Annotated in this window: 59 protein-coding genes (1 of these 59 cut by a window edge); 15 read left to right on the forward strand and 44 right to left on the reverse strand. The window is 68.4% G+C overall.

The features are described 5' to 3' along the window. Positions 1-462 precede the first annotated feature (462 nt). From ACIA8G_RS13700 to ACIA8G_RS13765, 14 genes are all read right to left on the reverse strand, one after another. The gene (locus ACIA8G_RS13700; protein ID WP_396418764.1) at positions 463-1,983 is read right to left on the reverse strand and encodes a YifB family Mg chelatase-like AAA ATPase; all 1,521 of its coding nucleotides are present in this window, start codon (positions 1,981-1,983) and stop codon (positions 463-465) included. Between the two features lies 1 nt (position 1,984). Next, complete coding sequence (locus ACIA8G_RS13705; protein WP_396418765.1) at positions 1,985-2,359, reverse strand: YraN family protein; 375 nt, start codon at positions 2,357-2,359, stop codon at positions 1,985-1,987. A 151-nt stretch (positions 2,360-2,510) separates the two neighbouring features. Continuing rightward, a complete protein-coding gene (locus ACIA8G_RS13710) occupies positions 2,511-2,834 on the reverse strand; it encodes a DUF2469 domain-containing protein (protein ID WP_030468024.1) in 324 nt (107 codons plus the stop codon). Next, positions 2,834-3,625 carry a ribonuclease HII gene (locus ACIA8G_RS13715; RefSeq protein WP_396418766.1) on the reverse strand — a complete coding sequence of 264 codons (792 nt, stop codon included), beginning with the start codon at positions 3,623-3,625 and terminating at the stop codon, positions 2,834-2,836. The genes ACIA8G_RS13710 and ACIA8G_RS13715 overlap by 1 nt, the downstream gene beginning before the upstream one ends. Beyond that, positions 3,622-4,485 (reverse strand): signal peptidase I, encoded by an 864-nt coding sequence (gene lepB, locus ACIA8G_RS13720; protein ID WP_396418767.1) that lies wholly within the window; start codon positions 4,483-4,485, stop codon positions 3,622-3,624. Before lepB (ACIA8G_RS13720) ends, ACIA8G_RS13715 begins: the two co-directional genes overlap by 4 nt. Positions 4,486-4,489: 4 nt before the next feature. After that, the gene (gene lepB / locus ACIA8G_RS13725) at positions 4,490-5,230 is read right to left on the reverse strand and encodes a signal peptidase I (RefSeq protein WP_396418768.1); all 741 of its coding nucleotides are present in this window, start codon (positions 5,228-5,230) and stop codon (positions 4,490-4,492) included. 3 nt (positions 5,231-5,233) lie between these two features. Continuing rightward, positions 5,234-5,593: a 50S ribosomal protein L19 gene (rplS, locus tag ACIA8G_RS13730; protein ID WP_396418769.1), complete on the reverse strand. Its 360-nt coding sequence runs from the start codon at positions 5,591-5,593 to the stop codon at positions 5,234-5,236. A 151-nt stretch (positions 5,594-5,744) separates the two neighbouring features. Next, positions 5,745-6,491: a tRNA (guanosine(37)-N1)-methyltransferase TrmD gene (gene trmD, locus ACIA8G_RS13735; protein ID WP_396418770.1), complete on the reverse strand. Its 747-nt coding sequence runs from the start codon at positions 6,489-6,491 to the stop codon at positions 5,745-5,747. Continuing rightward, positions 6,481-6,996, reverse strand: coding sequence for a ribosome maturation factor RimM (rimM, locus tag ACIA8G_RS13740; RefSeq protein ID WP_396418771.1), 516 nt, complete (start codon positions 6,994-6,996; stop codon positions 6,481-6,483). Before rimM ends, trmD begins: the two co-directional genes overlap by 11 nt. A gap of 17 nt (positions 6,997-7,013) precedes the next feature. Then, positions 7,014-7,253 carry an RNA-binding protein gene (locus ACIA8G_RS13745; RefSeq protein ID WP_030468017.1) on the reverse strand — a complete coding sequence of 80 codons (240 nt, stop codon included), beginning with the start codon at positions 7,251-7,253 and terminating at the stop codon, positions 7,014-7,016. After that, complete coding sequence (rpsP, locus tag ACIA8G_RS13750) at positions 7,250-7,693, reverse strand: 30S ribosomal protein S16 (RefSeq protein WP_396418772.1); 444 nt, start codon at positions 7,691-7,693, stop codon at positions 7,250-7,252. The genes ACIA8G_RS13745 and rpsP overlap by 4 nt, the downstream gene beginning before the upstream one ends. A gap of 125 nt (positions 7,694-7,818) precedes the next feature. Beyond that, positions 7,819-8,550, reverse strand: a complete 732-nt coding sequence (locus ACIA8G_RS13755) for a LamB/YcsF family protein (RefSeq protein WP_396418773.1) — start codon at positions 8,548-8,550, stop codon at positions 7,819-7,821. Beyond that, the gene (locus ACIA8G_RS13760) at positions 8,550-9,326 is read right to left on the reverse strand and encodes a lysostaphin resistance A-like protein (RefSeq protein ID WP_396418774.1); all 777 of its coding nucleotides are present in this window, start codon (positions 9,324-9,326) and stop codon (positions 8,550-8,552) included. Before ACIA8G_RS13760 ends, ACIA8G_RS13755 begins: the two co-directional genes overlap by 1 nt. Positions 9,327-9,925: 599 nt before the next feature. Then, the gene (locus tag ACIA8G_RS13765) at positions 9,926-10,807 is read right to left on the reverse strand and encodes an RNA polymerase sigma-70 factor (protein WP_396419655.1); all 882 of its coding nucleotides are present in this window, start codon (positions 10,805-10,807) and stop codon (positions 9,926-9,928) included. A gap of 146 nt (positions 10,808-10,953) precedes the next feature. Here ACIA8G_RS13765 and ACIA8G_RS13770 point away from each other — a divergent pair, with 146 nt between their 5' ends. Beyond that, positions 10,954-11,433 (forward strand): carboxymuconolactone decarboxylase family protein, encoded by a 480-nt coding sequence (locus tag ACIA8G_RS13770; RefSeq protein ID WP_396418775.1) that lies wholly within the window; start codon positions 10,954-10,956, stop codon positions 11,431-11,433. On the opposite strand, the gene ACIA8G_RS13775 is transcribed toward ACIA8G_RS13770, so the two are convergent. Together ACIA8G_RS13775 and ffh are read right to left on the reverse strand one after the other, a co-directional pair. Further along, positions 11,430-12,491, reverse strand: a complete 1,062-nt coding sequence (locus ACIA8G_RS13775; RefSeq protein WP_396418776.1) for an amidohydrolase family protein — start codon at positions 12,489-12,491, stop codon at positions 11,430-11,432. The two genes, ACIA8G_RS13770 and ACIA8G_RS13775, sit on opposite strands and share 4 nt — an antisense overlap. A 24-nt stretch (positions 12,492-12,515) precedes the next feature. Then, the gene (gene ffh, locus ACIA8G_RS13780; protein ID WP_396418777.1) at positions 12,516-14,069 is read right to left on the reverse strand and encodes a signal recognition particle protein; all 1,554 of its coding nucleotides are present in this window, start codon (positions 14,067-14,069) and stop codon (positions 12,516-12,518) included. A 143-nt stretch (positions 14,070-14,212) separates the two neighbouring features. Between ffh and ACIA8G_RS13785 the strand changes: the two genes are divergently transcribed. Genes ACIA8G_RS13785 through ACIA8G_RS13805 form a run of 5 tightly spaced genes read left to right on the forward strand, consistent with a single transcriptional unit; the run spans position 14,213 to position 16,274 of the window. Continuing rightward, the gene (locus tag ACIA8G_RS13785) at positions 14,213-14,407 is read left to right on the forward strand and encodes a hypothetical protein (RefSeq protein ID WP_396418778.1); all 195 of its coding nucleotides are present in this window, start codon (positions 14,213-14,215) and stop codon (positions 14,405-14,407) included. Positions 14,408-14,412: 5 nt separating this feature from the next. Continuing rightward, positions 14,413-14,937: a DUF6879 family protein gene (locus ACIA8G_RS13790; RefSeq protein WP_396418779.1), complete on the forward strand. Its 525-nt coding sequence runs from the start codon at positions 14,413-14,415 to the stop codon at positions 14,935-14,937. Further along, the gene (locus ACIA8G_RS13795; RefSeq protein WP_396418780.1) at positions 14,934-15,788 is read left to right on the forward strand and encodes a helix-turn-helix domain-containing protein; all 855 of its coding nucleotides are present in this window, start codon (positions 14,934-14,936) and stop codon (positions 15,786-15,788) included. Before ACIA8G_RS13790 ends, ACIA8G_RS13795 begins: the two co-directional genes overlap by 4 nt. 46 nt (positions 15,789-15,834) lie before the next feature. Continuing rightward, complete coding sequence (locus ACIA8G_RS13800; RefSeq protein ID WP_396418781.1) at positions 15,835-16,065, forward strand: zinc finger protein; 231 nt, start codon at positions 15,835-15,837, stop codon at positions 16,063-16,065. Continuing rightward, positions 16,062-16,274 (forward strand): hypothetical protein, encoded by a 213-nt coding sequence (locus tag ACIA8G_RS13805; RefSeq protein ID WP_396418782.1) that lies wholly within the window; start codon positions 16,062-16,064, stop codon positions 16,272-16,274. Before ACIA8G_RS13800 ends, ACIA8G_RS13805 begins: the two co-directional genes overlap by 4 nt. Here ACIA8G_RS13805 and ACIA8G_RS13810 read toward each other — a convergent pair. The 15 genes from ACIA8G_RS13810 to ACIA8G_RS13880 all read right to left on the reverse strand — a co-directional run bounded on the left by ACIA8G_RS13810 (position 16,267) and on the right by ACIA8G_RS13880 (position 33,689). Next, the gene (locus tag ACIA8G_RS13810; protein ID WP_396418783.1) at positions 16,267-16,881 is read right to left on the reverse strand and encodes an HAD family hydrolase; all 615 of its coding nucleotides are present in this window, start codon (positions 16,879-16,881) and stop codon (positions 16,267-16,269) included. The two genes, ACIA8G_RS13805 and ACIA8G_RS13810, sit on opposite strands and share 8 nt — an antisense overlap. After that, the gene (locus tag ACIA8G_RS13815) at positions 16,878-17,438 is read right to left on the reverse strand and encodes an AAA family ATPase (RefSeq protein WP_396418784.1); all 561 of its coding nucleotides are present in this window, start codon (positions 17,436-17,438) and stop codon (positions 16,878-16,880) included. The genes ACIA8G_RS13810 and ACIA8G_RS13815 overlap by 4 nt, the downstream gene beginning before the upstream one ends. 69 nt (positions 17,439-17,507) lie before the next feature. Further along, positions 17,508-18,530 carry a hypothetical protein gene (locus ACIA8G_RS13820; RefSeq protein ID WP_396418785.1) on the reverse strand — a complete coding sequence of 341 codons (1,023 nt, stop codon included), beginning with the start codon at positions 18,528-18,530 and terminating at the stop codon, positions 17,508-17,510. Beyond that, on the reverse strand, positions 18,521-19,537 hold the full coding sequence (locus tag ACIA8G_RS13825; RefSeq protein WP_396418786.1) for a hypothetical protein: 1,017 nt from the start codon (positions 19,535-19,537) through the stop codon (positions 18,521-18,523). The genes ACIA8G_RS13820 and ACIA8G_RS13825 overlap by 10 nt, the downstream gene beginning before the upstream one ends. 79 nt (positions 19,538-19,616) lie before the next feature. Next, positions 19,617-20,735, reverse strand: coding sequence for a hypothetical protein (locus ACIA8G_RS13830; protein WP_396418787.1), 1,119 nt, complete (start codon positions 20,733-20,735; stop codon positions 19,617-19,619). A 244-nt stretch (positions 20,736-20,979) separates the two neighbouring features. Continuing rightward, complete coding sequence (locus ACIA8G_RS13835; protein WP_396418788.1) at positions 20,980-23,304, reverse strand: [protein-PII] uridylyltransferase; 2,325 nt, start codon at positions 23,302-23,304, stop codon at positions 20,980-20,982. A 29-nt stretch (positions 23,305-23,333) separates the two neighbouring features. Then, complete coding sequence (locus ACIA8G_RS13840; protein WP_396418789.1) at positions 23,334-23,672, reverse strand: P-II family nitrogen regulator; 339 nt, start codon at positions 23,670-23,672, stop codon at positions 23,334-23,336. Next, positions 23,669-25,012 (reverse strand): ammonium transporter, encoded by a 1,344-nt coding sequence (locus ACIA8G_RS13845; RefSeq protein ID WP_396418790.1) that lies wholly within the window; start codon positions 25,010-25,012, stop codon positions 23,669-23,671. Before ACIA8G_RS13845 ends, ACIA8G_RS13840 begins: the two co-directional genes overlap by 4 nt. A gap of 382 nt (positions 25,013-25,394) precedes the next feature. Next, positions 25,395-26,915 (reverse strand): alpha/beta fold hydrolase, encoded by a 1,521-nt coding sequence (locus ACIA8G_RS13850; protein ID WP_396418791.1) that lies wholly within the window; start codon positions 26,913-26,915, stop codon positions 25,395-25,397. Positions 26,916-27,030: 115 nt separating this feature from the next. Then, positions 27,031-28,023, reverse strand: a complete 993-nt coding sequence (gene alc, locus ACIA8G_RS13855; RefSeq protein WP_396418792.1) for an allantoicase — start codon at positions 28,021-28,023, stop codon at positions 27,031-27,033. After that, complete coding sequence (gene allB, locus ACIA8G_RS13860) at positions 28,020-29,309, reverse strand: allantoinase AllB (RefSeq protein ID WP_396418793.1); 1,290 nt, start codon at positions 29,307-29,309, stop codon at positions 28,020-28,022. Before allB ends, alc begins: the two co-directional genes overlap by 4 nt. Before the next feature lie 5 nt (positions 29,310-29,314). Then, positions 29,315-30,328, reverse strand: coding sequence for a glycerate kinase (locus tag ACIA8G_RS13865; RefSeq protein WP_396418794.1), 1,014 nt, complete (start codon positions 30,326-30,328; stop codon positions 29,315-29,317). A gap of 58 nt (positions 30,329-30,386) precedes the next feature. Continuing rightward, positions 30,387-32,087 (reverse strand): glyoxylate carboligase, encoded by a 1,701-nt coding sequence (gene gcl, locus ACIA8G_RS13870; protein WP_396418795.1) that lies wholly within the window; start codon positions 32,085-32,087, stop codon positions 30,387-30,389. A 1-nt stretch (position 32,088) separates the two neighbouring features. Beyond that, positions 32,089-32,946 carry an NAD(P)-dependent oxidoreductase gene (locus tag ACIA8G_RS13875; protein ID WP_396418796.1) on the reverse strand — a complete coding sequence of 286 codons (858 nt, stop codon included), beginning with the start codon at positions 32,944-32,946 and terminating at the stop codon, positions 32,089-32,091. Beyond that, positions 32,943-33,689 carry a hydroxypyruvate isomerase family protein gene (locus tag ACIA8G_RS13880; protein WP_396418797.1) on the reverse strand — a complete coding sequence of 249 codons (747 nt, stop codon included), beginning with the start codon at positions 33,687-33,689 and terminating at the stop codon, positions 32,943-32,945. The genes ACIA8G_RS13875 and ACIA8G_RS13880 overlap by 4 nt, the downstream gene beginning before the upstream one ends. Positions 33,690-33,773: 84 nt before the next feature. Here ACIA8G_RS13880 and uraD point away from each other — a divergent pair, with 84 nt between their 5' ends. Both uraD and pucL read left to right on the forward strand, forming a co-directional pair. Then, complete coding sequence (gene uraD / locus ACIA8G_RS13885; RefSeq protein WP_396418798.1) at positions 33,774-34,295, forward strand: 2-oxo-4-hydroxy-4-carboxy-5-ureidoimidazoline decarboxylase; 522 nt, start codon at positions 33,774-33,776, stop codon at positions 34,293-34,295. 5 nt (positions 34,296-34,300) lie between these two features. Beyond that, positions 34,301-35,179 (forward strand): factor-independent urate hydroxylase, encoded by an 879-nt coding sequence (gene pucL / locus ACIA8G_RS13890; RefSeq protein ID WP_396418799.1) that lies wholly within the window; start codon positions 34,301-34,303, stop codon positions 35,177-35,179. Here pucL and ACIA8G_RS13895 read toward each other — a convergent pair. The 5 genes from ACIA8G_RS13895 to aceB all read right to left on the reverse strand — a co-directional run bounded on the left by ACIA8G_RS13895 (position 35,106) and on the right by aceB (position 40,922). Next, positions 35,106-36,389 carry an FAD-dependent oxidoreductase gene (locus ACIA8G_RS13895; protein WP_396418800.1) on the reverse strand — a complete coding sequence of 428 codons (1,284 nt, stop codon included), beginning with the start codon at positions 36,387-36,389 and terminating at the stop codon, positions 35,106-35,108. The two genes, pucL and ACIA8G_RS13895, sit on opposite strands and share 74 nt — an antisense overlap. 19 nt (positions 36,390-36,408) lie before the next feature. Next, positions 36,409-37,674, reverse strand: coding sequence for an NAD(P)/FAD-dependent oxidoreductase (locus tag ACIA8G_RS13900; RefSeq protein WP_396418801.1), 1,266 nt, complete (start codon positions 37,672-37,674; stop codon positions 36,409-36,411). 51 nt (positions 37,675-37,725) lie between these two features. Next, complete coding sequence (locus ACIA8G_RS13905) at positions 37,726-38,193, reverse strand: Imm1 family immunity protein (protein ID WP_396418802.1); 468 nt, start codon at positions 38,191-38,193, stop codon at positions 37,726-37,728. A 75-nt stretch (positions 38,194-38,268) separates the two neighbouring features. After that, on the reverse strand, positions 38,269-39,438 hold the full coding sequence (locus ACIA8G_RS13910; RefSeq protein WP_396418803.1) for a DUF6986 family protein: 1,170 nt from the start codon (positions 39,436-39,438) through the stop codon (positions 38,269-38,271). Continuing rightward, positions 39,438-40,922, reverse strand: coding sequence for a malate synthase A (gene aceB, locus ACIA8G_RS13915; protein WP_396418804.1), 1,485 nt, complete (start codon positions 40,920-40,922; stop codon positions 39,438-39,440). Before aceB ends, ACIA8G_RS13910 begins: the two co-directional genes overlap by 1 nt. Before the next feature lie 91 nt (positions 40,923-41,013). On the opposite strand from aceB, the gene ACIA8G_RS13920 reads away from it, so the two are divergent. After that, entirely contained in the window at positions 41,014-41,745 is a 732-nt protein-coding gene (locus ACIA8G_RS13920; protein WP_396418805.1) for an IclR family transcriptional regulator, read from the forward strand. A gap of 86 nt (positions 41,746-41,831) precedes the next feature. Here the strand turns inward: ACIA8G_RS13920 and ftsY are convergent, their stop codons facing one another. Next, positions 41,832-43,082: a signal recognition particle-docking protein FtsY gene (gene ftsY / locus ACIA8G_RS13925; RefSeq protein WP_396418806.1), complete on the reverse strand. Its 1,251-nt coding sequence runs from the start codon at positions 43,080-43,082 to the stop codon at positions 41,832-41,834. A 120-nt stretch (positions 43,083-43,202) separates the two neighbouring features. On the opposite strand from ftsY, the gene ACIA8G_RS13930 reads away from it, so the two are divergent. Together ACIA8G_RS13930 and ACIA8G_RS13935 are read left to right on the forward strand one after the other, a co-directional pair. Beyond that, positions 43,203-44,333: an anhydro-N-acetylmuramic acid kinase gene (locus tag ACIA8G_RS13930; RefSeq protein WP_396419656.1), complete on the forward strand. Its 1,131-nt coding sequence runs from the start codon at positions 43,203-43,205 to the stop codon at positions 44,331-44,333. After that, on the forward strand, positions 44,321-45,880 hold the full coding sequence (locus ACIA8G_RS13935) for a sodium:solute symporter (protein WP_396418807.1): 1,560 nt from the start codon (positions 44,321-44,323) through the stop codon (positions 45,878-45,880). The genes ACIA8G_RS13930 and ACIA8G_RS13935 overlap by 13 nt, the downstream gene beginning before the upstream one ends. On the opposite strand, the gene ACIA8G_RS13940 is transcribed toward ACIA8G_RS13935, so the two are convergent. Continuing rightward, complete coding sequence (locus tag ACIA8G_RS13940) at positions 45,830-46,753, reverse strand: GNAT family N-acetyltransferase (protein WP_396418808.1); 924 nt, start codon at positions 46,751-46,753, stop codon at positions 45,830-45,832. The genes ACIA8G_RS13935 and ACIA8G_RS13940 overlap by 51 nt on opposite strands. A 269-nt stretch (positions 46,754-47,022) precedes the next feature. On the opposite strand from ACIA8G_RS13940, the gene ACIA8G_RS13945 reads away from it, so the two are divergent. Together ACIA8G_RS13945 and ACIA8G_RS13950 are read left to right on the forward strand one after the other, a co-directional pair. Beyond that, positions 47,023-47,361, forward strand: coding sequence for a hypothetical protein (locus ACIA8G_RS13945; RefSeq protein ID WP_319970212.1), 339 nt, complete (start codon positions 47,023-47,025; stop codon positions 47,359-47,361). A 24-nt stretch (positions 47,362-47,385) separates the two neighbouring features. Beyond that, on the forward strand, positions 47,386-48,099 hold the full coding sequence (locus tag ACIA8G_RS13950) for a lysophospholipid acyltransferase family protein (protein ID WP_396418809.1): 714 nt from the start codon (positions 47,386-47,388) through the stop codon (positions 48,097-48,099). Positions 48,100-48,336: 237 nt separating this feature from the next. Here ACIA8G_RS13950 and smc read toward each other — a convergent pair whose 3' ends face one another. From smc to ACIA8G_RS13970, 4 genes are read right to left on the reverse strand one after another with little or no spacing between them, the layout of a single operon-like run. Then, positions 48,337-52,035 (reverse strand): chromosome segregation protein SMC, encoded by a 3,699-nt coding sequence (gene smc, locus ACIA8G_RS13955; RefSeq protein WP_396418810.1) that lies wholly within the window; start codon positions 52,033-52,035, stop codon positions 48,337-48,339. A 60-nt stretch (positions 52,036-52,095) separates the two neighbouring features. Then, positions 52,096-52,689 (reverse strand): anti-sigma factor family protein, encoded by a 594-nt coding sequence (locus ACIA8G_RS13960; RefSeq protein ID WP_396418811.1) that lies wholly within the window; start codon positions 52,687-52,689, stop codon positions 52,096-52,098. After that, entirely contained in the window at positions 52,686-53,192 is a 507-nt protein-coding gene (locus tag ACIA8G_RS13965; protein ID WP_396418812.1) for a sigma-70 family RNA polymerase sigma factor, read from the reverse strand. Before ACIA8G_RS13965 ends, ACIA8G_RS13960 begins: the two co-directional genes overlap by 4 nt. A 50-nt stretch (positions 53,193-53,242) precedes the next feature. Then, the gene (locus ACIA8G_RS13970) at positions 53,243-53,515 is read right to left on the reverse strand and encodes an acylphosphatase (RefSeq protein ID WP_396418813.1); all 273 of its coding nucleotides are present in this window, start codon (positions 53,513-53,515) and stop codon (positions 53,243-53,245) included. 81 nt (positions 53,516-53,596) lie between these two features. Between ACIA8G_RS13970 and ACIA8G_RS13975 the strand changes: the two genes are divergently transcribed. Then, positions 53,597-54,310, forward strand: coding sequence for a CAP domain-containing protein (locus ACIA8G_RS13975; RefSeq protein ID WP_396418814.1), 714 nt, complete (start codon positions 53,597-53,599; stop codon positions 54,308-54,310). A gap of 22 nt (positions 54,311-54,332) precedes the next feature. After that, positions 54,333-54,797, forward strand: a complete 465-nt coding sequence (locus ACIA8G_RS13980; RefSeq protein WP_396418815.1) for a hypothetical protein — start codon at positions 54,333-54,335, stop codon at positions 54,795-54,797. Positions 54,798-54,939: 142 nt separating this feature from the next. Here the strand turns inward: ACIA8G_RS13980 and ACIA8G_RS13985 are convergent, their stop codons facing one another. After that, positions 54,940-55,431 (reverse strand): hypothetical protein, encoded by a 492-nt coding sequence (locus ACIA8G_RS13985; protein ID WP_396418816.1) that lies wholly within the window; start codon positions 55,429-55,431, stop codon positions 54,940-54,942. Beyond that, a protein-coding gene (locus ACIA8G_RS13990; RefSeq protein WP_396418817.1) for a response regulator crosses the window boundary here: on the reverse strand, positions 55,428-55,710 show its final stretch. It continues 398 nt past the right edge of the window; the window shows 283 of its 681 coding nt (coding positions 399-681); its start codon lies off the right edge, out of view; the stop codon is at positions 55,428-55,430. The genes ACIA8G_RS13985 and ACIA8G_RS13990 overlap by 4 nt, the downstream gene beginning before the upstream one ends.

Genomic DNA, 55,710 nt, shown 5'->3' on the forward strand with positions numbered 1-55,710 from the left:
TGTGGCGAGGCGGACGGGCCTCTAGGGGCTGCGAAGTAGGTCGCGAGAGGTAAGCGGCGAGACAGCGCTGTCGAGCGGGCGACTCGGTCGAAGGTCAGTTGTGGGCGGTGATCAGGTGAGCGGGGCGCCCGCCGGGGACAGGCGGGCGGCCCGCTCGGAAGCCGGGCGCGGAGAGGGAGTGGGGCCCCGCGCCCGGCCGTTCTGGGACGGCGCCTGCAGCACGCTTGGCGGCGCCGGTCGGGTGGGCCGGTCCGAGCCGCGTCAGGTTCGGCTCTGGCCGGGTGGGTGAGCGGGCCGCCCGTCAGGGGTGGGGCGGGCGGCCCGCTCGATCAGGGCCGGGCACGGAGTCGGGGCTTGAGTGCTCCGCGCCCGGCGGCTTGGGGTGGCGAGTGGGCTAGGTCTGTGGGCTCGGCCAGATCGGTGAGGTGGGCCGCTGGTCGAGTGGCGGGCTTGGGGTGGGGGTCATTTGGAGCGGCGTTCTCGGAAGTTCAGGGCGGCGGCTACGTGGTCGGCGGTGGGGCGGGCCGACTCGGCTAGGTCGGCGAGGGTCCAGGCGACTCGCAGGCAGCGGTCGGCTCCTCTGCCCGTCAGGGCGCCTGTGGCCAGGGCTCGGTCCAGCAGGGCCGTTGTCGGGCGCGGCAGGGCGAACTCGCGGCGTAGGGCTGGGCCTGGGACCGCTGCGTTGGTGGGCCAGCTGTGGCCGTGGCTCGACCAGCGGGTCGCGGCTCGGGTTCTGGCTTTCAGGACGCGTTCGCGGACTGTGGCGGTGGGTTCTGGGGGTGCGGCGTCGGCGTTCGACATGGCTGTGGTGGCTCTCATGCGGACGCGGAGGTCCACGCGGTCCAGCAGCGGGCCGGAGAGGCGGGCCTGGTAGCGGCGGCGGACTATCGGGGTGCAGACGCAGTCGATCTCTTTCGGCGGGGCGCAGGGGCAGGGGTTCGTGGCGAGGATCAGCTGGAAGCGGGCCGGGTAGCGGGCTACGCCGTCGCGGCGGGCTATGCGGACCTCGCCGGCTTCCAGGGCTGTGCGGAGGGTGTCGATGGTCTTCGGGCCGAACTCGCAGGCCTCGTCCAGGAACAGGACGCCCTTGTGGGCCTGGGAGGCGGCGCCCGGCTTTGCCATGCCGGTGCCGCCGCCCACCAGCGCGGTGATCGACGTGGTGTGGTGGACGGAGACGAACGGGGGGCTGGCCACCAGCGGGGAGTCGGACGTCAGGACGCCGGCTACCGAGTGGACGGCTGTCACGGCCAGCGCGTCCTGGCGGGTCAGGGGTGGGAGCAGGCCGGCCAGGCGTTCGGCCAGCATGGTCTTGCCGGTGCCCGGTGGGCCGCTCAGGAGCAGGTGGTGGGCGCCCGCGGCGGCCACCTCCAGCGCCCAGCGGGCCTCTGGCTGGCCCACCACGTCCGCCAGGTCGGGGCCTTCCGGAGGGCCCGGCTCCTCGGCCGGCGAAGGAGGTTGCAGGGCGGCGAGTTCGGCTCGCAGCCAGGCGAGGACCTCGGACAGCGTCACCGCGCCGTGGACTTCCACGCCGTCCACCAGCGCGGCTTCGGGCAGGGCGTCCACCGGGACGACGGCGGTGTGCAGGCCGGCACGGCGGGCGGCCAGCAGGGACGGGAGGACGCCTCGGATCGGGCGGACGCGACCGTCCAGGGCCAGTTCGCCCAGCAGCACGGTGCCGGCCAGGCGGTCGGGCGGGACCGAGCCAGCGGCGGCCAGGGTCGCGCAGGCGATGGCCAGGTCGTAGCTGCTGCCGCCCTTGGGCAGGTTCGCCGGGGAGAGGCCCAGGACGATGCGCTGCTTGGGCCACTCTTCGTTGCTGTTGCGGACGGCGGCCTTCACCCGCTCCTTCGACTCGTGCAAAGAAGCGTCCGGCAGGCCGAGGAGGTGGGTGCGGGGCTGGCCCACGCCCACGTCGGCCTCGATCTCCACGGGCAGACCGTCCACGCCGCAGAGGGCCACCGACCACGCCTGCGCGAGACCCATCTCAGGCTCCCCGCAGGTGTTCCAGCTGCGGTTCGCCGTCAGGGGGCCAGGTGACCGAGATCAGGTCTACCCGGACCGGGCACCAGCCGACCCGGTGGGCGGCCAGCCAGCGCAGGGCTGTTCGGCGCAGGCGGGACAGCTTGCGCTCGTCCACAGCCTCGTCCGGACGGCCCCACACCGGACCTGTCCGGGTCTTGACCTCGCAGACGACCAGGCGGTCGCCCTCCACGGCCACGACATCGAGCTCGCCGTCGCGGCACGTCCAGTTCCGCGACAGGACGACCAGGCCCTGCCCCTCCAGGTACCTGCACGCCAGGTCTTCCCCCTTGTGCCCCAGCTCCTGCTGCCGGGTGCCCACCACTGCCTGCGCTGCCATTGCCCTCGCCTCCCTGCGGGTCGTTGGGTACGACCTTGCAGGGTGGGGCGGGGTGGGTGGCCGGGCTGAGGGGAATCTGTGGACAACTCGGCGGCTGTGGACAAGTCGGCCGTTGTCGATCTTGAAACGGCGGAATTGTCGGTGGGGTGTGCTATGTGGGGAACGGCCCGCTTTCCGGCAGGCGAAGGTCCGGCTTGTCCAGCTCCTCCACGTTCACGTCCTTGAACGTGATGACACGAACGTTCTTGACGAAGCGCGCGGGGCGGTACATGTCCCACACCCACGCGTCCGACATGCGCACCTCGAAGTACACCTCGCCGTCGGCGTTGCGCACCTGCACGTCCACCGAGTTGGCCAGGTAGAAACGCCGTTCGGTCTCCACGACGAACGAGAACTGGCTGACGATGTCGCGGTACTCCTTGTACAGCGACAGCTCCATCTCGGTCTCGTACTTCTCGAGATCCTCTGCACTCATTACGCCTCCGCGCGGGTCATCTGCTCCGCGCCCTCACTCGTCGCGAGCTCCCCGGCGTCAGCCGGGGTTGCATCATTCTGGACCACAGCCGTCACGGTCGTACCGCGCGCCACCCTGTGCGGCGCGGCGAGACCGTGCTTGGAGGCCGCCGCTGCCACATTTACATACGACCAGCGATGCTCTGCACACGGCCCGTGTTCCATCAACGCGGCGGTGTGCTCCGGTGTGCAGTACCCCTTGTGCACGTTGAACCCGTACTGCGGATACCGCGAGTGCAGGTCCTCCATGATCCGGTCCCGCGTGACCTTGGCCAGCACAGATGCCGCCGCCACGCACGCCGCCGCCTGGTCGCCCTTGATCACCGCGACGCTCGGCGCGGGCATCCCCGGCACCTTGAAGCCGTCGGTCAGCACGTATCCGGGGTGCGTCCCCATCTGCGCCACCGCGCGCCGCATGCCCTCGAGGTTCATGACGTGGATGCCCAGCCAGTCGATCTCGGCGGGCGACACGACGATCACGGAGTGATCCACGGCACGCTTCAGCACCAGGTCGTACATCCGGTCGCGCGCCAGAGCCGTCATCAGCTTCGAGTCGTTCAAACCCTCGAGCCGTGCCGCGTCACCCGGCCGCAACACGCACGCCGCAATCACCAACGGCCCGGCACAGGGGCCGCGCCCTGCCTCGTCGACGCCGGCGACCGGACCGAGCCCACGGCGCTCCAGCGAGCCCTGCAGCGCCCAGTTGCCCGCCGAGCCCCTCACCACCGCGCGAGGCGGCAACAGCATGGTCATCGGCGGAATCGGTCTCGCACTCGACGCCCGAGCAGCAGAAGCGGCCACGCCGCGACGATACCCACGCCCAGCGGAACGTTCTCCTGCCAGCCCGGTGCACCCATCGACACTGTCTGCGGGTCGTGGTCGGACACCCCGCCCCACCTCGACGGCGGCAGCACGATCACGCGCGCCTTGCCGATCACGTTGTCCACCGGCACCAGCCCGTTGAGCCCGCCCTGCCCCTGGCAGCGCGAGTCGCACGAGTGGTTGCGGTTGTCGCCCAGCACGAACAACATCCCGTCCGGGATCTTGAGCTCCTCGAACGCCTCCTGCTCGGCCGGCGTGCCCTCGTCGTAGTGCTTGTACGGCTCGTCGAGCGGCTTGCCGTCGACCGTCACGCGGTTCTGCTCGTCGCAGCACTTCACGGTCTGCCCGCCGACGGCGATCACGCGCTTGACGAAGTCCTCCTCGTTCGCCGACGGCAGCCCGACGAGCGACCCCAGCCACGACAGCCCCTGCGAGATCGGGTTGCCGGGCTCGTCGGTGATGAAGTCGTTCTGCCACGACGCGGGCCCGCGGAACACGATCACGTCGCCCGGCGCCGGCTCGGTGAAGCGGTAGGTGACCTTGTCCACGAGCACCCGGTCGCCGTAGCAGTCGGTGCACCCGTGCAGCGTCGACTCCATCGACTCCGACGGGATCATGTAGACGCGACCGAGGAAGATCTGGATGCCGATCGCGAGGCCGAACGCGACCAGGATGAGAACCGGCAGTTCCTTCCAGAAGTTGCCCTTTTTCTTCTTCTTCGAAGGTTTATCCGAAGCGTCCGAACTCGGCTCGTCGCTGGACGGGGTCTGCTCTGGATCGACGTCAACCACGAGATCAGCCTAGGGGCTGAGGGTTGTGATCCGACACAACACTCCACCGATCTTTCGGGAAAACGATGTAGCGGGCCTTGCCGATGACGTTCTCGATCGGCACCGTGCCCGCTACGCCCCCGCCGCCCTGTTTGCGCGAGTCGGTCGAGTTCATCCGGTTGTCGCCCATCATGAACAGGTGCCCCTCCGGCACGCGCACCGGAGCGAACGGCTGGTGGTCCGCCGGCGAAGTGCCGGGCTGCCAGTACACGTAGGGCTCATCAAGCGGTTTGCCGTCCACGACAAGACGGTGCTGCTCATCGCAGCACTGCACCGTCTGGCCAGGCAGCGCGATGACGCGCTTGACGAAGTCACGCTCGTTCGCAGGCGCGATGCCCAGCAGCGAACCGATGTTCTGCACAACGCGCGCAACAGGGTTCGTCGACGGCGGTGTGCGGAAGTCGTTCGTCGTCCACGCCGCGGGGCCGCGGAACACGACCACCTCGCCCGCCTCGACGTCGCCGAAGCGGTAAATGATCTTGTCGACCAGCACGCGGTCGTTCTCGCAGCCGCCGCAGCCGTGCAGCGTGCGCTCCATCGACGCCGAGGGGATCACGTAGACCCGCGCCACGAACGCCTGGATCAGCACCGTCAGCACGACGGCCGTCACGACTACGTAGAGGATTTCTCTCCAGACAGGAGTGCGCCCCCGCTCCGGTTCATCCGGTGCGGAGGCGTCCTCGAAGTCTTCTGTGCTTGAAGCCACCGGTCAGGAGACCGGGCGGGCCTCGCGCTTCTCCTTGATCTTGGCGGCCTTGCCGCGCAGGTCGCGCAGGTAGTACAGCTTGGCGCGACGCACGTCACCGCGGGTCGCGACCTCGATCTCGGCGATGTTCGGGGAGTGCACCGGGAAGGTGCGCTCGACGCCGACACCGAACGAGACCTTGCGGACGGTGAAGGTCTCGCGGATGCCGCCGCCCTGGCGACGGATCACGACGCCCTGGAACACCTGGACGCGCTCGCGCGAGCCCTCGATGACGCGGACGTGGACCTTCAGCGTGTCACCCGCGCGGAAGCTCGGGATGTCAGAGCGCAGCGACTGGGCGTCGAGTGCGTCCAGGATGTTCATCGGTGGTTCCTCACGTATCTGTGAACTCCCCAGAGCATGTTCCATGACAGTGCACGACATGATGGGGGTCGGCTGGGCGCGCGCCGGTATGACAACCGGCTGCGGCAACTGTTCCAGTGTGCCAGACGGGGCACCCCGGAATGAAATCGGGCTACTCCTCGCCCTCGCGCAGGCGCGCGAGCAGTGCCCGGTCGTGCTTGTCCAACGCTTCCGCCGGCAACGATTCCAGCAGGTCAGGACGCCTTTCGAAGGTCCTCACGAGCGATTGGTCGCGCCGCCAGCGGTTGATCAGCTTGTGGTTCCCGCCACGCAGCACGTCCGGCACGGCGAGCTCGCGCCACACCTCCGGCCGCGTGTAGCTCGGGCCTTCGAGCAGGCCGTCCTGGAACGAGTCCTCGGCGTGCGACTTCGGGTTCCCGAGCACGCCGGGCAGCAGCCGCGCGACCGCTTCCACGATCGCGAGCACGGCCACCTCGCCGCCGACCAGCACGTAGTCACCGATGGACACCTCATCGACGCGCACGCGCCGTGATGCGTCATCAACAACACGCTGGTCGATGCCCTCGTAGCGACCGCACGCGAACACGAGGTGCTCTTCGGCCGCGTACTCGTGCGCGAGCGCCTGGGTGAACGGACGTCCGGCCGGCGTCGGCACGATGAGGCGCGTCTGGTCGGTGCACACGTCATCGAGCGCCTGGCCCCAGATGTCGGCCTTCATGACCATGCCGGGGCCACCGCCGTACGGGCTGTCGTCGACGGCCTTGTGCACGTCCTGGGTCCAGTCCCGCAGGTCGTGGACACCGACGCTGATCAGGCCTTTGTCGATCGCCTTCCCGAGCAACGCGGCACGCAGCGGCGCCAGGTACTCCGGGAAGATCGTGACGACGTCAATCTGCATCGATCAGACCCTCTGGCGGGTCGATCACGACGCGGCCACCGCGAACGTCGACGGTCGGCACGATCTCGCGCACGAACGGCACGAGCACCTCGCGCTCGTCCATGACCAGCACCAGCAGCTCACCGCCGAGACCGTGCAGGATCTCCTTGACCGTGCCGAGCTTCGTACCGTCGACGTGCTCCGCCGCGAGCCCTTCGAGCTCGTGGTCGTAGAACTCGTCGGGGTCGTCGTTCGGCGGCAGGTCGTCGGTGCTGCCCAGCAGCAAAGTGCCGCGCAACGACTCCGCGACATCACGCGTGACGACTTCCTCGAAACGCACGAGCAGCCGCCCGGCATGAGGCCGGGCGGCTGACACGGTGAGGCTTCGGAACGTGCCGTCACGCAGCTTGCCCTGGAGCGTGGCCCCAAGAGCGAACCGCATTTCGGGTGAATCGGTGCGCACGTCAATGGCGAGTTCGCCAGTGATCCCGTGCGCCTTGGCCACACGGCCGACGACGACGTCCATTTGCCCTTGAAGTTCGTTCAGCGGTCGGTGTCGACGACGTCGACCCGCACGCCGCGACCGCCGATACCGGCCATCACGGTGCGCAGAGCAGTCGCGGTACGACCGCCACGGCCGATCACCTTGCCGAGGTCGTCCGGGTGGACGTGGACCTCGAGGGTGCGGCCGCGGCGGGTCGTGACGAGGTTCACCCGGACGTCGTCCGGGTGGTCGACGATGCCGCGAACGAGGTGTTCGAGGGCGTCAGCCAACAAACTCACGCCTCGTCCTTGGGCGCCTCGGCGTCAGCCTTCGGGGCCTCTTCGGCCTTCTTGGCCTTCTTCGCCTTCGGCGTGGTGGCCTCGGTCATCGGCTCGGAGTTCGCGGCGGCGAGCGCGGCGGCGAAGAGCTCGGCCTTCGGGGTCTTCGGCTCCTTGACACGCAGGGTGCCCTCGGCGCCGGGCAGGCCCTTGAACTTCTGCCAGTCACCGGTGATCTCGAGGATCCGCTGCACGGACTCGGTCGGCTGCGCGCCGACACCCAGCCAGTACTGCGCACGCTCGGAGTCGACCGCGATGAACGACGGCTCTTCCTTGGGGTGGTACTTGCCGATCGTCTCGATCGCCTTGCCGTCGCGGCGGGTGCGCGCGTCGGCGACCACGATGCGGTAGTACGGCTGGCGGATCTTGCCGAGACGCTGAAGCTTGATCTTGACGGCCACGAGTGTGGTGCTCCTTGAACTCTGTGTTGGTGTTGCGCACAACCGCGGCCCGGGCAGAGGGGCCGACCGCGGCGGACGAACGGCAATTGTGCCAGATGGGAGCCCGTGGATCCGAATCGGGGCTCCTAGACGAACGCGGTGACGGTGCCGAGCGCTTCTTTCACCGCCCGTGCGTGCTCGACCGCCCCTGGGGTGTCGCCGTGCACGCACAGTGACTCGGCCTGCGTCTTGATCACCGTGCCGTCGACCGCGACGATCTCGCCTTCTTGGAGCCTCGTCGCTCGTTCGATGATCTGCGCGGTGTCGGTGAGCAGCGCGTTCGGCTGGCTGCGCGGGACCAGCGTGCCTTCCGGCGTGTAGCCGCGATCGGCGAACGCCTCCTGGACGGCCCGCAATCCGGTCGCCTCGGCCTTGGCCAGCAGCCGGGAACCCGGGAGGCCGAGGATGGGCAGCCTCCCGAACGCTTTGGTGCCGTTGACCACGGCTTCCGCCTGCTTCTCGTGGTGCACCGTCGCGTTGTAGAGGGCGCCGTGCGGCTTCACGTACACGACCTCGGTGCCTGCTGCTCGTGCGCACGCGTCCAGTGCGCCGATTTGGTAGAGCACCTCGTCGGCCAGCTCGATGGGATCGGCGTCGATGAAGCGCCGCCCGAAGCCGGCGAGGTCGCGGTAGGAGACCTGCGCGCCGATCTTGACGCCGGTTCTTGCGGCCTCCTCGCACACCTTGCGCATCGTGGACGGATCACCGGCGTGGAAGCCGCACGCGACGTTCGCGCTGGTGATGATGCTCAAGAGAGCGTTGTCGTCACCGAGCTTCCAGATGCCGAAGCCCTCGCCGAGGTCGCTGTTGAGGTCCATCACATGACCCCGACGGAGACGAGGAGGAGCGTGAGTCCGGGGAGGAAGTTGTTCATCACGTGCGCCACGATGCTCGCCCCGAGCCGGCGGGTGACCAGGCGGGCGATGCCGATCGGGATGGCGATCACGAGGAGCAACGACGTGCGCAGCGGCTCGAAGTGGCCGATCGCGAAGATCACCGTCGTGAGCGCGAACGCGGCCCAGCGGCTCCAGCCCTGCCGTTCGACCGCACCCCACAGCAGACCGCGGTAGATGATCTCCTCGCAGACCGGCCCGATGAGGCTGACGTAGAGGAACATCGTGATCGCGGCGGCGATCGGCAGGTTCGCGCCGGTCAGCAGGTCGCCGACGGCACTGGTGGCGTTCTCCTCTCCGACGACCTTCGCCCAGACCGTGGCGGCGGCGTAGGTGAGGACGAGGCCGAGGATGCCGAGCTTGAGGCCGACGACGACGTCTTCCTTGGTCATGCTGAACCGGAGATCGATCTTCGGCCCGTTGCCCCGGACGTACGTGATCACGATGGCCACCGCGGCCGCGAGCACGGTCGGCACGATCGAGCCGATCAGCACGAACGTCACGGAGTTGACCAGGCTGACGCCGAACTGCCTCGCAACGGCCGTGATGAACACGGCACTGAGGATGAAAACAGCCTCTACCAGCAGAAACGCGCCGAACCCCCAGCGCTGGCCGACCCTTTGGGGCTCCGGATTGCGGCTGATGTCCCGCACGCTCTCGATGAAGCCTTTGCCCGGCTTCGGGGACTCCGGCTCACTCACGCTCTGCAATCTAGTCACGCGGCGGCTGCCAGCGGAGGCACGACGGTCTGTGACACTCTCATGATCAGCTCACCTCGCGATCGACGGCTCTTGAAGCACCGATGCGCTGTCGGTGCCTCGCGATACGCTTGGAGTGGGGACCTCGGGCCCCCTTGGGGGAGTGTTGCCGCCCCCGAATCCGAGGCTAGCGTCCTGCACCGACAGAAATCCGGCCAGGCATCTGGTCAAAAGATGGTCAGATCGGGGCCTGCCGGGTGTCCCCCTTCCGCACCTTGACGGATCGGCATGCGGCGGTCTGGGCTAAACCCCGGCCGCTTGAAGATGGCCTGGTCGGGTGGACCTTGAGGCTGCTTTTGAGCTGGGTGCTTCTCGGGATTTGGGCGGCCGCGCGTGGTTAGGGTCGAGACATTGGGTGCCGGACCGGGCAGCGTTCCGGTGGAGGTCCCTCCGAACCGAGAACACACTCGCATTTTGGCCACCTCCGCCCGGTTTCGGGATCCCCACCCCCACGTGTCGTCGCTGCTTGAACTCGACGACGACCTGGCCGCGAAACTGTTGGGACAGCGCCAAGCGTGGCCAGGGTCGACGCGCCGCTGACCTCAGCGACGCAGAGCCGTCTCCTCCGTCATGTGCGAGAGCTTCGCCGGATTCCGCACCGCGTACATCCCACTGATCAGCCCGTCGTCGAACCGCAACGCGAACACGGTGTCGATCTCCCCCTCGGATCGGAAGATCAGCGCCGGGAACCCGTTGACCTGCGCCGGCTCCAGCGATCCGAGTGCCGCGATCTTGGCCAGACCCGCGGCGAGCAGGCGGGAGACCTTGTCGGCGCCCACGATCGGGCGCGGCACGGCCTGTTTCACGCCGCCGCCGTCGCCGAGCAGCACGACGTCGGGTGCCAGCAGGTCGAGCAGGCGCTGGAGATCGCCGGTTGCCACGGCGTGCTGGAAGGCGGCCAGCGCTTCTCGGGCCTGAGCCGCGGAGGCTGTTCCGCGGGGGCGGCGGGCGGCCACGTGCGAGCGGGCTCGGTGGGCGATCTGGCGGACGGCCGCGGCGTTCTTGTCGACTGCTGCGGCGATCTCGTCGTAGTCGAGGTCGAAGACCTCACGCAGGACGAACACCGCGCGTTCAGTCGGGGTGAGGGTTTCCAGGACCAGCATCATCGCCATCGACACGCTGTCGGCCAGTTCGACGTCCTCGGCGACGTCCGGGGTGGTCAGCAGGGGTTCCGGGAGCCAGGAGCCGACGTACGTCTCCTTGCGGCGGCCCAAAGTGCGCAGGCGGCCCAACGCCTGGCGGGTGACTATCCGGACCAGGTAGGCGCGGTGGTTCTCGACGACGTCGTGATCGACGCCGGACCACTTCAGCCACGTCTCCTGCAGCACGTCCTCGGCGTCGGCGGCCGAGCCGAGCATCTCGTAGGCGATCGTGAAGAGCAGGTTGCGGTGGCTGACGAACGTGTCGGTCGCGACGTCCGGCATGGACTCCTCCTGGTGAACGGGTCTCTCCACGAGACGCCGGCGAACCTCCGCTTGTGACAGTGGCGTGGGTCACAAGAACGAGCTGTCACGTCCGGCATGGCGGCGGCATCTCGTGGTCGTTCGACACACCCACGAGGGAGGAAATCATGGAACCGCGCTTCGACCTCTTCACCACGGAGACCGGCGCCAAGCTCGCAAAGCGGTTCGCTGGCCTCAGCCAGGTGCTCCACCAGTCGCCGCTGCCGAAGATCGTGATCGAACTGGTCAGCCTGCGGGCCAGCCAGCTCAACGGCTGCGGCTTCTGCCTCGACATGCACGTCAAGGAGGCCATCGCCGCGGGCGAGGACCCGATGCGGTTGCACCTCGTGGCGGGCTGGCGGGAGACCACGGTCTTCACCGAGGCCGAGCAGGCGGCGCTGGCGTTCGCTGAAGAGGGCACGCTGCTCACCCGCGAGGGCGTGGGCGACGAGACCTGGGCGAACCTGCGCAAGCACTTCGACGACGAGCAGGTCGCCGCGCTGGTCTGCCTGATCGGGCTGATCAACGCGGCCAACCGGATGGCCGTCATCACGCACCAGAAGGGCGGGTCGTACGAACCCGGGATGATGGCCCAGTTCCAGAGTTAGTGGATGCGGCCCCGCAGCATGACCATGCGCGGCGAGCGCAGCGTTTCGAGGTTCACCCGCGGGTCTTCGTCGTAGACCACGATGTCCGCGGCCGCGCCTTCCGTCAGTGAGGGGAAGCCGAGCCACTCGCGGGCACGCCACGACGCGGCGCCGATGGCGTCCGCGGCGGTCATGCCCACGCGGTTCAGGGCGACGATCTCGTCGACGATTCGGCCGTGCTGGATGCCGCCGCCGGCGTCCGTGCCGGCGTAGACCGGCACGCCTGCCTCAATGGCCGCACCGACTGTGGCCGCGCAGCGGGCGTGCAGGTCGCGCATGTGGTCCGCGTACGACGGGTACTTGGCGGCCTTGTCCGCGATGCCGGGGAACGTCTCGATGTTGATCAGCGTCGGGACGAGCGCGGTGCCCTGCTCGGCCATCAGCGCGATGGTGTCGTCGGTGAGGCCCGTGCCGTGCTCGATGCAGTCGATGCCCGCGTTGATCAGGCCGGGCAGCGCGTCCTCGCCGAACACGTGGGCCGTCACGCGGGCGCCCGCGTCGTGGGCGACCTTCATGGCGGCGGCCAGTTCGTCGTCCGTCCACAGTGGAGCGAGGTCACCTACGCCGCGGTCGATCCAGTCGCCGACCAGCTTCACCCAGCCGTCGCCGTGCGCGACCTGCTCCGCGACCGCCGAGGCCAGGTCGGACTCGATCTCCACGCCGATGTACGGGATGTAGCGCTTCGGGCGGGCGATGTGGCGGCCCGCCCGAATGATCCTCGGCAGGTCGAGGCGCTCCTGCAACGGCGTGGTGTCGATCGGCGAACCGCAGTCGCGGATCAGCAACGTGCCCGCGTCGCGGTCCGTCAGCGCCTGCTCGACGGCCTCTGTCAGCTCGACGCCGCCCTGCGGGCCCAGGCCGACGTGACAGTGCGCGTCGACCAGGCCCGGGACCAGGAACCCACCGTCGACAACGGTCGTAGCGCCCGGCACCGGCTTGGTGCGGACACGGCCGTTGACGATCCACAGGTCTCGCGGTTCGCCGTCCGGCAGGACGACGCCGCGCAGGTGCAGTGTCATTTTCCTCGGGTCAGTTTCCCTGGGTCACTTGTCGAACTTGAACTTCGTCGGGTCGAAGCCGGGAGGCAGCTCGTTCATGCCGCCGCCGTCAAGACCTGGGGGCAGCTGGCCGGGCATCCCGCCGGGGATCCCACCGGGAGGCATGCCGGGCATTCCGCCGGGGAACATGCCTGGGAAGCCGCCCTTGATCTTCGGCGGCGTCGGGCCGCGTCCGCCCTTGCCCTTCTTCCCCTTCTTGCCCTTGCGGGTCTTGCTGCCGCCACCGCCACCGAAGCCCATCCGGCCGGCCATCGCCGACATCATCTTGCGGGCCTCGAAGAAGCGGTTGACCAGGTCGTTGACGTCGCTGACCTTGACGCCGGAGCCGTTCGCGATGCGCAGCCGGCGGGAGCCGTTGATGATCTTCGGGTCGTCCCGCTCGGCCGGGGTCATGCCGCGGATGATCGCCTGGATGCGGTCGAGGTGCTTCTCGTCCAGCATCCCGAGCTGGTCCTTCATCTGACCGGCGCCGGGGAGCATGCCGAGCAGGTTCGCGATCGGGCCCATCTTGCGGATCGCGAGCATCTGCTCGAGGAAGTCCTCGAGCGTCAACTGACCGGAGTGCAGCTTCGCCGCGGCCTTCTCGGCCTGGTCCTGGTCGAAGTGCTGCTCGGCCTGCTCGATCAGCGTGAGGACGTCACCCATGCCGAGGATGCGCGAAGCCATCCGGTCGGGGTGGAAGACGTCGAAGTCCTCGAGCTTCTCGCCGTTGGACGCGAAGAGGATCGGCTGACCGGTGACCTCGCGGACCGACAGCGCGGCACCACCGCGGGCGTCGCCGTCGAGCTTGGTGAGAACGACACCGGTGAAGCCGACGCCGTCGCGGAACGCCGTGGCCGTGTTGATCGCGTCCTGGCCGACCATCGCGTCGACCACGAACAGGACCTCGTCCGGGTTGACCGCGGCCCGGATGTCGATGGCCTGCTTCATCATCTCTTCGTCGACACCGAGCCGGCCGGCCGTGTCGACGAGGACGATGTCGTGCTGCTTCGCCTTGGCTTCCTCGATACCGCGGCGCGACACCGAGACCGGGTCGCCGACGCCGTTGCCGGGCTCGGGAGCGAAGACGGGCACGCCCGCGCGCTCACCGACGACCTGGAGCTGCGTCACCGCGTTCGGGCGCTGCAGGTCGGCCGCGACGAGCAGCGGCGTGTGACCCTGGCCCTTCAGCCACTTGGCGAGCTTGCCGGCGAGCGTCGTCTTACCGGCACCCTGCAGACCCGCCAGCATGATCACCGACGGCGGGTTCTTCGCGAGGTTCAGCCTGCGGGTCTCGCCGCCGAGGACGTTGACGAGCTCCTCGTTGACGATCTTCACGACCTGCTGGGCCGGGTTCAGCGCCTGGTGCACCTCGGCACCCTTGGCGCGTTCCTTCACCTTGGAGATGAAGTTGCGCACCACGGGCAGCGCGACGTCCGCCTCGAGCAGGGCGACCCTGATCTCGCGCGCGGTGGCGTCGATGTCGGCGTCGCTGAGCCTGCCCTTGCCGCGAAGGCCCTGGAGAACCGTTGTCAGCCGGTCGGAAAGCGTAGAGAACACGCCTCCACCCTACTGTCCCGCTGCGCGCCGCCTCGTTGAAGTGCCTCGAACTGCGGTAAAGGGTTGTCACCAGCCGATCGGGGTATGGCCCCGAACGGACCTAGTCGTGTACACATAGACATCACGACTAGAAGGGCGGGACGATGAACTACCGACTGTTGTCACAAGAAGCCTGCAAAGGTAAACAAACGTGCCCCAGCGTGTGGGTAGCGGACACAGATCCGGACCACGTTGTGATCGTCGGCGCGCTCGTACCAACAGGAACGGTGCCGTCCGGCCCCGATGAGGTTGCAGTGAGGCTGCGCCGCAGCACCATCGTCGATGCCGGATTGGCCTGAACATCGTGGACCTGACCGAGTTGGGCCGGATCCAGGACGCGGCCACGACGTACAACTTCCGCCTGGAAACACTCCCCCAGTACCTGGTCCCTCAGGAAGAGGAGGACCTGGCCAGGTGGCGAGCGGGTGTTCGCGAGCTGGAATCACCCGAGACGAGTGACTGGCTGGCCGAGATCAAGCGAGACACCGAGCGCGGTCTCCGCTGGCACCGCGTACACGTACTCGACTACCCGCTGTGCGAGTACTCCGAGTTCGAGCTCTACGGCTACCAGGCGAACCAGGCCGCGGGCGAGGAGGTCTACATCGCCAATCGCGCCTGGAGCGAAGAACTGCGAGACCTCCACGAGGACTTCTGGCTGACCGATGGCAAGATCGCCGTCCGGATGATCTACGACGACGAGGGTCACTTCCTGCGCCCCGAACTGATCGACGACGTCGCGCCATATGTGGAGATCAGGGATCTCGCCCTGCGACACGCCGTGAGCCTGACCGAGTACCTGGAGAAGTGGGAGCCCAGACTGATCGCATGACCGAGCTGTCCGAGGAACGTCAACGACTCGCGTCGATCCTGCGCTCGCTGCGCATCGACGCGGCCTTGTCGACCACGGAACTCGCTCGCCGGTTGAACTGGTCGCAGTCGAAGGTGTCGAAGACCGAGCGCGGCGAAACGTTGCCTCCGCCCGAAGACGTCGAACGGTGGGCCCAGCTCACGAAGGCGTCCAGGGAGGTTCGGGACGAACTTTCTTGGCTCGCGACCGCCACCACGGCCGATGCCGTCGAGTGGAAGCGCGCCATGGCACCCGGCCGCCGTCGCTGGCAGCAGGAGATCCATCGTCTGGAGGCGAACGCGTCCGTGGTGCGGGTGTTCTCGCCTGACGTCGTCGTCGGACTGGCTCAGATCCGCCCGTACGCCGAGATGATGTTCCGGATGGGCAGCGATGTCGACCCCGATGAGTCTCTCGACGAGATCGTCAGTGCCCGCCTTGATCGACAGGAGACCTTGAACAACTCCGGCCGGCGGTTCGAGTTCGTCATGGACGAGACAGCCTTGCGCCGCAGGATCATTCCGGCGCCGGACATGCGAGTGCAGATCGAGCGCCTGATCCACCTGTCGTCCCAGGCGAACATCGACATCGGCGTGATCAAGTTCGACGCGACCGACCTCACCCATCAATACCTGGGGTTCGCGATCATCGGCGATCCGACCCTCGATGCCGAGTCGATCGTGCTCGCCGAGACCCCGACCAAGGGGTTGCGAATACGCGCCACAGAGGAGATCAACGAGTACGTGAAGCACTTCAACGCATTGCGAGCCACCGCCACCAGCGGAGACGACCTGCGTGCGTTTCTCCAGGAGGTCATCGGGAGCATCGACGGGTGATTTCTCGTGCCGCCACCTAGTCGCGGTAACGATTGGAGAAAGACTAATGCGTCAGCACCGCTGGCAGGACGCCGCCGGACTCCGGCACGCCATCAGCCTGCAGAGCTACCCACTCCCGCCCCGCCCAGGCGAGGAGATCCAGACCCTGTGCGGCGAAGACCTCGAACTCACCGAGCAGGACTTCCCGCAACTGCCGCAGTACCAACGACTCAAGGGCACGTGCTTCACCTGCCAGGCCGAGTGGCGGGCACGCGAGAGCCTGAGGCCGGTCCCATGACCTTCGAAGACGACATCGTGCTCATCGGCCAGCTGAACAAGGCCGTCGCGATGGAGAGCCCGCAGGCCGGCCGGGCCATGGCGGAGATCTTCAGCGACCTGCTCGGCAACCAGACCTCGCCCCAGCGCGCCGCGCGGTTGCGGGAGCTCGCCGACCTGTTGACCGACTTCGGCACCTACCTGCGCAACCGGGCGGACGTGCTCAGTTGATCCCGTGCCGCGCCAACGCCTCCACCAGCACAGGCTCACGACGCCCCACCGGAGCCGTGGACACCAGCTGGAACCGCAACCCAGCCGCCACCGCCGCCCCATCCGCCACCGGGTCATCCCCGAGGTAAAGACACTCCGCAGGCTCGACATCGAGCCGCACGCAAGCAGCCTGAAAAGCACGAACAGACGGCTTGGAGACGCCGATCTCGAACGACAGAGCAAAGGCGTCCACGGCCAGCGACTCCCGCGAGAACACCGACCGGATGTCCCAGGAGATGTTCGAAAGCACCCCGACCTTCAACGGCCGCGCCGCAGCCAGCGCCGGAGCGGCATCGGGGTACGGCAGCCAGAACGCCGGGTTGTTCAGGCGCTGGAACAGGTCGTCGGGCATCGAGAGCCCTGCCAGCCGGAACAGGGTCCAGTAGGCCGAGCGCGAAGCCAGCACTGTGAGGTCACGGGCGTCCCACACGGCACGTTCCGCGGCGTTCATGCGTGCCACGAACGGTGCCGGGGCGCGCAGCACCGAGAGGTGCGGCGGGGAGAGCCACCTGTAGGTCGGACGGCCGAACAGGGTGCCTGCGAAGTCGAAGAGAACCGCCTTGATCACGACACCATGATGCGCAGACCACCGGCCGTTCCCGCACGGGTGAGCAGCGTCACTGTCGCGAACCCGAAGGGCACCCAGCCCGCCTCGAACTGGGCGCGCATCGAGGTGCCGCGGCGGACGTGTCGTTCGAACGCGTGGGTCCGGACGATTCGGCGGCGGGCGATCTGGCCGTCCAGGGCCTGGGCTGCCGAGGCGTCCAGCCACAGGAAGTGGCGTGGACGCCCCGACACCAGGCCGGCCAGCACCAGCATGAAACGGGTGCCGGGGCGGGTGGACGGCTCGTGGACCACGAGCAGGCCCGTGCTGAACAGTGCCGCCCAGAACACGCGGGAGCGGTGCGTCAGGTGCACGAGGACCCGCCAGTACTTGTACGGCAGGGGCAGGCGCGGTTCCAGCCACATCCGCACCTGGTCCGAGTCGAGCACGGTGACCGGTTCGTCCGCGTCCAGGCGCGTGAGCAGCGTCGTCTTGCCCGCGCCGGGGATTCCGGCGAGGACGACGAGCGAGCGCGGCTGCACCCGGATGGCGGCGATCTGCGTGTTCAACACGGCGGTCATGTCCTAGAAGACGTTTCGACCTTCCTGTTCGTTCAGTTTGGTCCGATTTCAGAACGAATGCACAGGTTTTCAGCGCCAAAGAACAGCTCGTGAGTCCCCATTCGCATCGAAAGTGGTGCCGCTCACGGCACCGCGGTCGTTCATGCCTGTCACGGAACTGGCGGTCGCGCCTGGCGGGAGTGGCAGCACCGAGGTCTTGCCCTGGTGCCACTTCACCGCGGACGAATCGGCGAAACCGGCCGCGTCACCACGGTTGTTCACCAGCAGTGCCCCGCCCAAACCCAGATCGCGGGACGGGCACCAACTCACGGCGTGCCCGGCGGCGATGCCTACTACCTGGCCGTGGTCGTTCACGTCCGTGGCCGTGTCGCCTTCCAGCACCGTCTCGCCAGAGCGGTCCCAACGGGCCGCCGTGGCGCCCTTGCGGCCCACGAGCGTGCCAGCAGAGTTGAACCCACGCGCGTTGGTCCCCGCTCCGAACGACACGGGCTGGCCCGAGAACGTCCAGCGCACCGCGTAGCTGTCGTCGCCGAACGCGTTGCCCGCGACCTCGCCCCTGTCGTTGATCTCGAACACCGCGGCGCTCGTGGTGCCGGCGGGCAGAGCGAGCACGGTCGCCTTGCCGAACGGGTCCCAGCGCACCGCCTTGCTCACCTCGTCGATCACCGCGGTGCCCGCGACGAATCCGGCCGAGTTCACGTCACGGGCGTACGACGTGGTGGCGCCCGGCACGACCAGTTCGCGCAACGCACCCGTCGCGTCCCAACGCACCGCGCGTGCACGGCCGTCGGCGCCCTCGGAGTAACCCACCACCACACCCTGGTCGTTCACCGAGTACGCGAACGATGTGCGGCCGAGGCCGGGCAACGGCAAGGCGCGCCCGGAACGGTCCCAGCGCACGGCGTGCGGCGTCGAGATGTCCGCGTAGGAGTTCCCGACCACCACGCCTGACGCGTTGATCGCGCTGGTTTCGCTGGACACGTCACCCGGCAGCACGCCGAGGTCCACCACTGAGGTCTCCGCGCCCGCCGGTGTCGCGGACACGGCCAGCAGCAAGGCTGCCGCGGCAATTCCCTTGAAGATCAACGCCATACCGCCGCACGGTAGATGTTGCCGGGGAAGCCGACCACACCGATCACCTGATCGTTCTCGCTCAGTCCGGAAACCGTGCTGCGGTTCGCACCCGACGGCACCGGGAGCTGGGTCTGGACACCGGTCGAGGACCAGGTCACCGCCCACGAACCGGCGGTGCCGGCGACGGTTCCGGCGTTGTTGATGTCGTTGGCGGTCGACGGGGCCGGCGCGATCGGCTGCGCGACCGTGCCCTCCTCCGCTCGCCAGCGCACGGCCTGGTTGCCGGCGACGCCGACGATCCAGCCGTTGTCCGAGAGGTCGCGCGGGCTGCTGCCGGCGCCCAGCGGGGCACGACGGCGGCCTACCCAGAGCACGCCCTCGCCCGACACGCTGCCGATGGCGTCGGCGGCCTGGTTGTGGCCGTTGAGGAACGCACCGGGGCTGTCGAAGACGAACAGGTTGCCCTGGTCGGTCCACCGCGCCGGCTGGTCGCCGGAGAAGCCGAGCACCCAGCCCGCCTCGGTGATGAACCGGCCGGAGCCCTCGCCGAACACCGTCGCGGTGCCCGCGCGGTCCCAGACGACGGCGTGGCTGACCCCGTTGATCCGGGCGGTGCCCGTGACGGTGCCGGAGTCGTTGATGTCGTAGGCGACTCCGGCCGCCGCGCCCGGAACCGTCAGCACGGTCAACGCGCCGCTGGCGTCCCAGCGGGCCGGTTGGGCCTCGCTCGCCGAGTCGATGACGTAACCGACGACGCTGCTGCCTGAGTTGATGGCGCTCGACCACGAATCGAAGCCGAGATCGTTGAGCTTCTTGATCGGTGCGTTGCGGTCCCACCGCACTGCGTGCTGCGCGGTGCCGGTGCCCATCGAGACACCGGCGATCGAACCGGATTCGTTGATGTCCTGCGCGGTGCTTCTGAGGTCACCCGGCAACGTGCCGAGGTCCTCGACCGCCGGTGCCGCATGAGCGGCCGGCGTGGTGATCAAGGCCGCCGCGACGGCAGCCACCAATGCGATTCTCATCGTGTTCCTCCCCAGTCAGAACAACGAAGAGTCAGCCTGCCCCAGCCCTGTCATCGTTGTCCAGGGCGTGGAACCGCTCTCAACGCCAGAGAACCGCCTGCGGGAAGCCACCGTCGTGCACGATGCCCGCGGTGAGGCCGGACCGGTTGACCAGGGACGCCGAGGCTGCGCCACCAGGCTTCTTCGGCAGCACGACGAGCTGGTCGTCGCTGTTCCAGCGCACCGGGAAGCCCCGCGACTCACCGACTGCAAGGCCCGCGTTGTTGATCGCCAGCACCCTGCTCCCGCTCAGGTCGGCCGGGTCGCCGGGAGCCTGCTCCAGAGACCTGAACGAGCCGTCCGGGCGCCAGCCTTCCGGCAGCCAGCGGGGCTCCTTGGTCAGGGAGTCGCCCACGACGTCACCGAAGTCGTTGATGTCGTACGCACGCGCGCTCCCACCGGAGCCGACGCCGAGGTCGTCCAACCCGCCGGAGGCGTTGCTGCGGAACGGACGCGTCTGGGTCGTGCGCGGGTCGTACCCGGACCCGACGACGACACCGGAGGCGTTGATCGCCCGGAGTTCGACCGGCCCGCCGAAGGAGCCGAGGTCGGAGACGCGGCCCTGCGCGTCCCAGCGCACGACGTGGACGCTGTTGTCCGCGAAGGTCGCCGTGCCCGCGATGACACCGCGGTCGTTCACCTTGGACGCGTTGGCGGTCCAGGCACCCGGCGGGGTCGCCAGCACGGTCAGCCTGTTGTCGACCCACTTCACGGCCTTGCGTTCCTGGCCGACGACCGCGCTACCGACGATGACGCCCGTCTCGCTGATCCCCCACGCACCCGTGGCGGTGACACCGGGCGGCGTGGCCAGCACGGTGATCTGGTCGCCGTCCCAGCGCACGGCCGGCCAGTCGAAGGTCGTCCTGGCGGCGGCACCGATCGCGGTACCGCTGTTGTTGAGGCCGGTCACCATCGACTCACCACCGCCGAGGTCCGGCAGCCTGGTGGCCTTGCCGTCCCGGCTCCACCGCACGGCGTGCCGGGCGTTGCCGGTGATCGACTCCCCTGCGACCTCACCGGCGTCGTTCATCACCGACGGCCTGCTGCCGAGGTCACCGGGAAGCCGGCTCAGCTCGGTGAAACCGGGATCGGCGACGGCCGGTGCCGCCGCCATCCCCATCGTCAGCAAAGTGGACAGGACTAAGACGGATCTGCGCACGACGGCCCTCCCAAGCCTTTGGCGCACAAGGGGAAACACCGGCCGGAGCCGCTGTCGGTGGTTTACGCGGTGCCTCCCCCGGCGCCGTGAACGATCACCGTCAGCCTGCCCCGGCCGGGCCTGCCCGTCCAGAAAGTGTTCCACCCCTCGAGGACGCTTTCCGGACACCTCAAAGACTGCCAAGTTCCAGAAGTGCGCAGGAGCGTGAGCACCCGGAGTGGTTGTGCGTAGAGCTACTCAACTACTACCTGGCCGCGTCGAGCACGGCCCGTTCGATTCGGCGCCGATCCAGATCGCTGCCCGCGAGGCTGAACGAGTCCACGACGGTCGCGCCCAATGTGGACACGCGCGCCCATCGCACGTCCGCCCCGCACTGCTCCAGTGCGCCGGCGACGCGGTGCAGCAGTCCGATCCGGTCGGCCGCGCGGAGTTCCAGCACCACCGCGCCGGTCGCCTCGTCGTCGAACCACAGCACCTTCGAGGGCGGCGGGTCGAGCGGCGGGCCGCCGTAGTCGCGTTCCTTCGCGGCCAGCTTGTCCGCGAGCGGCAGGGAACCCTCGATCGCCCTGGAAAGCTGTTCGCGCAGCAGCGTGGCGTCCGGCAGCGAGCCGAACCGCGGTGACACGGTGAACGCGTCCACGGTCGCTCCACCGTGCGAGCGCAACGTCGCCGCGTGGACCTCCAGCGAGTTCAGCGCGAGCACACCGGCCGCCTTGGACAGCATGCCCGGCCGGTCCGGTGCCAGCACCGTCACGATCGCCGCGTGGTCCTGCTTCTCCAGCAGCACGTCCGGTTTCCCCGACGCCGCAACACGTTCCGCCATCGCCACGTGAGCGGGATCGAGCGGTTCCGGTTTGGGCAACGCGTCCCCGGCCATCGCCGTGCGGCAGCGTGCCACCAGGTCGGCGAGCAGTGCCGCCTTCCAGTCCGTCCACACGCCAGGACCGGTCGCGAGAGAATCCGACTCCGACAGGGCGTAGAGCAGTTCGAGCAGTACCGCGTCGCCGCCGAGCGTCTCGACCACCCGGTGCACGGTCGCCTCGTCTTCGACGTCGCGCCGGGTCGCGGTGTGCGGCAACAACAGGTGGTGGCGCACCATCGCGGACAACGTCTCGACGTCCTGCGGCCACAACCCGAGCCGCTCACCGATCTGGGTCGCGAGCGCGGCGCCGACCTCGGAGTGGTCCTGCTGCCGTCCCTTCCCGATGTCGTGGATCAACGCGCCCAGCAGCAACAGGTCCGGCCGCGACACCGTGGTCGCCAGCCGCGCGGCGTGCGCGACCGTCTGCACGAGATGCCGGTCGACCGTCCACATGTGCGCGGCGTCGCGCGGCGGCAGGTCCCGCACCGCTCCCCACTCGGGGAACAGCCGGCCCCACAAACCCGTGCGGTCCAACGCTTCCACGACGTCCACGAGCCCGCTGCCGCTGCCCAGCAACGCCAGCAGCTCCTCGCGGGCCTCGCGTGGCCACGGCTGGCGCAGCTCCGGCGCCGAGTCCGCGAGCCGGGTCAGGGTGCCGGCCGCGATCGGGTGCTTGCTCCGCGCCGCCGCCGTCGCGACGCGCAACAACAACGCCGGGTCACGGCTCGGGATCGCGTCACGGGCCAGCGAGACCTCGGAGCCGTGCAGCACAACGCCTTCGTCCAACGGTCTGCGCGGCGGCTGGCCCCGCAGGAAGGCCCCGAGCCCGCGCTTCGGAGCGGCGGCACGAGCGGTCCGCAGCGCCACGTCGAACGCGTAGACGACCGTGCGTGCGGCAGAAGAAAGCGAACGGGCCAAGGCGAACCGGTCGGCCAGCCCGAGCGCGGAGGCCACCTCGTCGCCGTCCTGGGCCCGCAGCACGTCACGCGGTTTCCGCGCCACGCGGCGAAGTTCGGTGCGCACGTCGAGCAGCAACTTGCGTGCTTCGCCGACGTCCGCGGACGGCCGGTCCACCAGCTGCGCGAGCGACAGCGCGTCCAGGATCGTGATGTCCCGCAGCCCGCCGCGACCGTGCTTCAGGTCGGGTTCGACGCGGTGCGCGATCTCGCCGCTGCGGCCCCAGCGCTTCTGCGACGACTCGGCGATCTCGTCCAGCCGGTTGCGGACGTTGCCGCGCCACGCCTGGCGCGCCCCCTCGGCGAGCTTCTGCGAGACCTCCTGGTCACCGGCGATGTGCCGGATGTCCAGCAGTCCCAGCGCGGTCCGCAGATCACCGGCGGCGACCCTGAGCGCCTCGCCGACCGTGCGGACCGAGTGGTCGAGCCCGATGCCGGAGTTCCACAGCGGGTACCAGAGCTTCTCGGCGATCTCGTCGATGTTCTTGACGCCGTTGTGCACCAGGACCAGGTCGAGGTCGGAGTAGGGCACGAGTTCGCGCCGCCCCAGCCCGCCGACCGCCACGAGCGCGATACCCGATCCGGATATCCCCGCTCCCCCCGCGTGTTTGGTGAGCCAGAACTCGTGCAGGTCCACGAGTGCCTCGCGCAGCGGTTCGGCGGTCAAGCGACGACGACCTGGCGTGAGCAGGCGTTCGCGTGCTCGCACCAGGTCGTCAGCCGTGACGACGGCCGTTTCGTTGTTCTCCACGGGCCGTCTCCCCAATTTAGAAACTGCAGTTAGAGCGCATCCGATCCACGTTCACCCGTGCGGACGCGGACAACGGTCTCGACCGGGGTGACCCAGACCTTGCCGTCGCCGATCTTGCCGGTGCGGGCGGCCTCGACGACCGCTTCCAGCACCTTCTCGACGGCGGTGTCGTCGATGACGACCTCGATCTTGATCTTGGGCACGAAGTCCACGGAGTACTCGGCGCCCCGGTAGACCTCGGTGTGGCCCTTCTGGCGGCCGTAGCCCTGCACCTCGCTGACGGTCATGCCCAGCACCCCGAGCTGTTCCAGGGAGCTCTTCACGTCGTCCAGCGTGAACGGCTTGATGATCGCGGTGACCAGCTTCATGACTTGTTGCTCCCCTCGAGAACCGCGGTCGCGCCCGCGGTCACACTGGCCTTGCTCGCACCACGGGAACCGGTGAGGCTGCCGTACTCGTAGGCGCGCTCAGCGTGCTCAGCTTCGTCGATGCTGGCGACCTCGGCCTCTTCCGACGCGCGGAAGCCGACGGTGAACTTCACCAGGTAGCCGAGCGCGAGGCTCAGCACGAACGAGTAGCCCAGCACCGCGAACGCACCGACGGCCTGACGCCAGAGCTGGTCGAAGCCGCCGCCGTAGAACAGACCGTTGATCTTGGCCGGGGCCGACTCGCTGGCGAACAGGCCGATCAGGATCGTGCCGGAGAGACCACCGACGAGGTGCACGCCGACGACGTCGAGCGAGTCGTCGTAGCCGAAGCGGTACTTCAGCGACACGGCCAGGGCGCAGAGGGCACCGGTGATCGCGCCGATCGCGATGGCACCGATCGGGGTGACCGACGAACAGGCCGGCGTGATCGCGACCAGACCGGCGATGACACCGGACGCGGCACCGAGCGTGGTGGCCTTGCCGTCACGGATGCGCTCCGTGAGCAGCCAGCCGAGCATCGCGGCGCAGGTGGCGACGAGCGTGTTGATGAACGTGACACCGGCGAGGCCGTTGGCGCCCAGGGCCGAACCGGCGTTGAAGCCGAACCAGCCGAACCACAGCAGACCGGCGCCGAGCACGACCAGCGGCAGGCTGTGCGGCTTCATCGGCTCCTTCGGCCAGCCGACGCGCTTGCCGAGCACGATCGCGAGCGCGAGACCAGCCGCACCGGCGTTGATGTGGACCGCGGTACCACCGGCGAAGTCGATCGCGAGGAGCTTGTTGGCGATCCAGCCACCGGGGTCGATGACGTTGCCGGCCTCGTCCTTGCCGTCGAAGTCGAACACCCAGTGCGCGACCGGGAAGTACACGATCGTCGCCCAGAGGCCGGCGAACAGCAGCCACGGGCCGAAGCGGGCGCGGTCGGCGATGGCGCCGGAGATCAGCGCGACCGTGATGATCGCGAACATGGCCTGGAACGCCACGAACACCGTGCTCGGGATCTTGCCCGAGAGCGAGTCCGCGGCCAGCAGGCCGTCAAGGCCGAAGAACTCGAACGGCTTGCCCACCAGGCCGCCGGCGACGTCCGCGCCGAATGCCGTCGAGTACCCGAACAGCACCCAGAGGACACCCACCACGGCCATGGCGCCCAAGCTCATCATCATCATGTTGAGCACGCTCTTCGAACGGACCATGCCTCCGTAGAAGAAGGCAAGGCCCGGCGTCATCAGCAGCACCAAGGCGGCGCTGGTGAGCACCCAGGCGGTGTCCCCTGTATCCACTTCGACCTCCACTGCACGTCGGTTGCAGGGGAGCATCGAGATGTCCTGTTTCACCCACTTACGTGGAACGTTTCGCGGAGGTGAACTGTGGGGCGCTCCTTGTTACGTCCGCGTTTCGCGGGGTTCACGGTCTCGATTCGGCCACCTCACGGCCCCGAGCTGATTACGAGAAGTAGCCCAACGCCTCCCCCTTCCGGGGCATTCGGCCGTGCCGAGCACGATCGCTGGACACGGTGGGCTGCGCCCAGCACGGCGAACACCCACGGCCACACCTGCTGCCGTGAACGCGAAGCGCACCCCACGCACCCTTCCCGCGAGGTCAGCCATGCGCGGACCACACCCCCGGACGTATGCGCCGAAGGTGTAGTCCGCGACCTGACTATCAGCGCAGCGAGAACGGACCAGCCGGAACCGGGCGCTTCGCGGTCAGCGCACCCGCTTCCTGAGCTGGCGGCTCCACCGCGGCGCACGTGGTGCCGCTGCGCGGCAGCTTCAGCGACACGAGGTACTCGTTGTTGATCTTGAGCGTGCACTCGCTGCGGTCGTAGACGCCGTGGCCCCAGCCTTCGTAGGTCACGAAGACGGTGGTGTCACGGGACTGCCGGTGCGCGTTGACCGCCCACTCGTAGACCGTCGCCGTGTCGTAGCGCGAGTTGGTCAGCAGGATCTTCGGCGCGTTCTTGATCTTCAGCGGCCGCTGCGAGTTCGTGGCCTTCGGGTACCCGACGCAGCCCATCATGGCGCCGTGACCGATCGACGAACCGCGCGTGTTCGGCGCGACCCGCTTCTCCATGGTGTTGAGCGCCTTGTACTCGCCGTACGAGCTGACGCGCAGGTTGTAGTCGTTGCAGAAGACACCCGCGAACGGGTTCTCGAAGGTCTCACCCTCGGCGAACTTCGCAGACACCGGCGCACCGGCCGCGAGCCTCGCGACGTAGTCCGCGAACGGCTTGAAGGCAGGGCCGTAACCCATGCCGACCACGTTGGCACCGAGGTTCTCGGCGGTGATCACGCGGCCGTTCGGGTCCTTCAGCTCACCGCGGTCGGCCTTGGCGAGCAGGTCATTCCAGATCTTTCGCAGGTCCTTGCCGTAGAAGGGCGACGTCGGCGTGCGGTCGCTCCACTTGACCCACTCGTTGAACATGTCTTCCGCGCCACGCGCCTCGGTCTCGAGGAACTTCCACGTGCCGAGGCTGTGGTCCATGTTCGAGTCGATGATCATGGCGCGGATGTTCTTGCCGTACCGCTCCGCGTAGTGCTGACCCATGATCGTGCCGTACGAGACGCCGTAGTAGTTGATCTTCTTCTCACCCAGCGCACGACGGATCGCGTCGATGTCCTGCGCCACCTCGGCGGTCGAGGCGTGGTCGAAGATCGCGCCGGACTGCTTGCGGCAGTCCGCCCGCAGTTCCTTGTTGAACGCGACCAGCTGGTCGTACTCGGCGGCGTTCTTCGGGTAGGCCGAAGGCGCCTTCTGCATCAGGTCGGCCGAGCACTTGATCGGCTGACTGCGGGCGACGCCACGCGGGTCGAACCCGATGACGTCGAACTTGTCGACGATCTCCTTGCTGAAGTAGCGGTCCGCGCCGAACGAGAAGTCGACACCGGAGCCGCCGGGGCCACCGGGGTTGATGACCATCGAGCCGATCTTGTTCGCCTGGTCGTTCGCCCTTCTGCGCGAGACGGCCAACTGGAACTTCTCACCGTTCGGCTTGGCGTAGTCGACCGGCAGCTCCAGGAAGCCGCAGTCGACCGTCGGCACCTCGGTGCACGGCTTCCAGTCGATCGCGCCGGCCTGGTACTCCGGCTGCCCTTCCGGAGCCGCGAAAGCGGCCGACGAACTTCCCAGTACCAATGCAGAACTCGCGAGCGCGGCCCCGAAGACGCGCATCATCGGTTGCATATGGATTTCCTCCCTAGATCCCCGAACTTTCGGGAGGAAACGTTTCACCATCCGTGTGACGCAGACAACCAACTGAGGTAGGGAGAAGAATCAGACCGTGGTCGGACAACCACCCTCAGTTAGTCGTTTTGGCCCACATCTCCTGAAGGTGTGTTAGGCCATCACTCGTAGGGGTACCGATGATTCGGAGGCGTGCCATGCCTCCGTCCGGATAGATGTCGAGCCGCACCTGAGTCGCCTCTGCGCTGTCCACCACGAACCGGTGCCGCGTGTCGGGCTGCAGCCGGGTGCGCGGCAGCAGGTCGAACCACGCCTCGGGGTCCGTGCGTTCGTCGCACGCGCTGACGGACGCCCAGCCCGGCGCGTTGCCCTTGAAGTGGCTCGTGTCGAGCTCGACCAGCCGCACGACACCGGGCGCGGCGAGCCGCAGTGACACCCAGTCGTTGCCGTCGTCGCGCCGGCGCGCGGTCTCCCAGCCCTCGCCCATGACCGTGGCCTGGCCGGGGGCGATGAGGTTGTTGGGCGAGCTGTAGAACATGTTGCTGCAGCCGGTGACCACCGCGCCGTTCTCGAGCGCCGCGAGATCGATGCCTCCCACGAGCAGCCGCGGATCGGCGATCGGCTCGCCGTGCACGCGCAGCCTGGCGATGCCGCCGTCCGGGTCCATGGTGAGGCGGACGTGCGTGACGCGACGACCTTCGCTGACGTCGAAGTAGTGCTTCTCGTCGCCCTTCAGCGCGGAGCGTTCGACCAGCGGGAACCACTCGGTGATCTCGCCGGCGGCCGGGTAGCCGTCGACCTGGGCACCCTCTACCCAGCAGAACGGCGGGTAGTTGCCCTTGAAGAACGCCGTGTCGACGACGACCCCGCGCACGGTGCCGGGCATGCCGAGCCGGATCACCGCCTGGTCGACCCCGGCCTCACGTCGGCGCCTGGTCTCCCAGCCGTCGTAGATCTGTCCTTTGTGGCCGAAGGTGTAGGTCTGGTAGACCGGCTCGGCGGGCTTGATCAGGTTCTCCCGCTCGGCGAACAGCTCGTCGTTCGCCCACACCACACCACCCCCGACCGCGCGCGAGGCGAGATCGGGCAGCCGGGTCCACTCCGTCATGCTTCTCCTCTACGTAGCAACTTGCCTTGCGTCTGGCTGATTTCCTTGCCACGCAACCACGTCTGGCGCACGACGCCGTTCAGCTCACGGCCGTGGTACGGCGTGACGGGGTTGCGGTGGTGGAGCGCGTTCTTGTCCACCACGAAGGTCTCGTCCGGTGCGAACACCACGAGATCCGCGTCCTTGCCGGGTTCGATGGCGCCCTTCGACGTCAACCCGACCTGGCGCGCCGGATGCGCCGCCATCCAGCGGACGACGTCGGTGAGCTGGAAGCCGCGTGCGCGTGCCCCCGTCCACACCGCGGGCAGGCCGAGTTGCAACGACGCGATGCCGCCCCACGCCGTGGCGAAGTCGCCCGCCTTCAGCTCGACCGTGCTCGGCGAGTGGTCGCTGACGACCAGGTCGATGATGCCGTCGCGCAGCCCCTGCCACAGCGCCTCGCGGTTCGACTCCTCACGGATCGGCGGGCAGCACTTGAACTCCGTCTGCCCGTCGTGGATCTCCTCGGCGGTGAACGTGAGGTAGTGCGGGCAGGTTTCCGCGCTGATGTGCAGGCTCTCCCGTTTGGCTGCCTCGAGGATCGAGAGCGCGTCCGACGACGAGAGGTGCAGGATGTGCGTGCGGGCACCGGTCTTGCGGGTCAGCTCCACGACGTCGCTGATCGCCCGGTTCTCTGCCTCGCGCGGCCGTGACGCGAGGAATCCCGCGTAGTCCGGCTCGGAGTCGCGGACCGTGTGCGCGTCCTCGGCGTGCACGATCGTCAACGCGTCGAGCGTCGCCAGTTCCCTCAGTGCCGCTTCGAGTTCCGTGGTGCTCACCGCCGGGAACTCGTCCACGCCGGAGTGCAGCAGGAAGCACTTGAAGCCGAAGACGCCCGCCTCGTGCAGCGGCTTGAGGTCGGCCAGGTTGCCGGGGACGATGCCGCCCCAGAACCCGACGTCCACCGACACCACCGCCGCGGCCTTGCGCTTGATCTCCAGCGCCGCCACCTCGACCGTCGGCGGGATGCTGTTGAGCGGCATGTCGATGATCGTGGTGACACCACCGGCAGCGGCGGCTCGAGTGGCGGTCTCGAAGCCCTCCCACTCGCTGCGGCCGGGGTCGTTCACGTGCACGTGCGTGTCGACCAGGCCAGGCAACAGCACCTCGTCGTCCGCGAGGTGCACGACGTTCGGCGAGTCGAGATGCGGCTCGACGGCCACGATCCGGCCGTCTACCACCCCGACATCGCACGCGATCTCGCCCTGCGGGGTGATGACCCTGCGGGCGCGGAAGACCAGGTCCATGCCGCTCACTCTGACACCCAGTCCCGCGCTATGCGACCGCCGAGCTCTCCCAGCAGGGACTCTGCCTGAGCCATGCACCTGGTGACGTCAGGTTCGACGTCCAACAGCGCGTAGGCGGCCTTCAACCCCAGGTCGCCCGGCGCGACCGAGCACTGCCCCGCCACCGCGACCACCGGCACGTCACCCGAGGCCTTGACCACCCCGAACGGCGCCTTGCCGTGACGGGTCTGCGCGTCCAGCGACCCTTCGCCGGTGATCACCAGACTCGCCTGGGCGACGGCCTCGGCGAACCCGACCAGCTCCAGCACCACCTCGATGCCTGGCCGGAACCTGGCGCCCAGCACCGCCAAGGCCGCGAACCCGATCCCGCCGGCCGCACCGGCTCCTGGCCGTTCCGCGTACTCGAGACCCACGCGGGCCGCGAAGGCTTCGAGGCGCGCTTCGAGGATCTCCACCTGGTCGGGTGAGGCGCCCTTCTGCGGCCCGTAGACCGCCGCCGCGCCAGAGGGCCCGAGCAGCGGGTTGTCGACGTCCGAGGCCAGCACCAGGTCGACGCCGTCGAACGACGCCTTGCCCAGCGCCTCCAGCATCCCGGCGCCGCCGTCCGTGCACGCGCTGCCGCCCAGGCCGAGCACGATCGTCGTGCAGCCGAGGTCCAGCGCGGCCTTCAGCAGCTCGCCGACGCCGTGACTCGTCGCTTCGAGAGGCGCGGGCTTCTCCAGCAACGTGAGCCCGGCCGCCGCGGCCACCTCGACCACGGCGGTCGTGCCCCGCACCGCGAACGACGCGGGAACGGGTTTGCCGACGGGCCCGGTGACCCAGCGGCCCACCCTCATGAACCCGGCGGCGACGGCGGCGTCGACGGTGCCGTCGCCGCCGTCGGCCACCGGGAGGAGGCGCACGTCCACGTCCGGGGCCGCCTCCCGCAGGCCGCGCGCGACGGCGGTGGCGACCTGCGGGGCGGTGAGCGAGCCCTTGAACTTGTCCGGCGCGATGATCACGGGCCTGTTTTTCCTCACGCGGGGCCCCTTCGTGCGCTCCAAGTGCACGAAAGCTCCCCGCGTGCGCTCGAACAACTCACGGGAGGGGCTCGTACTCGCGCATGGCGGCGATGGACGTGCCGTTCGCGGTGTTGCCCTCGCGCTCGATCATGATCTCGACGAGCACCGGCCGCGAGGTGCGGTCGGCCTCCTTGCGCGCCCACTCCAGCGAGCTGCGGATCTCGCCGGGATCGGCCACCCGGATGCCGGAGCAGCCGTAGGCCTCCATGATCTTCACGTTGTCCGAGCCGGTGGTGTCGTAGTGGATGTCGACCTCGTACTTCATGTCGTAGCCACCGTGGTCCTCCGCCATCCGGATCAGGCCGAGGTACTCGTTGTTCAGCATGATCAGCACGAACGGCACGTCGTACTGCGCGCCGACCGCGAGCTCCTCGACCAGGAACTGGAACGAGTAGTCGCCGACGATGCCCACGACCTCGGCGTCCGGCTGGGCCTTCTTCACGCCGATCGCCGCCGGGATCTCCCAGCCGAGCGGGCCTGCCTGGCCGCAGACCTGGTAGTGCCGCGGCTTGTGCGCCTTCTGGTGCTGGCCTGACCAGATCTGGTAGAGCCCGATGGCCGTGACGAAGTAGGTGTCCGGGCCGTAGAAGTCGTTGATCTCCTTGAACACCCGCGGCGCCTTGACCGGCACGGTGTCGAAGTCCTCGTGCCGCAACAGGGTCCGCTTCAGCTCCTGGCAGCGGTCGACCCACTCGCCCGCCGCGCGCGGGCCCCGTGAACGAGCCTTCTCGAGCAACGCCTGCAGGAACACCTTCGTGTCGGCCACGATCCCGAGATCCGGCCCGAAGACCTTGCCGATCTGGGTCGGTTCGACGTCGACGTGGATGAACTTCCGGTCACCGCGGTAGGTCGCGAGGTCACCGGTGTGCCGGTCGCCGAACCGCGCGCCGAGCGCCAGCACCAGATCGCTCTCCAGGAACGACGCGTTGCCGTAGCGCTGCGAGGTCTGGATGCCGGTCATGCCCGCGTAGAGCGGGTGGTCCTCGTCGATGGCGCCCTTGCCCATCAACGTGGCCTGGATCGGGATCTGCAGGAACTCAGCCAGGTCCAGCAGCTCGGCGGACGCCTCGCCGAGGATGACACCGCCACCGGCCAGCAGCAGTGGGCGTTCGGCGGCCAGCAGCATCTCCAGCGCCCGTTCCACCCGTGCGTCGGAGGGCGCGCTTTTGATCACCGGCAGCGGTTCGTCGATCGAGGAGTCCCACTCGATCTCCTGCTTCTGCACGTCGATCGGCAGGTCGATCAGCACCGGACCCGGCCGGCCGGAGCGGGCGATCCGGAACGCCTCGCGGAAGATCCACGGCATCTGCGCGGCTTCCTTGACCTGCACCGCCCACTTCGTGACGGGAGCGGCGATCGAGACGATGTCGACGGCCTGGAACGCCTCCTGGTGCAGCTTCGACACCGCCGCCTGGCCGGTGATGCACAGGATCGGCACGGAGTCGGCCTGTGCGGTGTACAGGCCGGTGATCATGTTCGTGCCGGCCGGGCCGGAGGTGCCGATCGCGACACCGACGTTGCCGGTCGTGCGCGACCAGCCGTCGGCCATGTGCGTGGCGCCCTCCTCGTGCCGCACGATGAGGTGCTCGATGCCGCCGTCTTCCTCCATCGCCTTGTACAGCGGCAGGATCGCGGCGCCGGGGCAGCCGAACACGGTGTCGATGCCCTCGGACTTCAGGACCTCGACGACGGCCTGCATGACTGGGATCTTCGGCATATCAGGCCCTTCCCGCGAAGTTCTCGATGACCTTGAGCAGCGCGGAGTGGTCGAGCGACCCGTAACCCTGCGCGCGTCCCGCCGCGACCAGAGCGGCGATGAGGTTGGTGACCGGCAGCGCGACGTCGGCGGCGCGTGCCGCGTCCAGTGCGATGCCCATGTCCTTGTGGTGCAGATCGATCCGGAAGCCGGGCTGGAACTCGCGCGCGATCATGCTCTCGCGCTTGAGGTCGAGGATCCGGTTCGCCGCGAGGCCGCCCGCGAGCACGTCCAGGCCCGCCTTCGGGTCGACGCCGGACGCCTCCAGCAGCACGATCGACTCGGCGACCAGGGCGTAGATACCGCCGACCATCAGCTGGTTCGCGGCCTTCACCACCTGGCCGGCGCCGTGCGGCCCGACGTGCACGATCGTCTTGCCGACGACCTCCAGGAACGGCCTGGCCGCCGCGAAGTCCTTCTCCTCACCGCCGACCATGATGCTCAGCGACGCCTGCACCGCACCGGTCTGGCCACCGCTGACCGGCGCGTCGAGCACGCGGACGTGCGACAGCTTCTTCGCGATCTCGATCGAGGTCGACGGCCGGATCGTGCTCATGTCGATCAGCAGGGTCCCGTCGTCGAACGTGATGCTGTTGACGACCTCCTCCACCTGCGGGTGGTTCGGCAGCATCGTGATGACGACCTCGGCGCCGGTGACTGCGTCCTGGGCGGTCCTCGCGGCCGTCCCGCCCTGCTCCACCAGCTTCTCGAGCGAGGCGGAGCTGAGGTCGAAGCCCGTCACGTCGTGCCCGGCGGCTACGAGGTGGGCCGCCATCGGGCTGCCCATGATGCCGAGTCCGATGAAACCGATCCTGGTCATGCTTGATCCCTCCAAGCGAAGGAGTGGGTGACGGGCTTGTACTCGGCGCCCACGAAGCCCGTGTAGCCGTTGGCTCGCAGCTTCGCGAGGTGCCCGAAGATGTCGAGCTCGCCGGTGCCGGGCTCACCGCGTCCGGGAGCGTCGGCGATCTGCACGTGACCGATGAGGTCGACGTGGTCGGCGAGGGTGTCGAGGTCGTCGCCGTTCGTGGCGAGGTGGTACAGGTCGGCCAGCAGCTTCACGTTGCCGCGGTCGACCTGGTCGATGACGTCGAACGCCTGTTGGGCGGTCTTGATCGGGTACTTGGGCGCGCCGCTGAGGGGCTCGATGACCAGCTGCGCGCCGGCCTCGGCAGCCACGTCGGCGGCGAAGCGGTAGTTCGAGATGGTCTGCGCGGAGGTCTCGAAGTTGCCGTGCAGTGCGTTGAGCGTGCGGCAGCCGAGGCGGGCCGCGATGGCGACGGTGACCTCGACGTTCGTCCGGAACTCGGTCTCCCGGCCGGGCCACGAGGTGAGCCCGCGGTCACCCGCCGGCATGTCGCCCGCGAAGAAGTTGAGGCCGACCAGGCGCACGCCCGCGTCGTGGATCGCGCTCTCGAACGCCTCGATCTCGCGCGTCTCGGGTACGGCCTCCGCGAACGGCCACCAGATCTCGACCGCGTCGAACCCGGCGGCCCGCGCCGCGGCCGGGCGCTCCAGCAACGGCAGCTCGGTGAAGAGCATGGAGAGGTTTGCGTCGAACATCTTCTGGCCTGTCCTTCCACATTGCGGAAGTTGAATTTCGCTCTACGGAGACACTAGACATCTCACTTGGCTGCGGTCAAGAATGTGGAATCTAGATTCCGCGATACAGAAACTTGGAGAGCCGTGGAGAGCTTCAACGCCGCCCCGGAGGCCGAACTGCGACCTCTGCTCACCGAGTGCCTCGCGGTACCCCGCTGGGTCGACGCGATAGTGGCGGGCAGGCCGTACGCGTCGATGGATGCACTCCTCGCGGCTTCTTCGGTTGCCGCACAAGGACTTTCCGACGAGGAGGTGCTCGGCGCGATCGCCGGGCACCCGCGCATCGGCGAACGACAGAAGACAGGTGGGGTGTCAGCGAAGTGGTCGCGGACCGAACAGTCCGGTGTGGACAGCTCCCAGGCTGATCGCCTGGCGGCTGCGAACGCCGCGTACGAGGATCGGTTCGGGCACATCTACCTGGTGTGCGCGACCGGCCTGAGCGGTGCGGAGATGCTCGGCAACCTGTCGGGCAGGATGGACAACCCGCCGGACGTCGAGCTCCGCGTCGTCAACGACGAACTCGCGAAGATCGCCGCCTTGCGGCTGCAGAAGCTGATCGGGAGCTGAACAACATGGCCATCGTCTTGGGCCCCAACCAGTACGGCAAGGCGGAGAACCGCCTCGTCACGGTGTCGCGCAACGGTTCCGTGCACACGATCAAGGACCTGACGGTCAGCACGTCGCTGCGGGGAGACCTCGCCGACACGCACCTGACCGGTGACAACGCCAAGGTGCTCGCCACTGACACGCAGAAGAACACGGTCTACGCGTTCGCGAAGGAAACCCCGGTAGGCGAGATCGAGGAGTTCGCGCTGCGCCTGGGCCGGCACTTCGTCGGCACGCAGGAGGCGATCACGGGTGCGCGCATCCTGATCGACGAGCACTGCTGGGAGCGGATCGAGGCCAACGACCACTCGTTCGTCCAGGGCTCGAACGAGAAGCGCACGACCGCCGTGACGATCGAGGGCTCGCAGGCGTGGGTCGTGTCGGGCGTACGCGACCTCGTGGTGCTGAAGTCGACCGGCTCCGAGTTCCACGGCTACCCGAAGGACCCGTACACGACGCTGAAGGAGGTCACCGACCGCATCCTCGCGACGTCGGTGACCGCCCGCTGGCGCTACGTCGGCACTGATGTGGACTGGGCGAAGTCGTTCACGGAGATCCGCTCGATCCTGCTGAAGACGTTCGCGGACAAGCACTCCCTGTCGTTGCAGCAGACCCTCTACGCGATGGGCGAGGCCGTGCTGCAGGCCCGGTCCGAGGTCGCCGAGGTGCGGCTCTCCATGCCGAACAAGCACCACTTCCTGGTGGACCTCAGTGCGTTCGGCCTGGAGAACGACAACGAGGTCTTCTACGCCGCGGACCGTCCGTACGGCCTCATCGAGGGGTCGATCCTGCGGGACGACGCTCCTGACGCCGGGCTTGCCTGGAGTACTTTGCCAGCCTTCTGAACACCACCGGGTTGAGCAGGCTCGCCGGCGAGGCGACCATGTGCACGACCCGGACGAAGCGGCGGAACAGGTCGGGGTCGTGCACGATCCCGGCCTGCCACTTGTTGATGTACCAGCCGAGCAGGCCGCCGCGTTTGGTCTCCACCCAGCTGCGGTCGGCATTGCTGGACATCGCCCACGGTCCCTGCGCGGTCTTCGCGACCTTGCGCTGGAACGCCCGGCAGCCCTTGGCGCTGAAGTCGTTGTGCTGCCGGAACAACAGGGCTTCCATCGTCGCGACGGTGATGCCCTGCCCGTACACGGGGTTGAACGCGCACACCGCGTCTCCCACCGCCACCAGCCCGCCCGGCCAGTTCGCGGTGGCCTCGAAGGCGTTGCGGCGACTGGCCGTGCGGGCGAACAGGTAGACGGGCGTGAGCGGTTCGGCCTCGGCGAGCAACTCCGAGATCGGCACCCGAAGCGAGTCGAGGTACTCCTGGTAACCGTCGGGATCCCGCGGCGCGTGATCGCCGACCGCACCCTGCGCGCTGACCATCAGCCGATCACCCTCGATCCGCATCACCGCGACACCGCGCGAGATGTCCGGAGCCGACAGGCTTTCGGCGTACACCACGGGAAAGTCCTTCGGCGCGGTGTAGATCCGGGTCGCGTACCCGGTACCGGAGTCGACCACCTCGGGTTCCGGTGTCGTGATCCCCGCCTCGGCGAGCCAGCCAGGCACCTTCGACGACCGGCCGGACGCGTCGACGACCAGGTCCGCGTCGATCCTGCCGTCGCGCGTGATCACTCCGTCGACGTCACCGCCACGGAACGACAGCCCGGTGATGTGCACAACGTCCACGATCTTGGCGGTGACGCGCCGGCGGATGTGGGTCTCCAGGAGCGGGCGGCTCAACGACAGCAGTGGCAGGCCGATGCGCGTCGTGGCCAGCCAGCCGAGCGGGTTGAGGATCTTCATGTCCCCCGCGTCGGCCAGCACCGCGCCGGCCTGCACGAGTTCGTCGCGCAGGCCGGGGAACAGTTCCTCCATCAGCTCGCCGCCCCGCACCAGCAGGCCGTGCGTGTGCCTGCCCTGCGGCACGCCCGCCCGGTACTCGGGCTCGTCCGACAGCTTGTCCCGTTCCAGGATCACGACGTCGTCGAACGACTCGGTCAGCACCCGAGCCGCCAACAAGCCGGCGATTCCCCCACCGATCACCAAGGCCTTCATAGGCCCATTGAACCCGAACTCAGGCGTTGACCTTCGCGCCTCTCAGCTTCCACAGCGCGGAAGGGCTGAGCAGCGACGTCGGCGGTGCCTGCAGGTGCATGACGCTGAGGAACCGGCGCACCATGTCGACGTCCTGGGTGAGCGCGACCTGCCAGCGCACCATGAGCTTGTTCATCAGGCCCGGCTTGAAGTCCGGTGCCCACTGCGCGTCGGCGCCCGCGGACATGCCGAACGGCCCGGCGGCGACCTTGGCCAGCGCTGCCTGGAACGCCCGCACGCCTTCGGCGGAGAAGTCGGTGTGCTTGCTCAGCAGCTCGGCCTCCAGTGCGGCGATCGTCATGCCCTGGCCGTACAGCGGGTTCAGCGTCACGACGGCGTCGCCCACGGCGATCAGCCCGGCGGGCCAGTTCGAGACCTTCTCGTAGGCGCGCATCGAAGACGCGGTCCGCGCGTAGAGGTAGATCGGCGTCAGCGGCTCGAGGCCTTCGAGGACATCGGCCAGGCCGACGTCCAGCGAGCGCGCGAAGGCCATGAACTGCTCGGGGTCGTTCGACGGGTGATCACCGTCCGCACCTTGCAGAGTGACCAGCAGCTTGCCGCCCTCGATGCGGGTGGCGGAGCAGCCACGGCGCTGGACGGGCGCGCTGATCATCTGACCGATGGCGATCTTGTCGTTGTGCGGCAACGCGTAGAGGCGCGTCGCATAACCTGTCCGCGAATCGACGGAAACGGGCTCCGGCACCTCGACCCCCGCGGCGGCGAGCCACTCGGGCAGCTTCGCGGTGCGGCCGGCGGCCAGCACGACCAGGTCGGCCTCGATGACCTCGTCCGCGCCGGTGTCCTTGCGACGCACGCGCACGCCGTCCACAGTGGAGCCGTTGAAGCGCAGGCCGAGAACATTTGTGTTGTCAACGAATTCCGCGGAGACGCGGTGGCGGATCGCGGTCTCCAGGAACGGGCGGCTGACGGACAGCATCGGCAGGCCGGTCTCGCCCTGCGCGGCCCAGCCGTGCGGGGTGAGGACGCGGGCCTCGCCGGCGTCCATGAGCTGGGCCCCGGCGTCGATCAGCGAGTCACGCAGGCCGGGGAAGAAGTCCTCCATGATCTGGGCACCGCGCAGCAACAAACCGTGCGCGTGCCTTCCCTGAGGAACACCGGAGCGGTACTCCGGCTCCGCCGGCAATCTGTCGCGTTCCACGACGATCACCCGGCTGTACTTGTCCTCCAACGCCTTCGCGGTCAACAGGCCCGCAACGCCCGCACCGATCACCACAGCAGTAGCCACGGATGGCACAACGATCGACGTGCTCTCGTTGTTACCCGAACGAGACCGAGGTCACCGGTTTTCCGTTGACCGCAAGGCCATCTGCTGGTCGCGCCACGAGTGGAAGAGATCTGCCTCGCAGTACCAGTCCACTCCTGTCGGGCGTTCGCCAGACTTCATGAACTCGACGAGCAACTGCCGGTACAGGTCGAGCGGAACGCCGACACCGGGCGGGAAGTCGGTGTACTTCTCGTTGACGTACGGCGCTTCCGGCGAACCTTTCGGCCACCCCATGAAGGTGTTGTCGACGTAGTACATGTAGCCCCACTCGCCCCGCACGGCGAGCACGACGTTGTGATCGGGATCGCCGTCGGAGGTGAGCGGCCTGCCGAAGTGGTCGAGCGACCCGTCGTTGCACGCGGGCCTGCCGAGCAGGCCGATCAGCGTGTCCACATCCGCTTCGCACGCGACGACCTGGTACTTGTGCTCCGCCGCATCGAGGTCGGGCAGCCCGGTCCACAGGCCAGCACGCATGCTCATGCGTGCCACCCTGCACCCATTGCCGGGAACATTCGAGACCCATTGACAGAACCACACGAACGGGTGATGACCCGGTCAGCCCGAACGGGTCGCGAGCCCCCGGAGTGCTGACTCGTCCAGACCTGTTGCCACCTGCACTTCCACCGGATCGAGTGCACCGCAGTCCACCGCTCGGAGGAAGAACGATGACAACGCCTGGGCGGTCGCCGGTTCGTCCAGCACGCCTCCTGAGACGCGTTGCACATAGGACTTCAGGCGGCTGGCGTCCGCGTCCAGACCCTCGCGGTAGAAGGCGTAAACGGCCGCATAGCGGGTGACCAGCTGGACGGGGTGCAGATCCCAACCCTGGTAGAACCCGTGTTCGAGTGATCGTCGCGTGAGCCGGTAGTGCGTGTCCCAGCCGAGCTGCTTCTGATCTCCGACCGGAAGCACGTTGGTGGAGCCGTCGGACAGCCGGACCCCGGTCCCAGCAGCGGAAACCTGCATGACGTGCCGCGCGAAGTCACACGCGCCGTGCGCCAGGTGCTGCTGTGCCGCGGACAACCCGCAGCCCGCCGTGTAGTCGTAAGTGCCGAAGTGCAGACCTGTCACCCGGCCGCGGCCCGCCTCGATGAACCGCGGGATCGCCAGCCTGCCCTCGCCATCCACAATGGACTGCGTCGTCTCGACCTGGATCTCGAACCGCAGATCCTTCCCGAAGAGGTCGAGGACCTCGCCGAACACCTCGACCTGGTCGACTGATGTCACCTTCGGGAAAGTGATCACAAAACCTGGCGGAACCTCTCCCAATGCTGTCAGGAAGATGTCCAGCGTGCGCAGGCCGCGCTCGCGCAACGCCTTGGTGTCGAACGACTTGATCCGCAATCCGAACGACGGCGGCGCCGTGCCGGCCGCCAGCCACCTGGACACGAGATTCGCCGTGCTCTCGGCGTCCATGTCCTCGACGTCGTCCTCCGGCGCGCCGTAGCCGTCCTCGAAGTCGATCCGCAGGTCCTCGATCGGCTCGCGCCGCAGCTTCGCCTCGACCCGGTCGAGCACGCCCTCCGGCAGTTCCGGGAGAAGTTCCGGTTCGATCGACTCGAGCGCCTCACGGCCCCAGTCCTCGATCGTCGTCGCGATGATGCGACCGGCGGGCACGTAGCACGTGTGCACGGGCTGACGCCCCGCCGGCCAGCTGCGTTCCACAGTGGACAACCGCGCGGTCACCCGCGCGATGTCGTCGGGTGACAGCGATGTCTCGTACATCAGATGCGCTCGTACGCCGGCAGCGTCAGGAAGTCGACGAAGTCCTCGGACAGCGCGACCTGCTCGAACAACTCGACGGCCGCAGCGACGTGCGGACCCTCCAGTTCGCCGCCGACGCGGCCGAGGACCTCGCGCACGGCGTCCGGCGTGACCTGCGTGCCGTCGTCCAGCACGACCTTGTTGTTGATCCACTGCCAGATCTGCGAACGCGAGATCTCCGCGGTGGCCGCGTCCTCCATCAGGTTGTGGATCGCCGCCGCACCGTTGCCGCCCAGCCACGAGGCGATGTACCGCACGCCGACGTCGACCGCGCTCTCCAGCCCGGCACGCGTGGCCGCGCCACCCGCCGACTTGAAGTCCAGCAACTGCCCGGCCGTCACGCTCACCTCCGGCCGCTGCTTGTCGATCTGGTTCGGCCTGTCCCCGAGGACGCCGTCGAAGATCTCGCGGCACACCGGCACCAGGTCCGGGTGCGCCACCCACGACCCGTCGAACCCGTCCGTCGCCTCGCGCGTCTTGTCCTCACGCACCTTGCGCAGCGCGTTCTCGGTGACCTCCGGGTCGCGCCGGTTCGGGATGAACGCCGCCATGCCGCCCATCGCGAACGCCCCGCGCTTGTGGCAGGTCTTCACCAGAAGTTCGGTGTACGCGCGCATGAACGGCGCCGTCATCGTCACGCTGTTGCGGTCCGGCAGCACGAAGTCCGCGCCGGCGTCCCGGAAGTACTTGATGACGCTGAACAGGTAGTCCCACCGTCCCGCGTTGAGCCCCGACGCGTGGTCGCGCAGTTCGTAGAGGATCTCCTCCATCTGGAACGCGGCCGGGATCGTCTCGATCAGCACCGTCGCCCGGATCGTGCCGTGCGGCACGCCCTTGAGCTTCTGCGCCGTCGTGAAGACGTCGTTCCACAGCCGTGCTTCGAGGTGGGACTCCATCTTCGGCAGGTAGTAGTAAGGCACGCCGAGTTCGGCGTTGTGGAAGAAGTGCAGCCCGAAGTCGACCAGCGCGCCGACCGCCTTGCGGCCGCCGAACTCAAGGTTCCGCTCGTCGAGGTGCCAGCCACGCGGCCGGACGACGATCGTCGGGTACGGCCCGCCCTTGAGCGCGTAGTGCTTGCCCTCCGGCGACGTGAACTCGATCGTCCCGCGCGCCGCCTCGTAGAGGTTGACCTGACCCTGCACCACGTTGTCCCAGTGCGGGGTGTTCGCGTCCTCGAGGTCCGCGAGCCACACCTTGGCCCCGGAGTTCAGCGCGTTGATCGTCATCTTGCGCTCGGTGGGCCCGGTGATCTCGACGCGACGGTCCCGGAGTGCCTCCGGCGCCTGCGCCACCTGCCACTCGCCGTCGCGCACGTCCTGCGTCTCCGGGAGGAACCCGAGAGGCCGGCGCTCCTTCCTCAGGGCGAGCAGCTCGTCCCGGCGGGCGGCGTGCGCCTCGTGCAGCTTCGCCACGAACTCAAGAGCCTCTTCGCTGAGGACCTGCACCTGGATCCACCTCTCTCGGTTTTGCTGTGTGGACTATAGTTTTTGCATTGCGGAACTGCAATGAGAGGAGCCGCACGTGTCAACAGGTGGCGTGCAGTCCCTACAAAGAGCCTTCGACCTGCTGGAACGCCTGGCCGACGCAGGCGGCGAAGCCTCCCTTTCCGAGCTCGCCGCGTCCTCCGGCCTGCCGCTCCCGACGATCCACCGGCTCATCCGCACACTTGTCACGCTGGGCTATGTGCGCCAGAACAGCAACCGGCGCTACACCCTCGGCTCACGACTGATCCGTCTCGGCGAGACCGCGTCGCGCCAGTACGGCACCTGGGCCCGCCCGTTCCTGTCACAACTCGTCGACTCGGTCGAGGAGACCGCGAACCTCGCGGTGCTGGACGGCGACGAGGTCGTCTACGTCGCGCAGGTGCCGTCGAAGCACTCGATGCGCATGTTCACCGAGGTCGGCCGCCGGCTGCTGCCGCACGGGACCGGCGTCGGCAAGGCGATGCTGTCGCAGTTGCCGCGCGAGGAGGTCCGGTCGCTGCTGGAGCGCACCGGACTGCCCGCGTACACGTCGAACACGATCACCGACGCGGCCGAGCTGCTCGACTCGCTGGACGAGATCGCCGAGCGCGGGTTCGCGCTGGACGAGTCCGAACAGGAGCTCGGGGTCCGGTGCATCGCCGTACCGGTGATCGGTGGACCGACGCTCGCGGCCGTGTCGGTGTCGGGGCCGGAAGGCCGCCTCACCAAGGACGCGGTCGCCCGGATCCTGCCTGAAGTGCTTGCGGTGGCGAAGAGGCTGGCGGATCAGGCCGTGACTGCCTGAACGTGCTTGCGCAGGGGTACCCCCGAGCCGGGAACCCCTACATCTCAACGTACTCAGGGGGTCCGACAAGATCAGCCGAGCAGCGTCTAACCAAGCAGGGCGTCGACGAACGCGCCAGGCTCGAACGGCGCCAGGTGATCAGCACCCTCGCCAAGCCCGACGAGCTTCACCGGCACCCCGAGCTCGCGCTGCACCTGGAACACGATGCCGCCCTTGGCCGTGCCGTCCAGCTTGGTGAGCACGATCCCGGTGATGTCGACCTGCTCGGCGAACACCCGCGCCTGCGTGAGCCCGTTCTGACCGGTCGTGGCGTCCAGCACGAGCAGGACCTCGTCCACCACGGCCTGCTTCTCGACGACGCGCTTGACCTTGCCGAGCTCGTCCATCAGGCCCTTCTTGGTGTGCAGGCGGCCGGCGGTGTCGATGAGCACCGTGTCGACCCCGGTGTCCACCCCGCGCTTGACCGCCTCGAAGGCCACAGACGCCGGGTCGCCGCCCTCAGGTCCGCGCACGGTCTCCGCGCCCACGCGCTTGCCCCAGGTCTCCAGCTGGTCGGCCGCTGCCGCGCGGAATGTGTCCGCCGCGCCCAGCAGCACGGTGCGTCCGTCGGCCACGAGCACACGCGCGAGCTTGCCCGTAGTCGTCGTCTTGCCGACGCCGTTCACGCCTACGACCAAGAGCACTGCGGGCTTGCCGGCGTGCGGCAGGGCCTTCAGGGCGCGGTCCATCGACGGGTCCAATGCGGACACCAGCACCGAACGGACCAGCGCCTGCGCCTCTGCCTCGGTGCGGACGGCGGAGGACGCGATCTTCGCGCGCAGCGTCTCCACGATCTCGTTGGTGGTGGCCGCGCCGAGGTCGGCAATCAGCAGCGTGTCCTCGACGTCCTGCCACGAGTCCTCGTCCAGGTCGCCTGCGCCCAGCAGGCCCAGCAGCGAGGAGCCGAACGCGTTGCGCGACTTGGACAGCTTGCCCCGCAGGCGTTCCAGGCGGCCGGCCGTCGGTTCGATCTCCTCGACCTCGGACGCCTCTTCCGGCAGGTCGACCTCGACGAACCCGCGCTTCACCGAGTCGCGCGGCACCGCGGCGTCGTCACCGACACCCGGCTGGCCGTCGACCTCGGTCCGTTCGGCGACCGGGTGCTCGACGGCCTCAACGGGTTTGGCCGGTGCCAGCGAGATGCCCGAGGTGGCCTCGTAGCCGCCGGGCTTCGGCGCCTCCTCCTTCTGGGTGAGGCTGATGCGACGGCGACGCGTCAGCACCACACCGGTCACCAGCGCGGCGATCAGCACGATCGCCACGACGACCAGGATCAGGACAAGGGAAGAGGTCGGCACGGGCTCATGGTTTCACAGGCCGTCATGTGACCTGCCAACCATCTATTGCTCATTTAGGCGAAGATTTCACCAAAGCACTTGCGTCCGACCACAGTGTGGAATAGACCACACGTCGTGAGGGTGATCGGACTGATTTCCGGCACGTCGATGGACGGCATCGACGTCGCCGTCGCCGACCTGTCGATCTGCGGCGACGTCGTCGAACTCGTGCCGGTGCAGCACGCCGAGCACCCCTTCCCGAAGGATCTGCTCGAGAAACCACGGGACCTCGCCGAAGTGTGCGCCTTCGACACGTCGCTCGGGCAGGCTTTCGGCGAAGTCGCCGCCGGATACCTGCCGGCGGACCTGATCTGCTCGCTCGGCCAGACCGTGCACCACGAGGTGCAGGACGGCGACTGCCTCGGCACGCTGCAGCTCGGGCAGCCCGCGTGGATCGCGGAACGGACCGGTGTGCCGGTGATCGCCGACCTGCGGGTCAGGGACGTGGCCGCAGGCGGTCAGGGAGCCCCGCTGGCGAGCACGCTCGACGCGCTGTGGCTCAACGGCATGGTCGGCCACACCCCCGCGATCGCGCTGAACATCGGCGGCATCGCGAACATCACCGTCGTGCGGCCGGGAACGCCGCCGATCGCCTACGACACCGGGCCCGGCAACGCGCTGATGGACGCCGTCATGGAAGTCCTGTCCAACGGCCAGAGACGCCAGGACACCAACGGTGAGTTCGCACGCAGAGGCACCGTCCGGGAAGACATCCTCAAGAAGCTCCTCGCGGACCGGTACTACGCGAAGCCGTGGCCCAAGTCGACGGGCAAGGAGCACTTCAACGCCGAGTACCTGCAAGGGTTCCCGACCGTGCCGGCCGAGGACATGCTGCGCACACTCGTGGAGCTGACCGCCCGCACCATCGCGGACGCCTGCCGCGCGCACGACGCGAGCGCCGTCGTCGCCTCCGGTGGCGGCATGCGCAACCCGGTGCTCGTCGAGTCGCTCACGAAGGCGCTCGACCCGATCCCGTTGAAGATCAGCGACTCGGTGGGCCTGCCGCGCGACGGCAAGGAGGCCTACCTCGCGGCACTGCTCGGATTCCTGACGTGGCACGGGATCACGAGCAACACGCCGTCCGCGACCGGTGCGTCCGGCCCGCGGCTGCTCGGCAGCATCACGCCCGGCAACGGGCCGCTGAGGCTGCCGGAGCCCGTCACCACCGCCATGACGAAGCTGATAGTGGGGGAGCCGAAATGCGCGGACTAGATCTCGCGATCATCGCCCTGTTCCTCGTCGGCATGCCGTTGCTCGGCATCTGGATCGGCGGCAGGCAGAAGTCGTCCACCGACTACTTCGTCAGCGAGAAGCGCATCTCGTGGTGGGTCGTCTGCCTGTCGGTCGTGTCCGCGGAGACGTCGACGCTCACCGTGCTGAGCGTGCCGGTGATCGCCTACATGGCCACGCCCGCGCAGGGCGGCATGACGTACCTGACGCTCGCGCTCGGGTACATCGTCGGCCGGATCATCGTCAGCTTCGTGCTGCTGCCGCGCTACATCGCCGGTGATCTCGTCACGGCGTACGCGTTCCTGGGCAAGCGGTACGGCGACGGCATGCGCGCCACGGCGTCCGTGACGTTCCTCTTCACCCGGCTGCTCGCGGACGGCATCCGGCTCTTCGCCACCGCCATCCCGATCAAGCTGGTGCTGCGCGAGTACGGGATCGACGCCTCGTACTGGACGATCATCCTGGCGCTCGGCATCGCGATGGTGTTCTACAGCTTCTTCGGCGGCGTGCGCGCGGTCGTGTGGGTCGACGCCATCCAGATGCTCTGGTACGTCCTCGGCGGCGTCGTGGTGATCTGGTTCCTGGCCGGCGAACTGCCGGACGGCTGGCTCTCGAAGGCCACCGACGTCAGCAAGTTCCAGATCTTCGACTTCACCTCGTCACCGCTGACGGGCGCCTACCCGTTCATCGCCGCGTTCTTCGGCGGTGCGCTGCTCTCGATGGCCTCGCACGGCGCGGATCAGCTGATCGTGCAACGGCTCATGGCCACGCGGGACGTGAAGTCGGCCCAGAAGGCGTTGATCGCGTCCGGTTTCGTGGTGTTCCTGCAGTTCGCGTTCTTCCTGTTCATCGGCGTGATGCTCTGGGCGTTCTACAACGGCGCCGACCCGGTGAAGGGGCTCGAGCTCGGCAACAAGGACGAGCTGTTCGGGCACTTCATCGTCGACTCGCTGCCGTCGGGCCTGTCCGGCTTCGTGATCGCCGGCATCCTCGCGGCCGCGTTGTCGTCGTCGTTGGGCGCCTTGGCTTCCAGCACGGTCACCGACGTCTACGAACGCATCCGCAAGACCCCGATGACCGACGACGAACGCCTGCGCCACGGCCGGATCTGGACCCTGGTGTGGGCCGGTCTGCTGATCGTGTGCGCCGGTCTGTTCGCCTCCTCGAACAAGACCACCGCGGACCCGATCGTGGTGCAGGCGCTGGGCATCGCCGGCTACACCTACGGTGCGCTGCTCGGGGCCTTCCTCCTCGGCCTCATCTTCAAGCGCGTCACGCAGGTGGACGCGATCATCGCGTTCGTGTCGACGGTGCTGGTCGTCGGTTTCGTGATTCTCGGGGTCAAGTTCGCCGGCAGCACACCGACGATCAACTTCGGCAGGGCGACAGCGGAGCTGAAGTCGTTGACCGGCTGGTGGAACACGCCCCTGGGGGTGGCGGTCACCTTGCTGGTGGGTGGGTTGTTGTCACTGCGGCACTCACGCGGTGTGCCGGTACGCGACGAGCTCGATGTGAAGACGGAAGCCTAGCCGGGCGAACATCCTCTGCGACGAGTCGTTGCCTGAGTGGATCGACGCGGCGGCCTGCGGTCGTGCACCGTGTTCCGCCGCGAGTTTCCACAGCAGTTCGGTGACGAGGGCAGCGCCCGCGCCCTGACCGCGGACATCGGGTTCCACGGCCACGAAGTCGATGTAGTACTCCTCGGGTTGCGCTTTGCCCGCGGCGTACCCGATGACGCGCTCACCGTCCATCGCGACGACGACGGTGCGGTTCTCCGGTTTGGATTCGACGAGTTGCTTGCCGGACAGATAGGTCCGCGGGAAACATCGCTCGTGCAGCACGGCCACGGCCTCGTGCACGTGCGGATCGGTCGGGAGCACGCGCATCTCGCGCTCGCTGGGGCACTTCGCGTCCCTCAGCAGCAACGTGCGCAACTCCCCGTTGTCGAGTATGTGGATGGCACTGGCCTTGCCGGCGCTGAACTTGTGGCGCTCGGCGAACGCCGCCAGCCGCCGGTGGGCGGTGTGCCCGTACAGCTCGAGGTCGGTGATGCCGGTGAGGAGCTCGGTGGCGCGCCGGAACATCGCGTCGGCGTTCTGGTCCCAGATGCGGCTGCCGGCCGGGTGGTTGACAGGTACGTCGACGAACGGCCCGTGCAGCCACGCGCGGCCCAGCTCCGCGTCGATCTCCACGCTGAGCATGCCGGTGATGTTGTCGTCGGCATCGACGGCGACCACCGTGCAATCGGCCCAGCTGGGCTCGAACTCGGCGAGCTCCGCGCGGAGCTCTTCGACTGTCTCACCGAGGTACCCGATGTGGTGCGCCTTGTCGGCCTGGAGCCGGACCAGCAGCGCCATCGTGGCGCCGAGGTCGCCAGGTTCGGCGAAACGGATGTCGTACATAGAAGGAATGGTTGCTCGCACGGCCGTTCGAAGCGAGGGAGTTTTCCCGGAGACCACATCGTGGGTGGTGGAGGCACCGGTGCACCCGCCCCGACCTGGTGGTTTGTGCGCGCGCAACCATCTCCGCGAGTTGTCCACCCGCGAGGAGACAACGCTCACACCTGGCAGCACTCCGGCGCTGGTATGCCCGCTCGCCGTCGCGGGCGGTCGCCGGTGCGACACCCAGATTCGGGCTTGCAGGCCAGGTGAGGGTGGGGGACTCTTCTACAGTGAGTGAGGAAACGATCCAACTCGATCTCAGCGAATCCGGGGTGGCCGTCGACCTGCCCTTGCCGACGAACAACCGGGACGGTGTCCAGGGCGTTCCGTACCGGCCGGTCGAATTCCGAGACGATGATCTGCCCACTGCCTTGGAACGTGCCGCGGCGTGGCTGCGGCAGACACAGGACTGGCTGGGCGAACCCGTGGACGTCATCGCAGTTCATCTCGACTACGACGACACCAAGGGCAACCCGTACTACGACCTCAAGCTGCTCTGCAACGACGAGGATCTGGCGGGTGTGCCGAGGGTCATCCGAGACAACGAAAGGGCCGCTACCGGGCAGTAGCTTTTCCGGCTACCGTTCGGAGGCATGTCGGATCGTGTGTATCCCCCGGTGATTGCCGCAGCAAAGCTCATGTTCCGGGTGCTGGACCTGCGGCTCACCGTCGAAGGGGCGCACAACGTCCCGCGTACGGGTGGAGCCGTGCTGGCGTCCAACCACGTCAGCTACCTCGACTTCATCTTCGCTGGCTTCGGTGCGCGTCCCTCCGGACGCCTCACGCGGTTCATGGCGAAGCACGAGATCTTCACGAACAAGATCGCAGGCCCGCTGATGCGCGGCATGCACCACATCCCCGTCGATCGGAGCGCGGGCCAGGCCTCCTACCAGCAGGCACTGTCCGCGCTCCGCGATGGCGAGGTCGTCGGGATCTTCCCCGAGGCCACCATCAGCCGCTCGTTCACGGTCAAGGACATCAAGTCCGGCGCGAACCGGCTGGCGCACGAGGCGGGCGTGCCGATCATCCCGGTCGCGTTGTGGGGAACCCAGCGACTGTGGACCAAGGGCCGTCCGAAGAACCTGACCCAGCGGCACGTGCCGATCACCATCCTCATCGGCGAGCCGTTCGAGGCCCTGCCCGGCGACTCCGGCGACACGTTGCTGCGCCAGCGGATGCAGGACCTCCTGGACATCGCCCAGGCCGGCTACCCCAACGAGAAGGGTGCCTGGTGGGCACCCGTGCACCTCGGTGGCACCGCGCCGACGCCCGAGCAGGCGGCGGCGCTGGACGCACGCCAGGCCTGACCTGGGGATACAAGGTTTTCACAAGGTGCGTGCGGCAGAGTGGTCCGTGCGCACCTGAAGTGGTGAGGTTGATTCTGGGGGATCTCACCCCGGCAGGTGCCCGGGCTGCGTCCGAGCGGTGGTTTGGGGGACCTCCCTCCCCTGGAGGAAGGTCACCGCACCGGCGCAGCCCGTTCGATAGAGGCCGCGGTCGGAGTTGGTCTTAGCCCCCCAGGCACCGCTCCGACCGCCCTCATCTCAGCCTTCTGAGGCTTCGACTTCCGCCAATTCGGGTGAAGGTTCCACTGACGGTTCCACTGCAGGTTCCGCTGAAGGTTCGGCGGTCACCGCAGGCTCGGCAGTCAGCGCGGGTGCGGCAGGCGCCGGCTCGTCACCACGGGTCCGCAGCCGCTGCGAGATCACCTGCGAGATGCCGTCACCCCGCATCGAGACGCCGTACAACGCGTCCGCGATCTCCATGGTCGGCTTCTGGTGCGTGATGATCAGCAGCTGCGACCGTTCCCGCAGCTGCTCGAACAGGCCGATGAGCCGGTGCAGGTTCGTGTCGTCCAGCGCCGCCTCGACCTCGTCCATCACGTAGAACGGTGAGGGGCGGGCGCGGAAGATCGCCACCAGCATCGCGACCGCGGCCAGCGACTTCTCGCCACCGGAGAGCAGCGACAGGCGCTTGACCTTCTTGCCGGGCGGGCGGGCCTCCAGCTCGATGCCGGTGGTCAGCATGTCCCCCGGCTCGGTCAGCACCAGGCGGCCCTCGCCGCCGGGGAACAGGACCTTGAACACGATCTCGAACTCGCGCGCCACGTCCTCGTAGGCCGACGTGAAGACCTCGAGGATCTTGTCGTCGACCTCCTTCACGACCGTCAGCAGGTCGCGGCGGGTGTCCTTGATGTCCTCGAGCTGCGTCGAGAGGAACTTGTAGCGCTCCTCCAGCGCGGCGAACTCCTCCAGCGCGAGCGGGTTCACCTTGCCCAGCAACGACAGGTCGCGCTCGGCGCGCTTGGCGCGGCGGGCCTGGGTGTCGCGGTCGTACGGCATCGGCTGCGGTTCGGAGACCGGCTCGCCCCGTTCCTTGGCGGCCTCGTACTCCGCCATCTCCCCGGCCGACGCCGGGACGAGGCAGTCCGGGCCGTACTCGGCGACCAGGTCGTCGAGGCCGATGCCGAAGTCCTCGGCGATCTTGGTTTCGAGCTGCTCGATGCGCAGGCGCTGCTCGGCGCGCAGCACCTCGTCGCGGTGCACGGCGTCGACCAGCTTCTCCAGCTCGCCGGACATCTCGCGGACCACGTTGCGCACCTGGGTGAGCAGGAGTTCGTGCTGCGAACGGCGTTCCTGGGCCAGGTCGCGCTCGCGGGCGGCGCGGGCGAGCGAGATCTCGATGCGCTCCAGGGCGCTCTCGCCACCGGCGACGACGGCCTTGGCCACCACGGCGCCACGCGCACGGTGGGCGGTGGCGCGGGCGTGGCGTTCGCGGGCCTCACGCTCGGCGCGCGCGGCCCGGCGCAGTCCGTCTGCCTTGCCCTGCAACGCACGTGCGCGCTCCTCGGCCGTGCGCTGCACGAGCCGGGCGTCCATCTCGCCCTGACGGGCCTGCGCGAGCTCGGCGGCCAGCGCGTCGCGCTGCTCGGTGTCCGGCTCGTCGTCGAGGGTCTGCTCCTCCTCGGCCATCAGCAGCCGCTCTTCGAGTTCGCCCAGCTTCATCAGGGCTTCCTCGCGGGACCGCTCGACCTTGGCGCGCTGCTCGGTGATGCGGTTGACCTCGGCCTCCGCCGACCGCACGGCCGCGACCATCCGGTTCAGCCGCTCGCCGGAGCGGGCCTGGCGGACCTTGGCCTCCTGCATGGCGTCCTTGACCGCGTCGAGCACGGTGCGGCGGGACTGCTGCTCGGCGCGGGCACCTTCCAACGCGGCCGAGGCGTGCTCCAGCGCGCGTTCCGCCGTCGCCAGCGCCTCCTGCGCCTCGTCGACGGCAGCCTGGACCTCGATCACGCTCTGGCCCTGGCCGGACGTTCCGCCGACCGCCCAGTCCGTGCCGAAGAGGTCGCCGTCCCGCGTCACAGCGCGGCCGTTCAGGCGCGCGGCGGAGTCCAGATCCTCAACCACCGCAAGGCGATCGAGCGCGCGGGCCAGTGCGGGACGCAACGCCTCGGGGGCGTGCACGACGTCGATGGCCCACCGCGCACCGTGCGGGAGGTAGCCCCACTGCGAGGTGTCCACAGTGGAACCGTGCGAACCGATCAGGACGCCGGCCCGGCCGGCGTCCTTCTCCTTCAACAGCTTCAGCGCGGCGAGCGCACCCTCGCCGGAGGACACAGCGACCGCGTCGGCGATCGGGCCCAGCGCGGCGGCGAGCGCCACCTCGAAACCCGGCTCCACGGTCAGCAGCGCGGCAACGGAACCCAGCAGCCCCGGCACGTCGGACGCGAGCAGAGCGCCCGCGCCGTCCTTGCGGGTCAGGCCGAGCGAGAGGGCGTCGACGCGGGCCCGCCACGAGGCGATGTCGCGTTCCGCGGTGCGTTCGGCCTTCACCAGCTCGTCGACGCGCTGCTTCGCCGCGTCGTTGGACTGCACGGCCTGGCGGTGGCGTTCGTCGAGGCCGTGGTCGTCCTCGTCCTCGGTGCCGGTGATCTCGCGTGCCTCGGCCAGCTCCATCGACGCGTACTCGACGCGTTCGGACGCTTCGACGACCGTGACGGAGAGGCGTTCGATCTCCTCGGCGGTGGCGTTCGTCTTGCTGCGCAACGCTTCCACCTGACCGGAGAGCCTGGCGAGCCCCTCGCGCCGGTCGGCGATCGCGCGGACGGCCGCGATGTGCGCCTTCTCCGCCTGGGAGACCATGCGCTCGAGCTCGGCCCGCGTCTCGACGGCCTCCGCCAGCGCGATCCGCGCCTCGGTCACGCCCTCCTGGAGCTCCAGCTCCATCTCGGCGGTCTCCTCGGCCTCGCGGTCGAGGTCGTCCGGGTCACGGCCGCGGCTCGGCGCGTCCACGTCGGCGGACAGGTGCCGCGCGCGTTCGGCGGCCAGGCGCACGGTGCCGCGGAGGCGTTCCTCCAAAGCGGACAGCCGGTACCAGGTGTCCTGCGCGGCCTGCAGCTTCGGCGAGTCGGCCGCGACGCGCTCCTCCAGCTCGTTCTGCTGGTACTGCGCGGTCTGCAACGACTTCTCGACCTCGGCGCGGCGCTCGCGGGCCTTCGCCTCGTCGTGCTCTTCCTGCGCGATGTTCTCCCGCTGCGTCACCAGGTCGTCCGCGAGCAGGCGCAACCGCGAGTCGCGGAGCTCGGACTGGACGGCCTGCGCGCGGCGGGCGATCTCGGCCTGCTTGCCGAGCGGTTTGAGCTGGCGGCGCAGTTCGGCGGTGAGGTCGGTGAGGCGCGTCAGGTTCGCCTGCATCGCCTCCAGCTTCCGCAGCGCCTTTTCCTTGCGCTTGCGGTGCTTGAGGACTCCCGCGGCCTCTTCGATGAAGGCGCGGCGTTCCTCCGGTTTGGACTCGAGGATCGCGGCGAGCTGGCCCTGACCGACGATCACGTGCATCTCGCGGCCGATGCCGGAGTCCGAAAGCAACTCCTGGATGTCCATGAGACGGCAGGAACTGCCGTTGATCTCGTACTCGGTGGCGCCCTCGCGGAACATCCGGCGGGTGATCGACACCTCGGTGTACTCGATCGGGAGGATGCCGTCGGAGTTGTCGATCGTCAGCGTCACCTCGGCGCGGCCGAGCGGCGCGCGGCCGGACGTGCCGGCGAAGATGACGTCCTCCATCTTGCCGCCGCGCAGGTCCTTGGCACCCTGCGTGCCCATCACCCAGCGCAGCGCGTCGAGCACGTTGGACTTGCCGGACCCGTTGGGGCCGACCACACAGGTGATGCCGGGCTCGAAGCGCAGCGTGGTAGCCGAGGCGAAGGACTTGAAGCCCTTCAGCGTCAGGCTCTTGAGATGCACGCGGGGCAGAGTACCCAAACGCTTGCGATAGATGCGTTAGGCGGGCCGTGACCTGCATTTCTATGGACGGAGAGTAACCAAGATTCCGCTTTCGTCTGACACTTCCAGGTGATCGATCCGATCAAGCGAAAACGACGTCGAACCGGGAATCTCCTCGTCAGCGGCATGATCAGACCCCCACCAGCCACCGATCTCGCGCTGACCCTCCCTGCTGAACACCACGACCTTGCACCGCGCGCCCGGCTTCACGTTGCCGAGCTTGAACCGCATTTCGGTGCCCCACGACCTCGTGACCATGGAGACGCTGGCCTCGACGCCTGTTCCCTGATCTTGCGCAGCCCACGTCGGCGCAGGTGAAGGCCGCAGGAACAGAATTCCGCCAGCAAGCGCCAGCGTCGCGAGGACGGCCGCGCAGAGCACGAGCACGCGGCGGTGGTTGTTGCTCCGCTGCGGCGGCTCAACGGGAAGGTCGTCGAGCTTCTCGACGTCCTCCAGGGACAGGCGGCCGAGCAGGCCCGGCAGCGGGGCGAGCCGCAGCATCTCGGCCTGGCAGGTGTCGCAGTCGCCGAGATGACGTTCGAACGCGGATCGTTCCTTCAGGTCGAGCGATCCGAAGAGGTAGGCGCCGACGTCGACGCCGTGCTGGCAGCTCACGCCTCGGTCACCCCTCTCTCCTCCAAAGCGTCGCGCAGCGCACGTAGTGCGTAGAAACAGCGCGACTTGACCGTGCCCGGCGGGATGCCGAGCGTTTTCGCGGCCTCCGCGACGGTGCGGCGGCGGTAGTACAGCTCGATGACGACCGTCCGGTGCTCAGGCGTGAGCGCCCGCAGCGCCGACGCGATCTGCCACGTCTGCAGCACGTGCTCGACCTGGTCGCTGACCGGTGGCAGGTCCACCGGTTCGAGCGGCACCTCGGTCGCCCGTGCGTTGCGGCGGCGGTAGCCGGAGATCACCAGGTTCTTGGCGACCGTGTAGAGCCACGGCGCCGCGTCGTCCGGGTTCAGCTCGTCGTGGTGCCGCCACGCGCGAAGCAACGTCTCCTGCACAACGTCCTCTGCCTGCTGGTAGTCGCCGTCGACCAGCCGCAGCACGTAGTGCAGCAACGGGCCTCGCCAGCGCTCGTAGAGCTGGATGAGGACGTCTTCGCCGGAGTCCACGCTCACCTACTACGCCACTTGCCCGAATAAGGTTCAACACAGCGAAGGGTTCAGCGTTCGACGAACCCGGCCAGGTCGCCCCTGGCCTCTGACCACTGCTCACCGACAGATTCGACGTGCCCGGGGGTTTCACCCGAACGGAGAGCTGCCAGCAGTTGTTCACACTTCTCCCGCGGACCCTCGGCCACCACCTCGACCCGACCGTCCGGCCGGTTCGAAGCGCTGCCCACCAGGCCCAGTTCTAGCGCCCTGGCTCGCGTCCACCAGCGAAAACCCACGCCCTGAACCCGTCCTCGCACCCACGCGTTTAGTCGCACATCCACCCCCGAATGGTTGCGTAGTCACGCGAGGTGACCGAACACGCACTCTGGGGTTGTCACCCATTAGTGGTACGGTGCCGACCCGTGAGTGCCCGCAGCCTCTTACTCGGCCTGCTGATCGGTGCGACCGGTATCGGCGGTCTCGCCGTCACCGGCACCTCTCCTCTCGGCATCAGCTTCACGACAGCCGCCCAGCAGGAGACGTCCGAAGCAGCGAACCAGTTCGGTACCGGAAACGCGGCAGCACCCAACAGACAGACACCTTCCGGCAACACCGGTGTCGGCACCCCCACGGACTCGGCGTCGTCCTCCGCTCCCACCACATCGTCGTCGACGGCGCCGCCCCCTTCCTCCTCAGCACCGACGGCCCCCACCAGCGTGGTGCCCCCGGAGTCGCCGAAGCCGGTCGAGCCGCAGCCGCCGTCGAACAAGACGCCCGAGCAGGCCGTGCTGGCACTCGTGAACGACGCCCGCGCCGCGAAGGGCTGCAAGGCACTCGTGATCGACGACCGCATCACGACGGCCTCACAGGGCCACAGCACCGACATGGCCACCAAGAACTACTTCTCGCACACGTCGCCGGACGGCACCACGTTCGCCAAGCGGATGTCGGACGCCGGCTATCCGAACCCCGGCGGGGAGAACATCGCCAAGGGCTACACCACGCCCGAGAAGGTCATGGAGGGCTGGATGAACTCCAAGGGCCACCGCGACAACATCGAGAACTGCAGCTTCACGACCATGGGCGTCGGCCTCGACACCCGCGGCAATCTGTGGACCCAGAACTTCGGCCGCTGACGCTTTGAGCAGGGGAAACTTCGTGTACGAGAGCCCGGAACCGGACTCGCGCTCGCGCTTTCGCGGTGCACCGCAGATCATCTTGGCCGCCTCCGGCGTCGTGCTGGCGACGGTCTTCGCCGCCGTCGCCTCGCTCGCGGCCGGCTCGGACTCCGCCTCCGAGACACCGTCGACGCAGCCACCGCGCAAGGAGGCCGTGCGCGACGCCCTGAGCATCGTGCCGACGACCGGGTCCACGCCGTCCTCCGTCGAGCAGACCTCGTCGTCCTCCGAGACGGCGACCTCGACCACCACGACGTCGAAGAAGCCGACGCGCATCACGACCATCACGCGTCCTGACGGCACCACCACGACCGTCACGACCGAGGACCCGCCGCCCGTCGTCACTTCGTCGTCGACGTCGAGCACGACTTCGTCGACCACGACCACGACGACAACCACCACGACCACGACGACGACCACGCCCCCAACGAATCCGACGCCGTAGGGTTACGCCAGTCACCGACTAGTGACTCAGTGCTACACGAAGGTGTGGCAGCACTGAGGCTTTGGTGCGTTTCCGCCGATAACTCGAACGCAAGTCCATCCGACCGGGTTTCCCCCGAGGAGATAGGTGTGTTCGAGGAAGATCATGCGCAGTCACCGGCCGAGCCGGCCCCGAAGAAGCGCGTGGGCACGGCGGTCATGCTGGCTGCGGGCGGCGTGGTGGTAGCGACCCTGTTCGCCACGGTGGCGTCCATGCTCGCCGCCTCCGGCCACGAGTCGAGCCCGGAGCGCACGTCCGCCGACGTCGTGCAGACCATCACCAGCGTGGCGCCTGACGGCAGCACCAGCACCGTCGTCGTCACCGTGTCCTCCGGCGCGGCGAAGTCCTCGGCCACGCCGGACCGCAAGCAGGCCGCCCGGCCGCAGGAGCAGCCGAAGCCCGGCGCCCCCGAACAGCCGCGGCAGACCACGAACCCCGGCGAGCCGTCGCCGACGCAGACCAACCCGCCCACGTCGGTGACCGAACCGCCGTCGTCTTCTCCTTCTTCTTCGGCGTCGTCGTCCACCGCGCCGCCGTCGTCATCCTCGAGCTCCAGCTCGTCCGCGCCGCCCACGAAGCCCTGACGACTCGTCACAGCTCGAAGCGGTAGCCCATGCCCGGCTCGGTCAGCAGGTGCCGCGGCCGTGCGGGCTCCGGCTCCAGCTTGCGCCGCAACTGCGCGAGGTAGACGCGCAGGTAGTGGGTCTCCTTCTCGTACGCCGGTCCCCACACGTCGCGCAGCAGCTGCTTCTGCGCGACGAGCTTTCCCGCGTTGCGCGCCAGGACCTCCAGCAGACCCCACTCGGTGGGCGTGAGGTGGACCTCGGCCCCGTCCTTCAGCACCCGCTTGGCCGCGAGGTCGACCGTGAAGGAC

The sequence above is a fragment of the Lentzea sp. NPDC051213 genome, from assembly GCF_044455585.1.
GTDB lineage: Bacteria > Actinomycetota > Actinomycetes > Mycobacteriales > Pseudonocardiaceae > Lentzea.

Excerpts from the sequence above, each read along its gene's own strand:
- ACIA8G_RS13715 (WP_396418766.1), bottom strand. The coding sequence starts at position 3,625 with ATGACCATGCTGTTGCCGCCTCGCGCGGTGGTGAGGGGCTCGGCGGGC.
- ACIA8G_RS13825 (WP_396418786.1), bottom strand. The coding sequence starts at position 19,537 with ATGAGAATCGCATTGGTGGCTGCCGTCGCGGCGGCCTTGATCACCACG.
- gcl (WP_396418795.1), bottom strand. The coding sequence starts at position 32,087 with ATGCCGAAGATCCCAGTCATGCAGGCCGTCGTCGAGGTCCTGAAGTCC.
- ACIA8G_RS13880 (WP_396418797.1), bottom strand. The coding sequence starts at position 33,689 with ATGTTCGACGCAAACCTCTCCATGCTCTTCACCGAGCTGCCGTTGCTG.
- ACIA8G_RS13815 (WP_396418784.1), bottom strand. The coding sequence starts at position 17,438 with ATGACCGCCGTGTTGAACACGCAGATCGCCGCCATCCGGGTGCAGCCG.
- ACIA8G_RS13840 (WP_396418789.1), bottom strand. The coding sequence starts at position 23,672 with ATGAAGCTGGTCACCGCGATCATCAAGCCGTTCACGCTGGACGACGTG.
- ACIA8G_RS13770 (WP_396418775.1), top strand. The coding sequence starts at position 10,954 with ATGGAACCGCGCTTCGACCTCTTCACCACGGAGACCGGCGCCAAGCTC.
- pucL (WP_396418799.1), top strand. The coding sequence starts at position 34,301 with ATGGCCATCGTCTTGGGCCCCAACCAGTACGGCAAGGCGGAGAACCGC.
- ACIA8G_RS13800 (WP_396418781.1), top strand. The coding sequence starts at position 15,835 with ATGCGTCAGCACCGCTGGCAGGACGCCGCCGGACTCCGGCACGCCATC.
- trmD (WP_396418770.1), bottom strand. The coding sequence starts at position 6,491 with ATGCAGATTGACGTCGTCACGATCTTCCCGGAGTACCTGGCGCCGCTG.
- ACIA8G_RS13905 (WP_396418802.1), bottom strand. The coding sequence starts at position 38,193 with ATGAGCATGCGTGCTGGCCTGTGGACCGGGCTGCCCGACCTCGATGCG.
- ACIA8G_RS13755 (WP_396418773.1), bottom strand. The coding sequence starts at position 8,550 with ATGGACCTCAACAGCGACCTCGGCGAGGGCTTCGGCATCTGGAAGCTC.
- ACIA8G_RS13875 (WP_396418796.1), bottom strand. The coding sequence starts at position 32,946 with ATGACCAGGATCGGTTTCATCGGACTCGGCATCATGGGCAGCCCGATG.
- ACIA8G_RS13700 (WP_396418764.1), bottom strand. The coding sequence starts at position 1,983 with ATGGGTCTCGCGCAGGCGTGGTCGGTGGCCCTCTGCGGCGTGGACGGT.
- ACIA8G_RS13805 (WP_396418782.1), top strand. The coding sequence starts at position 16,062 with ATGACCTTCGAAGACGACATCGTGCTCATCGGCCAGCTGAACAAGGCC.
- ACIA8G_RS13850 (WP_396418791.1), bottom strand. The coding sequence starts at position 26,915 with ATGCAACCGATGATGCGCGTCTTCGGGGCCGCGCTCGCGAGTTCTGCA.
- ACIA8G_RS13795 (WP_396418780.1), top strand. The coding sequence starts at position 14,934 with ATGACCGAGCTGTCCGAGGAACGTCAACGACTCGCGTCGATCCTGCGC.
- ACIA8G_RS13820 (WP_396418785.1), bottom strand. The coding sequence starts at position 18,530 with ATGGCGTTGATCTTCAAGGGAATTGCCGCGGCAGCCTTGCTGCTGGCC.
- ACIA8G_RS13910 (WP_396418803.1), bottom strand. The coding sequence starts at position 39,438 with ATGTACGAGACATCGCTGTCACCCGACGACATCGCGCGGGTGACCGCG.
- ACIA8G_RS13940 (WP_396418808.1), bottom strand. The coding sequence starts at position 46,753 with ATGTACGACATCCGTTTCGCCGAACCTGGCGACCTCGGCGCCACGATG.
- ACIA8G_RS13895 (WP_396418800.1), bottom strand. The coding sequence starts at position 36,389 with ATGAAGGCCTTGGTGATCGGTGGGGGAATCGCCGGCTTGTTGGCGGCT.
- ACIA8G_RS13775 (WP_396418776.1), bottom strand. The coding sequence starts at position 12,491 with ATGACACTGCACCTGCGCGGCGTCGTCCTGCCGGACGGCGAACCGCGA.
- ACIA8G_RS13950 (WP_396418809.1), top strand. The coding sequence starts at position 47,386 with ATGTCGGATCGTGTGTATCCCCCGGTGATTGCCGCAGCAAAGCTCATG.
- ACIA8G_RS13935 (WP_396418807.1), top strand. The coding sequence starts at position 44,321 with ATGCGCGGACTAGATCTCGCGATCATCGCCCTGTTCCTCGTCGGCATG.
- ACIA8G_RS13785 (WP_396418778.1), top strand. The coding sequence starts at position 14,213 with ATGAACTACCGACTGTTGTCACAAGAAGCCTGCAAAGGTAAACAAACG.
- ACIA8G_RS13705 (WP_396418765.1), bottom strand. The coding sequence starts at position 2,359 with ATGGCAGCGCAGGCAGTGGTGGGCACCCGGCAGCAGGAGCTGGGGCAC.
- rplS (WP_396418769.1), bottom strand. The coding sequence starts at position 5,593 with ATGAACATCCTGGACGCACTCGACGCCCAGTCGCTGCGCTCTGACATC.
- alc (WP_396418792.1), bottom strand. The coding sequence starts at position 28,023 with ATGACGGAGTGGACCCGGCTGCCCGATCTCGCCTCGCGCGCGGTCGGG.
- ACIA8G_RS13710 (WP_030468024.1), bottom strand. The coding sequence starts at position 2,834 with ATGAGTGCAGAGGATCTCGAGAAGTACGAGACCGAGATGGAGCTGTCG.
- rimM (WP_396418771.1), bottom strand. The coding sequence starts at position 6,996 with ATGGACGTCGTCGTCGGCCGTGTGGCCAAGGCGCACGGGATCACTGGC.
- allB (WP_396418793.1), bottom strand. The coding sequence starts at position 29,309 with ATGGACCTGGTCTTCCGCGCCCGCAGGGTCATCACCCCGCAGGGCGAG.
- ACIA8G_RS13765 (WP_396419655.1), bottom strand. The coding sequence starts at position 10,807 with ATGCCGGACGTCGCGACCGACACGTTCGTCAGCCACCGCAACCTGCTC.